Raw genomic sequence first — 41,922 nt, 5'->3', positions numbered from 1 at the left:
TGCGAGCCGCCGCCGAGACCACAATGACGGGCCTCTGGGACCGCATCGGCGATATCCTCAAGGCCTTCACACCCCAGGAATGCGCCAACTACTTCCGGCATGATGGCTATACGTCAACTTGAGCGGCGAACGCTCTAGCGCTGCTTCAACCGAACAGGGATAGTCGTGCAGGAGACGGGGTTCATGCGGATTCGGAAAACGGACCGCGTCACGATGCGCCGAGATCCAAACCCTTCCGGCCAGCCGGAAATACCCTCGAAGGAGACCTGAGATGGCGCCTGAAAAATCCGACGAGGCAGAAAAGTCGGGGCGAGCATCATGAATCCGAACAGGGCGCTGTGGGAGAAAGGCGACTTCACCCGGATTGCCGCCGCTATGCGGGAGAGTGGTGAGGCTCTGATCGAGAGCTTTGGCGTAAAGGTCGGCATGGACGTTCTCGATCTGGGCTGCGGCGATGGCACGACCGCCGTTCCGGCGGCGCAGCGCGGGGCCAATGTCCTCGGCGTCGATATCGCCCAAAACCTCGTCTCTGCCGGCAACGCCCGTGCGGCTGCGGCGGGACTCGATAACCTCCGGTTCCAGGAGGGCGACGCATCGGATCTCCGCGATCTTGCCGACGAGAGCTTCGACCTCGTGGTAAGTATGTTCGGCGCGATGTTCGCGCCACGTCCGTTCGATGTGGCGAAGGAAATGGTGCGAGTCACACGCAGTGGGGGCCGCATAGTCATGGGAAACTGGATTCCCGGAGATCCGACGCTGATTGCTCAGGTTCTAAAAACCAGCGCTGCCTACACGCCGCCGCCGCCTGAGGGATTCATCAGCCCGGTGACGTGGGGGGGTTGAAGACAACGTTCGTGAGCGCTTCGCAGCAGCGGGCGTTCCAGCGGACAATATTGTTTGTGAGCGCGCGACCTACGTCTTCAGCTGCGCCGGTCCGCCGCGCGAGCTGCTTCAGACCTTCAAACACTATTACGGCCCGACGATGAACGCGTTCGACGCGGCCTCCAAGGATGGCAGGGCCGACTCGCTCGAGACCGACTTGACGCAGTTATTTGAGGCTCATAACCGCCCTGGCGCAAACGCCACGGACATACCCGCAACCTTCCTCAAGGTCGTCGCCACAAAGCCGTAGATCAGTTCCCTACCGTCCGGCCCAGCCGGAATCACATCGAAGGAGATATGAGATGACGCCTGCAAGAGTCCTGTTCCTCGCCGCCGCCACACTGGCGACGACCGCCTCGGCGCAGACGCCCGGGCGTCCGCTGCACATCGCCCATGACGACCCAGCTGTGGCGTGGTCGGGCTGTCCGGCCGTCTTCCCGCAGGGGTGCGAGCTCACGATCCTGCACGGCGACCCGGGTCAGCCCGGCGCCGACGTGATGCTGCGCATAGCACCGGGCCAGACGCTGCCCGACCATCGCCACTCCAGCGCCGAACGGATGATGCTCGCCGCCGGCCTTCTGGCGGTTAAATATCGCGGCGTCCCCGAAACGACCCTACGGCCCGGCGACTATGCCTATGGTCCAGCAAACCTCCCGCATCGGGCCACCTGCGTCAGCGACGAGCCCTGCGTTCTGTTTATCGCCTTCAACGGGCCGGTCGATGCAGTGCCGGTGGAGGGAGGTGTCGATTAGGGTCGCCGACCCGGCCACCGCGCACGAGCCGCAGATCTGCCGGGCAGATGGGCTTGTAGATCTCTGAACCTTGGGCTGCCCTTCCGAAAGGCGGCCCAAGGTCAAATGCAGACGCTCCGCCCTGCCCTCTGCGACTAAGCGCTACTCTTGGAAGTGGACCGGCTGAAATTGCGTACCGAGTCAGCGGCCGTCGTTGGATTCGCGCGAGGCGAACGTCTGCAACCCACCTGAAGCGATCGCTCTTTGCATCTCTTGCTCATGGCCAAATTAGCTATAACTTTTTCTGCTCCTGACGACAAAGTTTATCGATTATCTTTGTCAGAACGGCAGGCATAGCCTCTCCCCAAACAAGAACCCCCGGGAGGACACCATGGACGGAAACGCAGGCGGGCCATCGCCCCTGAACGATCCGAAGAAGGAGCCGGCGGCGCTGCGCAGCCTGCTGGGGCGGACCAACCGCGACTGGTGGCCGAACCAGCTGGCGATGGACATCCTGCACCAGCAGGGCCGGTCGGGCGATCCGATGGGCGACGGCTTCAACTATGCCGAGGCCTTCAAAACGCTGGACTATGCGGCGGTCAAGCGCGACCTGACCGCCCTGATGACCGACAGCCAGCCGTGGTGGCCGGCGGACTATGGCCATTACGGCCCCTTCTTCATCCGCATGGCCTGGCACTCGGCGGGCACCTATCGCACCGGTGACGGGCGCGGCGGAGCGGGCGCGGGGCAGCAGCGTTTCGCACCGTTGAACAGCTGGCCGGACAACGGCAACCTGGACAAGGCGCGGCGGCTGTTGTGGCCGATCAAGCAGAAATACGGGGCCAGCCTGTCGTGGGCGGATCTGATGATCCTGGCCAGCAATGTCGCCATCGGGTCGATGGGCGGGCCGGTGTTCGGCTTCGGCGGCGGCCGGGCCGACGTGTGGGAGCCCGAGAAGGACGTCTACTGGGGCACCGAGGAGCGCTGGGTCGGTTCAGAGGGCAATGAGACCCGCATCCAGCCAGACAAGCAGATGCTGTTGGAAAGCCCCCTGGCGGCGATCCAGATGGGGTTGATCTACGTCAATCCGGAAGGTCCGGGCGGCGTGCCCGAGGCGCTGCAGTCGGCGCGCGACATCCGCGAGACCTTCGCCCGCATGGGCATGAACGACGAGGAGACGGCCGCCCTGACGGCGGGCGGCCACACATTCGGCAAGGCGCACGGGGCCGGCGACGCCTCAAAGGTCGGGATCAGTCCCGAGGGCGCGGACATCGCCCAGCAGGGCATGGGCTGGATCTCGGGTCACGAGAGCGGCATCGGCGACCACACCATCACCTCGGGCATCGAAGGCTCGTGGACTCCGACCCCGATCCGATGGGACATGAGCTATTTCGACATGCTTCTGGACCACGACTATGAGCTGGTCCGCAGCCCTGCCGGGGCCAAACAGTGGCAGCCGGTCGGCAATCCGCCGGAGACCCTGGCCCCCGCCGCACACACGTCGGGCAAGCGCGTGCCGACGATGATGACCACCGCCGACATGGCGTTCAAGGTCGACCCGGACTACCGCAAGATCATGGAGCGGTTCCGGGCCGATCCGGCCCATTTCGCCGACGCCTTCGCCCGCGCCTGGTTCAAGCTGTGTCACCGCGACATGGGGCCCAAGGTCCGCTACCTCGGGCCGGAAGTCCCGGCCGAGGACCTGATCTGGCAGGATCCGATCCCCGCGCCGTCGGGACCGGTGATCGACTCCGGCGACATCACTGCGCTGAAGGCGACGATCGCGGCCTCGGGCCTGTCGGTGGCGGAACTGGTCACGACGGCTTGGGCGGCGGCGGCGACCTACCGCGGTTCGGACAATCGCGGCGGGGCCAACGGCGGGCGTCTGCGTTTGAGCCCGCAGAAGGACTGGGAGGTCAATGAGCCGGCGAAGCTGGCCAGGGTGCTCAACGTCTACGAAGGCATCAAGGCCGCGTCCGGCACTTCCGTCTCAATCGCCGACCTGATCGTGCTGGGCGGCTCCGTCGGGATCGAGCAGGCGGCCAGGGCGGCGGGTCATGCCGTCGAGGTCCCGTTCACGCCGGGCCGGACCGACGCCTCGCAGGACCAGACCGACGTCGAGGGCTTTGCGGTGCTGGAGCCCAAGGCCGATGGGTTCCGCAACTATCTGCAGGTCCGGTTCAACGTGCCGACGGAAGAACTGCTGGTCGACCGGGCGCAACTGCTGGGCCTGACGGCTCCGGAGATGACGGTGCTGCTGGGCGGCCTGCGGGTGTTGGGCGCAAACTATCAGGACTCGAAACAGGGTGTGCTGACCGATCGTCCGGGGCAGCTGACCAAAGACTTCTTCGTCAATCTGCTGGACATGAAAACGGGCTGGAAGAAGGTTGACGGCGAGGGCGACGAGACCTTTGTCGGCACCGACCGGATCACGGGTGAGAGCCTGTGGACCGCGACGCGCACCGATCTGGTGTTCGGCTCCAATTCGCAGCTGCGGGCGTTGTCGGAAGTCTATGCCTCGGCCGATGCGGGGGCGAAATTCGTGCGTGATTTCGTGGCCGCCTGGACCAAGGTGATGAACCTGGACCGGTTCGACGTCGCATAGGGTCCGATACGGGCGCGAAGATCCTTCTCCCCTCTGCGGGAGAAGGATTGATCAAGGCAGCCGATTGTCTTTGATTTTGGGATAGCGAAACCCTATCTGGCCCGCATGCTCCCCACCCTCCGACAGCTCCAGTATCTCAAGCTCCTCGCAGAACACGCCTCGTTCAGCCGCGCGGCCGAGGCGGCGCATGTCAGCCAGCCCGCCTTGTCGGCCGGGGTGCAGGAACTGGAGCGCATTCTTGGCGCGACGGTGGTCGAGCGGACGCGTGGCAATGTCCAGCTGACCGCCGTCGGCCGCGAGGCGGTCAAGCGGGCCGAGGATGTGCTGGCCCGCGCCGAGGATCTGGTCGAGGCGGCCAGGAACGCCGGCAAGCCGCTGTCCGGCCGCTTCCGCCTCGGCGTCATCCCGACGGTCGCCCCCTTCCTCCTGCCCGCCAAACTGCCCGGGCTGGCCGCGGCCTATCCGGGCCTGCGCCTGTTCATCCGCGAGGATCTGACGCCGCGTCTGGTCGCGGGACTGAAGGCCGGTCATCTTGACGCCGCGGTGATCGCACTGCCCTATTCCGCGCCGGGCATCGACCACGCCCGCATCGGCGACGACGAGATCATGGCCGTGGCCCCCGTCGGCCATGCCCTGGCCGGGGCCGGCCCCATCCCGCCCGGTTCGCTGCGCGCGCAGGACCTGATTCTGCTGGAGGACGGCCACTGCCTGCGCGACCAGGCCTTGGCCGCCTTCGACATCGACCCGCCCAAGGGCGACGACGTCTTCGCCGCCACCTCGCTGCACACGCTCGTCCAGATGGTCTCGTCCGGACTGGGCGTCAGCTTCCTGCCCGAGATGGCGGTGCGCGCCGGCCTGGCCGACATGCCCGGCGTCGTGGTCCGGCCCATCGCGGCCGTCGCCCCAAGCCGCGAAATCGTGGTCGCCTGGCGCACCGGCTCCAGTCGCGCCGGTGAGGCCGCACTGCTGGCCGAGGCGCTCACGCTGGACTGATGATCCTCGCCGGTCCGCCGGTGGTTCCCCCTCCGGGGAGAGGCGATCGCATCCTACGCTGACAGACACACCACCTGCGCCACCCGCAGATCGCGGCGCATCTCGTCGGCGACAAGACCATAGTTGTCGACGGTGATGGCCCGCCCCGTCAGCGGCTCGTCCGCCGTCTGCACGCCGCGAATGGCTGGGCCATAGGTGTCGGGCGCCGTCGTGTAGATTCGTCCCCGGCGCGGGCTTTCGGCGATGGTCACGCCCACGGCCCGGCCTTGCCGGTCCAGCACCGGCGCGCCTGACAGGCCCGACAGGGTGCCGCCCAGACCGTCCGTCCGCCCGACCTCGGCCCAGGCCAGCACGGGCTCGTCGCGTTGACCGCTCCCACGCACCCTCAGCGTCTCGCGTCCCAGCAAACGCGAGGTGACCTCGCCCGCGCGAGCCTGCGGGAAACCGGGATGGAAGGCGCGCTGGCCCGCGCGCAGGCCCTCCATGGTCATCACCGGCACGGCGGGAGACCCGCCCTGGGTCAACAGCACGGCGATGTCCGCGCCCGGGGCCAGCCGGACGTCGGCGGCCACCGCGCGGCCGCCACCGATCATTATGGCGGGCCGTCGACAGCCCTCGACCACATGGCGCGCCGTGACCCACTGGCCATTGCGTGAGATCGAGAAGGCCGTGCCCGACGAAGGCTGGAAGGGAATGTCCGGCGCATTGACCGTCACCGCCGGATCGAACGGCGTGACCGGCCCCAGCAGGGCGCCCTCGGCCTCGTCGGGCAAAGGCGGCGCGGGCGGTGCGTCGGCGTTCTCGCGACGGTTCAGCGAGACGAGGATCAGGGCTCCCAGCACCGCGCCGTAGATCAACCAGTCGGGCGGGCGGGCCATGGCCTCACCCCGTCAGGGCGGCGGCGAGGATCAGGGCGGTGGACAGCTTGGCCCCGACCAGCAGGACGGCGGCGGCCACCTCGCCGTCGCGGATGCGCTGGGGCAGGCCGGTCAGCAGCAGATCGACGACGCGGAAGGCCAGCAGTTGCAGCACCACCGTCGCCACCCCCCAGATGGCGATGTCCCGGACCGAGGTCGAGACGCTGAGGCTGACCGCCAGCGGAATGGCCAGCCCCAGCAGGATCCCGGCGAAGGCCACGGCGGCGGCGGAGTTGCCCTCGCGGATCAAGGTGATTTCCTTCCACGGCGTCAGCAGGGCGTAGATCAGCGCGCCGCCCAGCATCAGGCTCAAGGTGACGCCCAGATGGGCCACGGTCGTGGGAAAGCCGGAGGCGAAGGCCTGAACCTCGGCGCTTTCTAGAACGGTGGAGAGGGACGAGGAGTCCATGGCGATCCAGACGACGGAGACGCCCAAACGCTTGCCCCATTGCCGCCCCAGCCCGCAAGCGCGCCGGCGCCACACCCGGTCAAGAACTGTGACGAGGTGTGTCGGGGGGGTGTGATTAGTGGTTAGTGGTCGTCGGGGCGTCCGTCCCGGCTTGGCGGGAGAGCGCTGCGCTCGCAGCGTTCCAAACACTAATCACTAACCACTAATCACTCCGCTCACGCCGCTTCAACCGCAGCCTGTTCCGCCTTTCGCAGCGTCGAGGCCCGGACCTTCTCGCTCTCGGACTTCAACTGGCCACAGGCGGCGAGGATGTCACGGCCGCGCGGGGTGCGGATCGGTGAGGCGTAGCCTGCCTTGTTGAGGATGGCGGCGAACCGTTCGATGGTCTTCCAGTCCGAGCATTCGTAATCCGTCCCGGGCCACGGATTGAACGGGATCAGGTTCACTTTGGCGGGGATGCCCTCGATCAGCTTCAGCAGGGCGCGGGCCTCGTCCGGGCTGTCGTTGACGCCCTTCAGCATCACATATTCGAACGTCACCCGACGGGCGTTGGACAGGCCCGGATAGGCGCGGATGCCGGCCATCAGCTGGTCCAGCGGATATTTCTTGTTCAGCGGCACCAGCACATCGCGCAGGGCGTCGTTGGTGGCGTGCAGGCTGATCGCCAGCATGGCCTGTGTGCGGGTCCCGAGCGGCTCCAGCTGCGGCACCACGCCCGAGGTCGAGACCGTGATCCGGCGCCGCGACAGGGCGATGCCCTCATTGTCCGAGATGATGTCGATCGCGTCGGCGACGTGGTCGAGATTATACAGCGGCTCGCCCATGCCCATGAAGACGATGTTGGACAGGCGGCGGTCTTGCTTGGGCGACGGCCATTCGTCCAGGTCGTCGCGGGCGACCTGGACCTGGGCCACGATCTCGGCGGCGGTCAGATTGCGGACCAACGCCTGGGTGCCGGTGTGACAGAAGGTGCAGTTCAGGGTGCAGCCGACCTGGGACGACACGCAAAGGGCGCCGGCGCGGCCAACATCGGGGATGTAGACGGTCTCGATCTCGATGCCCGGGGCGGTGCGGATCAGCCATTTTCGGGTGCCGTCCTGCGACACCTGACGCTCGACGATCTCGGGTCGGGCGAGGGTGAAGGCGGCGGCCAGTTTTCCTTGAGTGTGCTTGGCCACATTGCTCATGGCGGCGAAGTCGGTGACGCCGAAATGGTGGATCCAGCTCCAGACCTGCGAGGCCCGCATCTTGGCCTTTTCCGGCGGGCAGACGTCGGCGTCGATCAGCGCCTGGCGCAGACCCGCGCGCGTCAGACCGGAGAGGTTGACGGGGGCCGGCGGCTTGGCGGTCGTGCGCGAAAGGTCGAGCGTGAGGCTCAAGGGTCGGTCCTGCGGGAGAGGGAGACGGGGCTTATACCACAGATCGTGCGGTTTTTTAGGCGGGGTGCCCACCGGACCTTTCTCCCGTTGGGAGAAGGTGGCGCGGAGCGCCGGATGAGGGTCGGATGGGTGAAGCGGCGAAGCCGCCCCCGACAGCCGCCCCTCTCCCTTTCGCGCAAGCACGACGGCTTCGCCCCCGTGCGCTTAAGCCCTCTCCCAACGGGAGAGGGTCAATCGTCGGCGCCTTCGATCTCATCAATCCGGTCGTCGTCGATGCCGAAATGGTGGCCGATTTCGTGGATCAGGACGTGGGCGATGATCTCGGCCAGGCCGACGTCGCCGCGCTCGCACCATTCGTCGAGGATCGGGCGGCGGTAGAGGAAGATGCGCGAGGGTTCGGCCGCGGGGCCCATCTGGTCGCGCAGGCCGATGTCGACACCGTGATACAGACCGGTCAGCTCGAACGGGTCCTCCATCTCCATCAGCGCCAGAGTCTCGTCGTCGGCGAAGTCGTCGACTCGGATCACCACCTCGCCGGCCAGCGAGCGGAACGGATCGGGCAGGGCGTCGAAGGCCTCGCGCGCCAGTCGGGCGAAGTCGTCGAGCGAGGGGGCGGGTTGGTCGGTCCAGGTCATAACGATGCGGCTTGGTGGTTGGTGAATAGTGGCGAGTGGCGGGTGGCGGGTGGGGGGTGATTAGTGGTTAGTGGCGAGTGCGCGGCCGTTCCAGGGCGAGCCCGCAGAGCCAACCTCAATCACTAACCACTAACCACTAATCACCCCCCACCCGCCACTCGTCACTCGTCACTCGCCACTACCCGCCGGCCCGCCATGCGTTATGGTTACCGAATCAGGCGCGGGAGCTGAACGACACGATGGCCGAGGCCGACATCGCCTATGTCGCGACGGCGGGCGCAGCCGGACTGGCGCTGGCGCTCAGCGCCTGGGCCGCGCGGCTGCGTGGACGGCTGGCCCGGCGCAATCGCCAGGTCGAGGCCGAACTGTCGATCGCGCGCGTCGCCATGGCCGATCGCGACGGGGCCCTGGCCGCCTTCGAGGACGTCCGGTTGTCGCTGTCGGCCGATAACCAGACCCGACGTCTGGGCGCGCCGGAGACCTGGATCGCCCTGATCGGCGATCTGACCGACAAGGACTGGGCCGAGGTCGAGCCGTCTCTGGTGGTGCTGGACGCCGTCCGCGCCGTCGCCGGACCTCGCCTCGACGCCCTGATCGACAAGGGCGAGGCGTTCGACGTCGTCATCGACGGACTGGGCGGGGCCTGGGCGGTCGAGGGGCGCTCCGGTGCCGGCTCGGCCTGGCTGCGGCTGTCGCGTCTGGGCCTCGTCGGCGCGGCGACCGAGAGCGGCCTGGGCCTGCTGGCCGACTCCTATCCGACTCCGACCTGGATCGCCGACGCGGCCGGGCGGCTGGCCTGGGTCAACAAGGCGTGGCTGGCCGAGATGAAGGCCGACAGCGTCGAAGTCGCCCGCGAGCGCGGCCTCAGCTTCGACCGTGGCGCTGACGCGATCGTCGCCGAGGCGGGCCGACTGAACCAGCGTCAGGAAGGTTTCCGCTGGACCACCGGCGGCGGTCGTCGCCGCGCCTGGCGCATCGTCGCCGAGCCGATCCAGGGCGGCGCCGTCCTGGCCTTCGCCCTCGACATGACCGAGGCCGAAGAGACGCGCGACACCCTGCGCCGCCACGTCGAGGCCCATGACGAGACGCTGAACCACTTGGCCGACGCGGTCGCCATCTTCGGCCCGTCCAGGCGGCTGGCCTTCCACAACACCGCCTTCCAGACCCTGTTCAACATCGACCCGGCGTGGCTGGACGAACGTCCCACCCATGCCGAACTGCTGGATCGCCTGCGCCAGCGCCGGATGCTGCCCGAAGTCATCGACTATGCCGGCTGGAAGGCGCGCGAACTGGACTTCTATGGCGCTACGGAAGCCGCGCCCGACGACAGCTGGTCACTGCCCGATGGGCGCACCCTGCGCGTGGTGCGCCAGCCGCACCCGCTGGGCGGAGTGCTGCTGCTGTTCTCGGACATCACCGACGAGCTGAAGCTGCGCAGTCGGTACAACGCCCAGATCCAGGTCCAGACCGCGACGCTCGACAAGTTGAACGACGCCGTCGCCGTGTTCGGTTCGGACGGCCGCATCCGCCTGCACAATGAGGCCTTCGACGGCTTCTGGGGCGTCACCGGCGAAGCGCTGGACGCCGCCGGCGATTTCGACGCCGTCGCCGCCCTGTGCCAGACCACCATGCCCGACCCCGCCCTGTGGCTGGGCCTCAAGGCGCGGGTCGCCGACCCCGATCCAGAAAGTCGCGTGCCGATCGCGGGCGAGGGTCGCACCGTCGACGGCCGCATCGCGTCGTGGCAGACCCGGCCGCTCCCCGACGGTGCCACTCTGGTCGCCTTTTCCGACGTCACCGCCCGACGAGGCCTGGAACAGGCGCTCGCCGCCAAGGCCGCCGCGCTGGACGAAAGCACCGCCCTGAAGCGCGAGTTCGTCGGCAGCGTCAGCTATGAGCTGCGCACCCCGCTGACGACCATCGTCGGCTATTCCGAACTGCTGGAAACCCTCGGCGACCTGCCCGAACGCAGCCGCCAGCACGCCGGGGCCATCCGCGTCGCGGCCAGCCAGCTGGCCCGCTCGATCGACGACGTTCTCGATATGGCCCAGATCGACGCCGGCGAGATGGAGCTTCAGCTCGGCGACGTCCGCGTCAGCGACCTGCTGGGCGACGCCGCCGATAAAGTCCGGAGCCGCGTTGAGGCGCGCGGCGCGACCCTGACCGTCGATTGCCCGACCAGCCTGAAGCCGATCCGCGCCGACGCCCAGCGCGTCGGGCAGGCTTTGGACCATCTGCTGGACAATGCGTCCCGGGCCATTTCCGAAGGCGGCGCGGTGACCCTCAGCGCCCAGGCGACGGCGAGCGAGGTCCGCATCCGCGTCGAGGACACCGGACGCGGCATTCCCTACCATCTGCAGGCCCATGTCTTCGACCGCTTCGTGCGGCGCGAGCGCGGCGGGCCGGGCGTCGGACTGGCGCTGGTCAAGGCGCTGGTCGAACTGCACGGCGGCTGGGCCGAGGTCGAAAGCGAACCCGGCAAGGGCGCGGCCTTCATCCTGCACCTGCCGCTGGAAGCCGCGGGGGTAGCGGCGGCGCCGGAACTTCGGTTGGGCGTGGCGAGTGGCGAATGACGAGTGGCGAGGAAGGCTCACCCGCTTTGACTCGAACCGATCCGCTCACTAACCACTCGCCACTCGCCACCTGGACGCCCCGATGGCCACCTCACCCGCCCCACTCAAGACCGCCCTCATCTACGACTTCGACGGCACGTTGGCGCGCGGCAACATGCAGGAGGTCAGCTTCATTCCGTCGATCGGCATGAAGCCGCAGGAATTCTGGGACAGTGTCTATCCTGAAACCCGGAAAGCCGACGGCGACGGCATCCTGATGTACATGCAGATGATGCTTCAGGCCGCCCGCAACCTCGGCCAGCCGGTGACCAGACAGGCCCTGCGCGACCACGGCCGCGACGTCGCCCTGTTCGAAGGCCTGCGCGACCTGTCGTGGTTCGATCGCATGAACGCCTACGGTGCCGAGGTCGGGCTGGAGATCGAGCACTACATCATCTCGGCCGGGCTGACCGAGATGATCGAGGGCTGCCCGATCGCCAGGGCCTTCCGCCACGTCTATGCGTCCAAATATGTCTATGACGCCGAGGACACGGCGATCTGGCCGGCGGTCGGCGTCAATTACACGACCAAGACCCAGTATCTGTTCCGCATCAACAAGGGCGTCTTCAACCACTGGGACGACGAGCGCATCAACCGCTTCATCCCGGACGATGAACGCCCCATCCCGTTCGAGCGGATGATCTTCCTCGGCGACGGCGACACCGACGTGCCGACCATGAAGATGATGCACACCAAGGGCGGCTTCTCCATCGCCGTCTACGACCCAGACAATACCCCGCGCGACACGCGCAAGATTCATCGTCTGATCTCGGAAGACCGGGTCAATTTCGTCGCCGCCGCCGACTATCGCGAGGGCACCGCCGTGGACCTGATCGTAAAGGGCCTGATCGGCCGCATCGCCGTCAACGCCGGGACGATGCTGGCCGATCTTTAAAGCGAAATCCGGGATCATCCTGGAGCCTGATTCACGGCATCACCGGAATCGCGAAGCGATCACTCCTCAACCGATCAGGTTCTAGCGGCCGCCTGCGCGTCTCCACGCTTCACGCGCGCCGGTCAGGCGGGAGGGTACGAGGCCGCGCAAGGACAGGCCTTGTCCGCCGCGCTTGAGGCCGATGTCCTGCCCCTTCTGCCAGGCCACCTGCACCTCGGTGGCGACGCCCAGCGCGACGTCGATGATCATGACGTCACGCGGCAGGGCGAGGCCCCGGTCGAGGCGCAGCGTCAGGCCCGCCGAGGACTGGTCGACGATCTGACAGGCGATCTCCAGGCCGGGCGCGATCACCACGCCCCGCAGGTTGCTGGGCTGGCGCGGCTCGAAGCGAAGATCCGACGGCTTAGTCATGCCTCGATAGACCCCGGACGGCGGCCCGGGTCCAGCGGAACCGTAACTTCGGCGCGGACCCCGCCCGACAGCATATGGCGGGTGACGCGTTCGAAATGCCGTATGAAGCCGCCGAGACGCTCGCGTTCCCCGTCCGGCAGGCGCGACGGGTGCACGCCCAGAAGGGCGGCTTCCTGCTCGCAGCGCCAGTCGATGACCACGTCGAAGCTCGGCGCCTTCAGGAACAGGACCGCATCGAAGCCGTCGACGAAGTCGCGGTAGGGACCGCCGACGAAGCCGTTCACGGCCGCGCGCCAAAGCCCGTCCGGATCGCCGTCCCGTTCCAGGGTATTGACCGGTTCGACCAGCGCCGCCGCGTCCTCCGCCGTCGCGCCGAGGCACCAGGCGTCGATCAGGATGGCGGCGGGACGCCCCGTGACGCGCCGCCACCGCTCGGCCGGCCGCCGGTCATCGCCGCGCTTGTCGAAATCTGGAATCAACGTCTCGTCATCCGACTCGGCGGAAGACAGGGCGTCGATCAACTGTTGCAGCAGGATCAGATCATGGGTCCCCGGCGGCCCGCGCGTCACGAACAGCGGATGGACCTCCTTGGCCATGGCCTCGCGTTCGGCCCGGGTCCGATAGACGTCGTCGATGGAGATCTGCGCGGCGCCGAACGCGTCCGCAGCCGCGCGCGCCAGCGTCGTCTTGCCCGACCCCTGCGCCCCGACCACGGCGATCAGCGGTGGTCGATCCGTCGGCCCTCGCGCGATGAGACGCCCCACCAGAGCGATGAGTTGGGGGTTCGCCCGACCCATGGCCGCGCTCAGTGCTGGCTCTCGGGCAGCCGCACGATCAGGCCGTCCAGGTCGTCGCTGACCCTGATCTGGCAGGACAGCCGGCTGTTGGGCTGCACATTGTCGGCGAAGTCCAGCATCGACTCCTCCATGGCCGAGGCGCGGCCCGTCTCCGACTGGAAGGCCTCGTCGACATAGACGTGGCAGGTGGCGCAGGCGCAGGCCCCGCCGCAGTCGGCGTCGATGCCGGGGACGTTGTTGCGGATCGCCCCCTCCATGACGGAGAGGCCGTTCTTGACCTCGACGACATGCTCGCGGCCGTCGTGTTCGATATAGGTAACTTTAGCCATTTCGGGTTCTTAGCGAGTAGCACGGCATTGGCAACATCGAGACTTCCAAACAAGCAGTAAGTGTGGTGATCTCTTTCTTATGCAACCGACACGCAGGGTGACTGTCTGGGTATCTCGTCGTGATCTCAAGATTGCTCAGCATCATACCGGCAAGGGAATCTCGGAAACCTGCCGGATAGCGCTACAGACGCTCGTGGATAGTCAGAGGAAGGCGAACCTCACTCCTACGCCTCTTGACCCCGCTTGAGAGCCTTTAAGTACGGCCGAAGCGCCGATCACTCCAACTTCCCGATAACGAGCAATGAAACCGGGTCGTTCACGCTTTCCGCCTCGCTCGGCCAGCCTAGGCCCGTGATCTGATCACGCCGCCACTTGCGTCTTCTTGCGCCCCGGGGCCACCATCAACTTCTTGGTCTCGGCGATGGCCTTGGCCGGGTTCAGGCCCTTGGGGCAGACCTGGGCGCAGTTCATGATGGTGTGACAGCGGTAGAGTTTGAACGGGTCCTCGAGGTCATCCAGGCGTTTGTCGGTGGCGTCGTCGCGGCTATCGGCGATCCAGCGGTAGGACTGAAGCAGGGCCGCCGGGCCCAGGAACTCGGTCTGGTTCCACCAGTAGCTCGGACAGGCGGTCGAGCAGCAGGCGCACAGGATGCATTCGTACAGGCCGTCCAGCTTGGCCCGGTCCTCGGGCAGCTGGATGCGCTCCTTCTCCGGGTCCGGCTCATCGGACTGGAGATACGGCTGGATAGAGTCGTACTGGGCGTAGAACAGGGTCATGTCCGTCACCAGATCCTTGACCACCGACTGGTGCGGCAAGGGCGCGATCGAGATGGTCGAGGACGAGCATTCGTCCCAGCCCTTGATGCAGGCCAGGGTGTTGCGCCCGTCGATGTTCATCGAGCACGAACCGCAGATGCCCTCGCGGCACGAGCGGCGGAAGGTCAGGGTCGGGTCGATCTCGTTCTTGATGTGGACCAGGGCGTCCAGCAGCATAGGCCCGTGGTCGTCGGACGAGACCTCGAAGCTGTCCCAGCGTGGGTCGGCATCGACCTCGGGGTCGTAGCGATAGACCTTGTAGGTCTTGACGTTCTTGCTGCCGGCCGTGGCCTTGTAGACCTTGCCGCGCGTGGGCTTGGAGCCCTTGGGGAGAGTCAGTTGGACCATCAGTACACCCGCGCCTTGGGCTCAATGTAATCGATGTCCCGGGACATCGTGTAGTTGTGGACCGGGCGGTAATCGATCGTCACCGCGTCGCCCGGGACCTTCCATGCGAGGGTGTGTTTCATCCATTCGACGTCGTCCCGGTCCGGATAGTCCTCGCGGGCGTGGGCCCCGCGGCTCTCGGTACGGTTCAGGGCGCTCTCGATGGTGACCACGGCCTGATCGATGAGGTTGTCGTATTCCATCGTCTCGACCAGATCGGTGTTCCAGATCAAGCCGCGGTCGGTTGTCTTGATGTCGTCGCCGGCAGAGTGAATGGCGCGCAGTTTTGCGGTTCCCTCCTCCAGCGTCGTGCCGGTGCGGAACACCGCCGCGTCCGACTGCATGGCGCGCTGCATGTCGATGCGCAGCTTCGCCGTCGGGGTGGAGCCATTGGCGTGACGGAAGCGGTCGAGCCGGGCCAGATGGCCGTCGGTGAGCGCGGCCGGGGCGTCCGGCACCCTCGACGCCTTGTCCACCACCTCGCCGGAGCGCAGGCCGGCGGCGCGGCCGAATACGACCAGGTCGGTCAGGGAGTTGGAGCCCAGACGGTTGGCGCCGTGCACCGAGACGCAGGCTGCCTCGCCCACGGCCATCAGGCCGGGCACCACGCTGTCGGCGTTGTCGCCGACCTTGGTCAGGACCTCGCCATGATAGTTGGTGGGGATGCCGCCCATATTGTAGTGAACGGTCGGGATGACCGGGATCGGCTGTTTTGTCACGTCGACGCCGGCGAAGATCCTGGCCGATTCCGAAATGCCCGGCAGCCTTTCGTGCAGCACGGCCGGATCGAGATGATCCAGGTGCAGGTTGATGTGGTCCCTGTTGGGTCCCACCCCGCGCCCCTCGCGGATCTCCATGGTCATGGAGCGGGAGACGACGTCGCGGCTGGCCAGATCCTTGGCCGAGGGGGCGTAGCGTTCCATGAACCGCTCCCCTTCCGAGTTGGTCAGGTAGCCGCCCTCGCCGCGCGCGCCCTCGGTGATCAGGCAGCCGGCGCCATAGATGCCGGTCGGGTGGAACTGAACGAACTCCATGTCCTGCAGCGGCAGGCCGGCGCGCAGCACCATGGCGTTGCCGTCGCCGGTGCAGGTGTGGGCCGAGGTGGCGCTGAAATAGGCCCGGCCATAGCCGCCGGTCGCCAGGATGACGAGCTTGGCGCGGAACCGGTGCATCGTGCCGTCGTCGAGCTTCCAGGCCGTCACGCCGGTACAGGCCTGGGTCCCGTCGGATTGGGGCTGCATGATCAGGTCGAGGCCGAAATACTCGATGAAGAACTCGACCTCGCGGCGGACCGACTGGCCGTACAGGGTGTGCAGGATGGCGTGGCCGGTTCGGTCGGCGGCGGCACAGGTGCGCTGCACCGGGCCCTCGCCGAAATTGCGGGTCATGCCGCCGAAGGCGCGCTGGTAGATCTTGCCCTCGTCGGTGCGGCTGAAGGGGACGCCCCAGTGCTCCAGCTCATAGACGGCCTTGGGCGCGTTGCGGACCAGGTATTCGATGGCGTCCTGGTCGCCCAGCCAGTCCGACCCCTTGACGGTGTCGTACATGTGCCACTGCCAGCTGTCCTCGCCCATGTTGCCGAGCGCGGCGGAGATGCCCCCCTGCGCCGCCACCGTGTGCGAACGGGTCGGGAAGACCTTGGTGACGCAGGCGACCTTCAGCCCCTGCTGGGCTGCGCCCAGGGCGGCGCGAAGACCCGAACCGCCCGCGCCGACGACGACGACGTCATAGGCGTGATCGACGAACTCGTAGCTAGCCATGCGCGGTCAAATCCCGAAACCGGCGGGCAGCGGCGCCGAACCCAGCGCCAGCCGCACGATGAAGAAGACTCCCGCCGCCGCGATCACGAGGCAGAGCAGGCCGATCAGGCCCAGGATCGCGCTGCGCGAGCCGGGCCTGTGGATATAATCGTCGACGATGACCTTGATGCCCATATTCATGTGCCAGAGGCTGACCAGCAGGGTCACGGCAAGCAGCACCGCATTGACCGGCGAGGCGAACCAGTCGCGCGCGCCCTCATAGCCGCCGCCCGACAGCGTGAAACCGGCCCACAAACCCCAAAGGGTCAGGGGCACCAGGATCAACGACGACAGCCGTTCGGCGGTCCATTCCCCGGCGCCGTGGCGCTCGGAGACCTTGACGCCCTTGATGTAGGCCTTGGCTTCGCGGCTCACAGCAAGACCCTCCCCGAGGCGAACAACAGCACCCAGAACGCCACCGCGCCCACGACGCCGAGGATCATCGAGGCCCACGACAGGGCGTCGGCGGTCTTCAATGACAGGCCGGCGCCGGCGTCCCAGATCAGGTGGCGGATGCCGCCGGCCAGGTGCAGGAACAGGGCGAGCGTCAGGCCGAACCAGACCAGCAGGCCCAGCGGAGACCCCATCCAGCCGGTGAAGGTCGCATAGGAATCGGGTCCGAAGGCCAGGGCCAGCAGCCACAAGGCGATCAGCACCGCCCCGACGGACAGGGCACTGCCGGTCATCCGGTTGAGGATCGAGGCGGCCATGGTCACGTGCCAGCGCCAGATTTGCAGATGGGGAGACAGGGGGCGGGGCCGGCCGTTGGGCTGGCGCACGAACCGCCCGGTCTGATCGTCGGCTGGATCGTTGGACGTGTCGCCCGACAAGGGAGAACTCGACATCTGCGAATGATTCTCAATGGGTTAGGCGGATTGAGCCGCCCGAAATCAGTGGTCTGGCTTTAGTCAGCGCGGACGTAAGGGTCAACGAACCGAACGCGGGTGCGGCGATGATGATCACAATTTCGCGCGAAGGACGCCCTCGCTTTGCATTCCGGCCAGATCGCGGCAGTCTGGGGTCATGTCGGGGATGTTGCTTGTCGCCTTCGCCGCCCTGCTGGTCCAGCAGGCGGCGCCGCACCCATCGACGCTGGAGCCCTACCGGGCGCCGGCGATACGTCCGTTCGAGCCGACATCCGACTTCGGCCGCGAGACCGCCCAAGGCGACGAGGCCGAAGCTTTGCATCGCGGGGCGCTGGAGGCGCCCGTGGCCGTGGACGACTATAAAGGCTCGTACGAATTCACCCCGACCGACGTGGAGATCGCTTATGAGCAGGGCGTCGCTGCGGCGGAAATCCGCACCGACCAGACAGCGGGGCCTCTGGACGGACGCTGGCTGGTCCGCGATGCGGAGGGCGGGACCCTGTTCGTCCTGGCGCTTACCGATGCGGACGGCGCGGCCGTGGAGGGGGGTTGGCGCCATGCCGGCCGGTCCGGAGCGGCCACCGCCGACGCGGGAACGCTGACTCTGGAAGGCGCGGGTTCTATCCGGCTGGAGCGGACCCCGCAGGGCTGGCGCGGGTCGATGTCCGGCCGCCCGGTGACGCTCAGCCGCCTGGACTGAGTCTGATCCGCGACGCCGCCGATTGCAGGGCCTCAGCGCCGTACGGAAGAGCCGCGCCCTTGCCCCATATCGGGTCCGGCCAATGACTGTCGTCGTGGCGGCGTCCGACCACATGCACATGCAACTGGGTCGTGACGTTGCCGAGCGCCGCGACGTTCAGCTTCTGCACGGGCCGCCCCGCCGCCTCGCCGAGCCTGCGGACGACCGCGCCCGCCCGGACGATCTCGTCCATCAGTCGCGCGCGTTGCGCCGGCTCGAGATCCTCCAGTTCCACCAGGCCCGGGTGGCGCGGGATCAGGATCAGCCACGGTAAGCGGGCGTCATCCTGAAGGCGGACCTGACAAAGCGGCCAGTCCATGACGACGACGGAACCGGCCTCAAAGGCGGGGTGAGGCGTGAAGGGGGCGCTCATCTTCATGGCGTCGCCCGGCGCGACCTGCGGGTCAAGCCACCGTGGCCGAGCCTATGACCCTTATAGATATTATCTATGGACAATTACGTTTCGCATCGTTGACTTTGTGCAGTGCACGCGCCATCTCGCAGTTGCGGTGCCACTCCCCATGGCGTCCCGGATTTTCCCCTATTCAGCACCATCAGGAGACAGCCATGCTGGGCGTCGGACAAAAACTGCCGGACTTCAAACTGGTCGGCGTCAAGCCGGGATTCAACAGCCACGAAGAGAACGGCGTCTCGGCCTTCGAGGCCTTGGATCAGGACAGTTTCGAAGGCAAATGGAAGGTCATTTTCTTCTACCCCAAGGATTTCACCTTCGTCTGCCCGACCGAGATCGCCGAGTTCGCCTCGCTGGCCCGTGATTTCGATGACCGCGACACCGTGGTTCTGGGCGGTTCGACCGACAACGAGTTCGTCAAACTGGCCTGGCGCCGCGACCACGCCGATCTGTCAAAGCTGCCGATCTGGCAGTTCGCCGACAACGGCGGCAAATTCGCCCGCGCTCTGGGCGTCCTCGACGAGGCCGAGGGCGTCGCCCTGCGCGCGACCTTCGTCGTCGATCCACACAACGTCGTGCAGCACGTCTATGTCACCAACCTGAATGTGGGCCGCGCCCCCGCCGACACCCTGCGTGTCGTCGACGCCCTGCAGACCGACGAGCTGTGCGCCTGCAACCGCCCGGTGGGCGGCGAGACGCTCGCTGCTTAAAGGCGGTTGATCGAGCGGTGGAAGGCGGCGATATTCGCGTCGCCGCCTTTACGCTGCTCGCTTTTTTTGGGCGCTATGCTCGGCTCGGGCAGCCTCGCGGCTTGAGCGCGGTCGTGCCCGGCAACCACGTGAGCTCCATAAGCGGCTCAAGTAGCGAGCGACCGCGTCGCGAGCGGTAGCCGCTTCCCGAAGGGAACCTGACAAAATGTCCATCGACGCCCTGCGCGACCTGATCCCGGCCTATGCCAGGGACATCTCGCTGAACCTGTCCTCGCTGGCCTCCGAAACGGTGCTGAACGACCAGCAGAAATGGGGCTGTTTCGTCGCCTCGGCCCATGCGATCGGCGTGGCCCCGGTGGTGAAGGCGGTCGAGGCCCAGGCGGCCACCGTTCTGTCGCCCGAGGCGATGAACGCGGCCAAATCAGCCGCCGCCATCATGGGCATGAACAACATCTACTACCGGTCGCTTCACCTGATGAAGAACCACGAATACACGACCATCCCCGCCCGTCTGCGGATGAACGTCCTGGCTAATCCGGGCGTAGACAAGATGGATTTTGAGCTGTGGTCCACGGCGGTGTCGGCGATCAACGGTTGCGGCGCCTGTCTCGACGCCCACGAGAGCGAGCTGCGCAAACACGGTGTTTCGGCAACCCAGGTCCAGGCGGCGCTGCGTATCGGCGCCGTGGTCCACGCCGCCAGCCGGATCGTCGCCTCGGAAGCGGCATTGGCGGACTAGGCAACCGGAGCGGCCCAGTCCGTGCCCTTGAGGACGGCGGCGTAAGTCCGGCTGACCGGCGCGGTCGATCCATCGGACAGGGTCAGGGCGCCCCGGCCGCCCTTCCAGCGCACGGCCTCGACCGCCGTGCGAGCGACCCACCAGGACCGATGGGTGCGAAAGCCGTCGGCGGCCGCGAGAGCAGAGAGCGCATCGGCGAACCGCATCAGGATCAGGTCAGAGCCCGCCACGGTTCGGATGCGCAGATAGTGGTCCTCCGCCTCGACGGCGACCAGAAGCGCCCGCGCCAGTCGGGGTGGTAGCCGGGTTCGGATGGCGGCCGGTGCCAGACCCTCAGGAACCGGCGGCGCATCGCGGCGGCGCAAGGCCTTGCGCGTCAACCAGGCCAGAACCACCACCGCGATATTGATTGTCAGGACGTCCGGCAGGACCTGCAGAATTCGCTCCGCCGAAAAACGCGCTCCGAAGAGTATCACGGGCAACAGCGAGATCCAGACGGCGATGGCCGGAGTCATGGCTGCCAGCTGGGCGAGCAGGAACAGTCGGGGACGCCCCGTCAGGCGGCGGGCGAGCGGCTGCTCGATTAGGGCTGCGATCACGCCACCACCGACCATGGCCAGTTGCCAGTATAGATACCGGAAGGGCGTCGGCGCACCCGCCGTGCCGAAGGGTGCCACCGCAGCCAGAAACAGGCCGAACAACACAAGGGCGACCAGTTCGGCCGCCCCTGACCGGCCGGCCTTGAGGTGCGCCAACCGTCTAATCGCCCCACCTGCCGTCACGTCCTGCTCCGTTCGCGACGGGAGCCGACCCGTTCGCGAAGACGAGGCTGACACGCTCCCCCGGCCCGGTTCAACCCATGCCGTCCACAACGGAGGCGGCGGCGTGACGAAAGTGATTGCGACAACATTGTTCGGGCTGATGGTCTTTCTGGCGCTAGGCGTGGCGCTCGTCAGTGCGCGCTATCTGCTGCCGGAGGTCCCGTTCCCGGCACCGCCGATGCTGGGCCAGATCGCCGATTGGCCCATGGCGGTGCTGGCCCATGTCGGCGGCGGTGTCACCGCCCTGGCGCTGGGGTCGTTCCAGCTGGTCACGCGGCGGGGACCCCGGCGAATCTGGCACCGCTGGGCCGGACGGACTTATGTTCTGGCCTGCCTGGTCGGTGCCGTCTCGGGCTTCTGGCTGGCACTGCACGTTTCGGCGGGGCCAGTGGCGACTGCGGGATTCGGCGGGTTGGCGATTGCATGGTTCGGGACCACTCTCATGGGCTGGCGAAAGGCCGTCGCAGGTGAGTTCACGCAGCATCGCCGCTGGATGATCCGTAGCCTCTCGCTCAGTTTTTCGGCGGTGATGCTGAGGATCATGCTGCCGCTGATCCCGCTGACTGGACTGGAGTTCGTCGAGGGCTATCGCGCGATATCCTTCCTTTGCTGGGTTCCCAATCTGCTGCTGGCGGAGGCGTGGCTGAGGACGCTCGGGCACCCCCCAATCAGGCTGACGTGAAGGTCAGCGGCGCGCCCCAGAACTGGCTGACCAGATCGGACTGAGGTCCCGCCTTGCCAGACGTCAGGAAGTCCCGGCGTCCGGTGGTGCCCAGCACATATTCGGGATGACGCCGGAAATAGCGCTCCAGCGAATCCGCGACGGCGGTCGGCTGGTGGATCACCGGCGTGCCGGGCGGCAGCGCGGCGGCGAACAGGTCGGCGACCATCTCATAATGGGTGCAGCCCAGGATGGCCTGGTCGGGATGGCGGCCGATGCGACGGCGCAGGGCGTCGACGTGGTCCTCGACCACGACCTTCAACTCCTCGGCCGGGGCGCCCAGCTCGATCAGCCCGGCCAGACCGGGGCAGGGTTCGGAAAAGACCGCCAGGTCCTCGCGCCGCTTGTCGATCTCGATCTCATAGACCCGGCTGTGGGCCGTAGCCGCCGTACAGAATACGCCGGTGATGTCGATGGCCTCGATCTTGTCGCCCAACGGCGCCCGCTCGGCCGCATGGGTCCAGGGCAGGCCGGTCGCCGCCTCGATGGTGGGAACGATGATGCCCAGCACATTGATCGCTCGCCCGTGCCGCGCCCGCGCCTCCGGCACCCAGGTCTGTTGCAGGCGGCGCAAGGCGATTGCCGAGGCCGTGTTGCAGGCCAGGACGATGACGCTGGCCCCGGCCTCGAACAGCCGCTCGCAGCCCGCCCGCGTCAGATCGACGATCTCCTCGCCGCCACGGCCGCCATACGGAGCGTTGGCCTGATCGGCCAGATAGACGAAGTTCCGCTTGGGAAACCGCCGTGTCAGTTCGCGGTGGACCGTCAGGCCCCCCACGCCGGAGTCGAATACGCCAATGGCCATGGCGCGCCTGTAGCCGGGCCGTCGACCGCCGTCCACCGACGAAGATTACGACCCGTTCATGTGACAGTCAGGGGCAGAGAGGCCTAGGTTGTCTGGAACGAATGCCAATGACGGAGTTTATCCCATGCACAGACGTCACCTTCTCGTCGCCGGGGGCAGTTTGCTCGCCCTGTCGGCCTGCGCCTCGAACGGAATGCCCGCAGGCGGAGGAACCCCGCCCGCGACCCTGATCGCCGACGCCGCCGCCGCGCGCGCAGTCCTGCCCGTCCAGACGCCCCAGGCCGAGTTGCTGCGGGTCTGGACCGGCCCCTTTGAGGGCGTGCCCCCATGGGGTCAGGTCACCGCGCCCAAGCTGAAGGCCGCCCTGATCGAGGGGATCGCGCTGCGCAAGGCCGAGGTCGAGGCCATCGCCAACAACCCCGAACCGGCGACTTTCGCCAACACCCTTGTGGCCCAGCAGCTGGCGGGCCAGCCGCTGCAACGCGCCAGCGCCCTTTACGGCGTGATGACCTCAAACATCGGCTCGGCTGACTATCAGGCCATGGACCGCGAAGTTTCACCGCTGTTGTCGGCTGCCGGCGACGAGATCACCTTCAATGAAAAGCTGTTCCTGCGCATCAAGACCATTGCCGACGGTGCCGCAGCCGCAGGGCTGAGCGCCGAACAGGCCCGGTTGGCGGCGCGCAGCCGCGACAACTTCATCCGTAACGGCGCGGCCCTGAACGCTGTCCAGAAGGCCGAGCTGGGCCGCATCAACACCGCCCTGTCCAACGCCTTCACCAGTTTCGGCCAGAAGGTCGTGGCCGACGAGAACGCCTGGACGCTGATCCCCGCCGAAGCCGGCGTCGCCGGCCTGCCGGCGTCGAACAAGGCCGCCGCCGCCGGCGCCGCGCGGTCGCGCAATCTTCAGGGCTGGGCCATCGTCAATACCCGTTCCAGCGTCGATCCCTTCCTGAGCTTCGGCGACGACCGGGCCCTGCGCGAGCAGGTCTGGCGCAAATTCGTCAATCGCGGCGACAACGGCGACGCCAACGACACCAACGCCCTCATCGCCGAGATCGTCGGCCTGAGAGACCAGCGCGCCAGGCTGCTGGGCTTCGGCAACCACGCCGAATGGCGAATGCAGGACACCATGGCCAGGACCCCGGCCGCAGCCATGGGACTGATGATGCGCGTCTGGCCGGCCGCCGTCGCGCGGGTCAGCGAGGAAGTCGCCGACATGCAAGCCGTCGCCGGTCACGACATCGAGCCGTGGGACTACCTCTACTATGCGGAGAAGGTCCGGAAGCAGAAATACGACCTCGATCAGAACGAGCTGAAGCCGTATTTCGAACTGGGCAACGTCAAGCGGGGTGCCTTCTATATGGCCGAACGCCTGTACGGCTTCGGCTTCGCCCCGCTGGCCAAGGGCACGGTTCCGGGCTTCCACCCCGACGTCGAGGTGTTCGAGGTCACGGACAAGGCGACGGGTCGCCACATCGGCCTGTTCTATTCCGACGACTTCTCGCGCGCCGGCAAGCGCTCGGGTGCCTGGGCCACGACCTACCGCAGCTATTCGACCTTCGACGGACCGAAGAACGTCCTGTCGTCCAACAACAACAACTTCACCAAGGCCGAGGGCGGTGAACCGATCCTGATCTCGCTGGACGACGCCCGGACCCTGTTCCACGAATTCGGCCACGCCCTGCACTCGCTGTCGGCCAGCTACACCTATCCGGCGCTGGGCGGCACGCCGCGCGACTATGTCGAGTATCCGTCGCAGGTGCACGAGCACTGGGTGCTGAGCCGGCCCATCCTCGATGGCTTCATGAAGCATGTGGAAACAGGCCAGACCATGCCGCAGTCTCTGGTCGACAAGATCGAGGCGTCGGGCACCTTCAACCAGGGCTATGACACGGTCAGCTATCTGTCCTCGGCCCTGGTCGACATGGACCTGCACACCCAGGCCACGCCGCCCACCGACATCGACGCCTTCGAACGCGCGAGCCTGGCGCGTTACGGCATGCCGAAGGAGATCGTGATGCGGCACCGCCTGCCGCAGTTCAATCACCTGTTCACCTCGGACGCCTATTCGGCCGGGTATTATTCCTACCTCTGGTCAGAGGTCATGGACGCCGACACCTGGGCCTATTTCGAGGAGTCGGGCGACGTCTTCAATCCGGACATCGCGGCCCGCTTCAAAGCCGTCATCCTGGCCGAGGGCAACACCACCGACCGCGCCGAGGCCTATCGCCGCTTCCGCGGCCGGGACCCGGATGTGACGGCCCTGCTGAAGGTGCGGGGCTTCCCGACATCTTAAGGTCCCTGACGCCCTCCGGGCTGCTTGTGGGCGACTTCGTAGGGGCCCTGCCGCGCTGGCGCGCTGCTTGAGGGCGACGCGCAAGTCGCGGGTTTAGAATCGGAAAGGGGCCGGCGGATGGATCCGCCGGCCCCTTTGCCTGGATGGCTGAACCCGTCAGGCGACGATGGGCAGGCGGCTGAGGGCGTAGTCCACCCGGACCGCGCCGGGCAGTTGCCGCACGGCTTCGGCACGAACCGCGGCCTGGCAGAAGGCACGATCGCTGATGAGGCTGCCCGGAGTGCGGGCGTCGCGGCACAGCTTGCGCGCGGCGGCGTCGATCCGCGCGTCGAAGGCGTCGGCCCCGGAGGCGCTGGCCATGTTCAGATCACCCCATTTGATGCGGGCATCCTGGGCCGAAGCGGCTCCTGCGGCGGTGGTCAACATCAGGGCGGCGGCGAGAGGAACGAGGATCTTCATGACGATCTCCTGGGAGAGCAACGTCGCTCTTGGCGGCGACGGGGCGGGAGATACGGTGATGCTGTTGCAGCCCCGTGAGCGTTTCGCGGCGGAATAGCGACGCTGCATGAATTCGCCGAAAGGTGACCGCCGTTCACGGGTCATGAGCCCCCCGCCTTGTCTTTGCCCCGCTTTTCGCTCATAAGCCGCCGCTTCCGACGCAAGTGAACCTCGCGTCTCCACCGGGACGACCCTCATTTCGATGAGACGAGCCCGGCGAGAAACCTCTGCCGACGTGATCGTCGCCAGAGGCTATTTCTCTATGGGGACCGGGCCGCCCATCGGAACTGAGTGGCCCATTTTCTGGATTCAGGTCGTCGTGACCTAGAAGCGGAAATGGGCATGAGGTTGTGAATGTTCGAGGCTCTGAACGAGCGGCTGACAGGCGTCTTCGACCGGATCACCGGGCGCGGTGCCCTGTCCGAGAAGGACGTGGCCGAGGCGATGCGCGAGGTGCGCGTGGCACTGCTCGAGGCCGACGTCGCCCTGCCCGTCGTCAAGGACTTCATCGCCTTCGCCACCGAACGCGCCACCGGCGAGGACGTGATCCGTTCGGTCAAGCCGGCCGATCAGGTGGTCAAGATCGTCTATGACGGCCTGGTCGAGATGCTGGGCGGGGATGAGCCAACCCCGATCAATCTGAACGCCACGCCGCCCGCCGTCATCCTGATGGCCGGCCTGCAGGGTTCGGGCAAGACGACGACCTCGGCCAAGCTGGCGCTGCGGCTGACCAAGTTCGACCGCAAGAAGGTCATGATGGCCTCGCTGGACACGCGTCGTCCGGCGGCCATGGAGCAGCTGCAGACCCTCGGCAAACAGATCGAGGTCGCCACCCTGCCGATCGTGGCGGGCGAGTCGCCGATCCAGATCACAAGGCGCGCGCTGCAGTCCGCGAAACTCCAGGGCTTCGACGTCCTGATCCTCGACACCGCCGGCCGGATCACGCTGGACGAGGCCCTGATGGCCGAGGTGGCCGAGGTCGCAGCCGTCTCCCGGCCCGTCGAGACCCTGCTGGTCGCCGACAGCCTGACCGGCCAGGACGCGGTGCGCACTGCCAAGGCCTTCCACGACCGCCTGCCGCTGACCGGCCTGGTTCTGACCCGCGCCGACGGCGACGGGCGCGGCGGGGCCATGCTGTCTATGCGCGCCGTCACCGGCCTGCCGATCAAATACATCGGCGCGGGCGAGAAGGTCGACGCGCTCGAGGTGTTCGACGCCCGCCGCGTCGCCGGCCGCATCCTGGGTCAGGGGGACATCGTCGCCCTGGTCGAGAAGGCCAGCCAGGACCTCGACCACTCCAAGGCCGAGGCCATGGCCAGGAAGCTGGCCAAGGGCCAGTTCGACCTGAACGACCTGGCCGCCCAACTGCAACAGATGAAGAAGATGGGGGGGCTTCAGGGCATCATGGGCATGCTTCCGGGCGTGGCCAAGATGAAGGCCCAGATGGCCGGCGCCAACATCGACGACCGCATGATCCTGCGCCAGGAAGCCATCATCTCTTCGATGACCAGGCTGGAGCGAAAGAAGCCCGACCTGCTCAACGCCAGCCGCAAGAAGCGCGTCGCCGCCGGCGCCGGCGTCGAGGTCCAGGACATCAACCGCCTGCTCAAACAGCACCGCCAGATGGCCGACATGGTCAAGTCGATGTCGCGCGGTGGCGGCAAGGGCATGAAGCAGATGGCCGCCATGATGGGCGGTCTCGGCGGAGGCATGCCCGGCCAGATCCCTGGAATGGGGGGCGGTGGCCCCGACATGGCCCGACTCAAGGCTATGGGCGGCGGCAAGATGCCCGAGCCCAGCGCCGACGAAATGAAAGCCCTCCAGGACCGCATCGCGGGTCTGGGCGGCGGACAACTTCCGGGTCTTCCGGGTCTGCCCGGCCTGCCCAAGAAATAGCCTTCCCTCTCAAGACATAATCCGACTTAACGAAAGAGACTGAAAATGCTGAAGATTCGTCTGGCCCGCGGCGGCGCCAAGAAGCGCCCCTACTATTACATCGTCGTCGCCGACAGCCACTCGCCGCGCGACGGCAAATTCATCGAGCGCGTCGGCACCTACAACCCGATGCTGCCCCGCGACGGCGAAAAGCCCCGCGTGACGCTGAAGGCCGACCGGATCGCCGAATGGCTCGGCAAGGGTGCCCAGCCCACCGACCGCGTCGCCCGTTTCCTGAGCCAGGACGAAGCCTTGAAGGACACGGTCAAGTGGACCCAGTCCAACAATCCCAAGAAGGCCGAACCGGGCAAAAAGGCCCAGGAACGCTCGGCCGAGCGCGCCCAGCGTGAAGCCGACCGCGCCGAAGCCGAAGCCGCTGCCAAGGTGGAAGCCGCCGAAGCCGCCGTCCGCGCCAAGGAAGACGCCGCCGCCGCCGCTGAAGCCGCCAAGAACGCGCCGGCTCCCGAGCCCGAAGTCGTTGCTGAAGAGGCCCCGGCCGAAGCCGTTGCTGAAGATGCTCCGGCTGCCGCCGAGGCTACTGCCGAAGAGGCTCCGGCCGCTGAAGCCGTGACGGAAGACGCCCCGGCTGCCGAAGCTGTTGCCGAAGCCATTACGGAAGAAGCCCCGGCTGAAGCCACTGCTGAAGACGCTCCCGCTGCTGAAGCCGCCGTCGAGGAAGCCCCGGCCGCCGAAGCCACTGACGAAGAGAAAACCGAGGCCTGATTGGCCTCCCTCTCCCGGCGGGAGAGGGCTTGAGCGCACGACGGCCGCAAGGGCGTCGCCTTGGCGCGAAAGGGTGAGGGACGGTCGGCTGGCCTTCGGGACCCAGCCGACCCTCATCCGGCCCTTCGGGCCACCTTCTCCCAGCGGGAGAAGGCACACGGAGGTGTGATATGACCGAAAACAGCAAACTCATCCTCGTCGGCCAGGTCGCCGGCGGGTTCGGGGTCAAGGGCGAGGTGCGGGTCACCGCCTGGACCGCCGATCCCATGACCCTGCTGTCCTACGGCGTGCTGCTGCGCGCCGACGGCACGCCGGGCCTGACCCTGACCTCGGCCCGGCCCGAGAAGACCGCCGTGGTCGGCCGCGCCAGGGAAATCGCCACCAGGGAACAGGCCGACGCCCTGCGTGGGCTGAAGCTGTTCATTCCCCGCGACCGCCTGCCCGAGCCGGACGCGGATGAATTCTACCTGACCGATCTGGTCGGGCTGGAAGCCCGCGATCCCGACGGCGTCGTGCTGGGCACCATCCGCGCGGTGCAGAATTTCGGCGCCGACGACATGCTGGAGATCGCCCCGGTGCTGGGCGGCCCGACCTGGTACCTGCCGTTCACGAAAGAGGCGGTCCCCGACCTGCACATCGCCGACGGCTGGCTTCTGGCCGTCAAGCCGACAGAGATCGGCGAGCGCGAGCCGGACTAGCTTTCCTCGTCCGCCGCCATGCCCATCATGTGGAAGCCGGCGTCGACGTGGATGACCTCGCCGGTGGTCGAGAAGCCGAGGTCAGAGCACAGCCACAGAGCGGCGCCGGCGACGCCTTCCATCGAGGTGTCCTGCTTCATCGCCGACATGGCCCGGCCCTGACTGATCATGCCGCGGCCGCCCGAGATACCGGCCAGCGACAGGGTGCGCATGGCCCCGGCGGAGATGGCGTTGCAGCGGATGCCGCGCGGACCAAGGTCGCGGGCGATGTAGCGGGTCGCCGCCTCCAGCGCCGCCTTGGCCACGCCCATGGTGTTGTAGTTGGGGATCGCCCGCTCGGAGCCGAGATAGGTCATGGTCACCAGCGAGCCGCCATTGGGCATCAGCCTGGAAGCGCGCTTGGCCACGTCGACAAAGCTGAAGGCCGAGATGTTCATGGCCAGCAGGAAGCTGTCGCGGCTGGTGTTGTCGACGAAACTGCCCTTCAGCTCGTCCTTGTTGGCGAAGGCCACCGAATGGACCACGAAGTCGATGGTGCCGAAGGCCTTTTCCAGCTCGGCGAAAGCCTGATCCATCGAGGCGTCGTCGGTGACGTCGGCCTGGATCAGCAGTTTGGCGCCCACGCTTTCGGCCAGCGGCCGCACCCGGCGCTCCAGCCCCTCGCCCAGATAGGTAAAGGCCAGTTCGGCCCCCTGGGCCGCCAACTGCGAGGCGATGCCCCAGGCGATGGAGTTCGAATTCGCAACCCCCATGATCAGGCCCTTCTTGCCCTTCATGAGTTCGCCGGTCGGCATGTTCCAGCCGCTCTCGCTCGCCATGGGTCGTCTCCGTGTTCTGGTTGGCCTGGCGCTCGCGACGCGGTCGCTCACGGCTTGAGGCCGTGGGCGGAGGGTTAGCAGCGACCGCGTTTGGGGGGAAGCGTCAGCCCGTCTCCGCCTCGCGCCGGCGGGCCAGTCGGCTCAGCAGGGGCGTGGCCGTCACCCCATGGATCAGGATCGACAAGAGGATGATGCAGCCGACGACGGACCACAGCCGTTCGCTGTCGCCGAAATCGCCGTGATTCAGTCCGTAAGCGACATAGTAGACCGAACCGACGCCCCGGATGCCCAGGAAGGCCAGAAGCAACTGTTCGCGCATCGGCTGGCGTGAGCCGGCCATGGCGATCAGACCGGCCACCGGCCGGACCACCAGCACCACGATCAGAGCGACCGCGAAATCGGTCCAGGTCAGCGAGACCAGCAGGCCGTTGGCCAGAGCCCCGCCGAACAGGACCAGCAGAAGCATGATCAGCAGGCGCTCGATCTGGTCCGAGAAGTCGTGCATCTCCTGGTGAAAGTCGTGATCGCGTTCGCGCGACCGGATCGTCAGGGCACAGACGAAGACAGCCAGAAAGCCGTAGCCGTTCACCAGTTCCGTCGCCGCATAGGTGATCAGCGTCGCCGCCAGGGCCACCAGACCGTCGCCCATGCGCGACAGCCCACCCCGCGCGCCGTGGAAAAGAACAAAGCCGATGGCGCGGCCGCACAGCAGGCCCATCCCGGCCCCCGCCAACAGCTTCCAGCCGACCTTGATCGTGAACCAGTCCGCCAGCCCGGCCCCGGAAGCCAGCCCGCCCGCCGCCGCCAGTATGGCCAGATGCACGAAGGGAAAGGCCAGGGCGTCGTTCAGACCGGCCTCGGACGTCAGGCCGAAGCGCACCTCGTCCTCGCCACCGGGGCCAGGGCGGCCCGACCTGCACGTCGGCGGCCAGGACCGGGTCTGTCGGCGCCATCGCGGCACCCAGCAACAGCGCCATGGCCAGGCTGAAGCCGAGGCCGGCCACCCCCAGCCAGGTCACGGCGACGATGGTCACGGGCATGGCGATGGCCAGAAGCCGCCACGTCGAGGACCACCGCCGCCAGCCCAGCGGCCGATCCAGCTTCAACCCCGCTCCCATCAGGCTGATGATGACCGCCAGCTCCGTCAGCCGTTCCGTCAACGTGTCCCAGGTGCGCGGGTCTGGATTGAAGGCCAGGGTCTTGGTCGAGAACACCACGACGCCCAGCGCCACGCAGATGATCGGCAGGGTCAGCGGCAACCGCCTGAGGCCCAACGGCGCCCAGGACGTCAGCAGCACCACGGCCCCGAAGCCGAGCAGGAAAAGGATATGGGGATCTGGGGTCAGGGTCTCGGTCCAACTCGGCTGGCGAGCCTGTTCTAGAGCGAAATCGGTTTGGACGCGACCGCTGCCAAGCTCGGATTTCGCTCCAGAATCATGCTGGAGCCTGATTCACGGCATCCGAGGAATCGCTTCTCGATTCCTCCGCATCCGATCAGGCTCTAGCGCGCCGGGAGCCAGAACGCTCCCCGGTTCAGACCTTCGACAGGATCAGGGTGCCGTTGGTGCCGCCAAAACCAAACGAGTTGGACATGACATGCTTCAGCTCGCCGTCGTGGCGCTTGCGCAGGATCGGCATGCCGGCGAACTCGGGGTCCAGATTTTCGATGTGGGCGCTCTCGACGGCGAAACCGTGCTTCATCATCAGCAGGCAGTAAATGGCTTCCTGCGCGCCTGCCGCGCCGAGCGAATGGCCCGTCAGCGACTTGGTCGAGGAAATCATTGGCATGGCGTCGCCGAAGACGTTGCGGACCGCGCCCATCTCCTTGGAGTCGCCCACCGGCGTCGAGGTTCCGTGCGGGTTCAGATAGTCGATCTTCGGATCGCCGGCCATTTTGAGCGCGATCTTCATGCAGCGCTCGGCGCCCTCGCCGGAGGGGGCGACCATGTCATAGCCGTCGGAATTGGCGCCGTAGCCGGTGACCTCGGCATAGAGGGTCGCGCCGCGCGCCACGGCCCGCTCATACTCTTCCAGCACCACGATGCCCGCCCCGCCGGAGATGACGAAACCGTCGCGATCCTTGTCATAGGCGCGGCTGGCGACCGACGGCGTGTCGTTGAAGTTGGACGACATGGCGCCCATCGCGTCGAACATATTGGACATCGACCAGTCGATATCCTCGACCCCGCCGGCGAAGACCACGTCCTGCTTGCCCCATGCGATCTGTTCGGCGGCCGCGCCGATACAGTGGGCGCTGGTCGCGCAAGCCGAGCTGATCGAATAGTTGATGCCCTTGAGCTGAAACCAGGTAGCCAGCACGGCCGAGGGGCCGGACGCCATGGCCTTGGGCACGGCGAACGGGCCGACGCGCTTGGGCGAACCCTTTTCAACCGTCGTGGCTGCGGCCTGCAGGATGACCTGGGTCGACGGCCCGCCCTCGCCGACGATCAGGCCGATGCGCTCGTCCTGGATCTCTTCGGCGGTCAGACCGGAATCCTTCAGCGCCTCCTCGAAGGCGATGTGGCCCCAGGCGGTCCCGTTGGCCAGAAAGCGGGCGGCCCGGCGGTCGACCAGCGGGGCCCAGTCCTCGGCCGTCACGCCCAGCGACGGCGGTGCCCAGACCTGGGAACGGAAGCCGTACTGGACATGATCCGGCGCGGCCTTCACGCCCGATCTGGCCTCGCGCAGGGAGGCCGTGACCTCATCCTGACCGGTGCCGATGGAGGACACGATGCCCAGTCCGGTGACGACGACACGCCGCATGATGTTTCCTCGTCCGTCTTTCGGTCGCCGCCTTGGCCGCGGTCTGTCCTAAATGGGGTTAGCCGCCGACCGTTTCGACCTGTCCGCCGAACAGGCCGACGCGCATGTCGTTACAGGTGTAGATGACCTCGCCGTCGGCTTCGAGCACCCCGTCGGCGATGCCCATGACCAGCCGGCGATTAATCACGCGTTTTAGGTCGATCCTGTAGACGACCTTCTTGACGTCCGGCGTGACCTGGCCGGTGAATTTGACCTCGCCGACGCCCAGAGCCCGGCCCCTTCCGCCGCCGCCGATCCAGGCGAGGTAGAAGCCGACCAGCTGCCACATTGCGTCCAGGCCCAGGCAGCCCGGCATGACCGGGTCGCCGATGAAGTGGCACTGGAAGAACCAGAGGTCTGGATGAATATCCAGCTCGGCCTCGATGTGGCCCTTGCCGTGCGCGCCGCCGTCCGCGTTGATCTGCGTGATCCTGTCGAACATTAGCATCGGCGGGGCTGGCAACTGGGCGTTGCCGGCCCCGAACAGCTCGCCTCGGCCCGAGGCCAGCAGGGCCTGATAATCGAACGACGAGGGCTGTTTCGGCTGGGTCAAGGACGGCGAACTCCGGCGGGTGTCGCGGTCGGGTTACACGACCAAACCCGGCGGCTCAATGCTTGTCCAGCGGCGGCGTCAGAGGAGCTCGCGCGTCAACGGTCGCGGCCGGCCGGTCGGGCGGCGTTGCACATGGCGCGTTGCTGGGCACCGAAGACGGCCCGTTCGCGGACCCAGCCCCGCATCCGGCGCACGCGCACCTGACACCATCCATCCTCGCATTCGTCCACCGACACCAGCGAGCGTGGCGCCAGCCGCGCGCGAACGGGCGACGCCTCCGACCGTGACGCATGGATCGCGACTTCCCGCGGCGAGGCGTTGAAGACGCTGCGACGGCTGGAGACGACGCTGCGGTGCACCCAGGCGACGGCACCATCGGGATCGCAGATCTTGCGCCATTCCGTGGTCTCGGCGATCACCTGAACGGGCAGGCCCGAGGCGCGGTATTCCCACAGGATGCGGTAATCCAGGCCGGGGCCATGGCGGGCGTGGACTTCGGACGACTTCAGCGACAGCCAGCGCGGCACCGGCTGACCGCTGGGAGTCGGGCGTCCGTCGGGCATGGCCTGTCCCGCGCCGGCCCCCGCCCCCGCCCCCGCCCCCACCAAGACGGCGGCGCCGAGCGCGGCGGCCAGAACAGCCAGCCTTTGGAAGCGGGAGCGCGCTTTGCTAGACAAGGGGTGCGCCAACGAACTTGCAACGTGAAAACCGAAGGCTCCAAATGTCCGCGTCCAAGCTTAAGGTCGTGTTAACCAGACGCCTGCCCGACGCGGTCGAGACGCGCATGCGCGAATTGTTCGACGCCGAGCTGAACCTGACCGACCGGCCCATGGACCGCGCCGCCCTCGAGGCCGCCGTCCGGCGCTCGGACATCCTGGTGCCCACCATCACCGACGCCATCGACGCGGCCCTGATCGCGGCCGCGGGCGACCAGCTGAAGATGATCGCCAATTTCGGCGCGGGCGTGGACCACATCGACGTCGACGCCGCCGTCGAACGTGGCCTGATCGTCACCAACACCCCCGGCGTCCTGACCGAGGACACGGCCGATCTGGGCATGGCGTTGATCCTCGCGGTCAGCCGCCGCATCGTCGAAGGCGCGCAGATCGTCGCCGACGGCAAATTCGAGGGCTGGACCCCGACCTGGATGTGCGGCAGCAAGCTGTGGGGCAAGCGGCTGGGCATCGTCGGCATGGGCCGTATCGGTCAGGCCCTGGCCCGTCGCGCCAAGGCCTTCGGCATCCAGGTCCACTATCACAATCGCAAACCCGTCCCCGCCATGATCGCCGAAGAGCTGGGGGCAACGTACTGGGACGACCTGGACCAGATGCTGGCGCGGATGGACCTGATCTCGCTGAACTGCCCGGCGACGAAGGAGACGCATCATCTTTTGTCCGCCCAGCGGCTGGCGCGGCTCCAGCCGCACGCCATACTGATCAACACCGCGCGCGGCGAGCTGATCGACGAGGCCGCCTTGGCCGACGCCGTCGCGGGACGGCGCATCGCGGGGGTTGGGCTGGACGTCTATGAGAACGAGCCCGCCATCCACCCCGGCCTTCTGGGTCAGGCCAACGTCGTCCTGCTGCCGCATCTGGGCTCCGCCACCTTGGAAGCGCGTCGGGACATGGGCGACCGCGTCATCGCCAACATCCTGACCTTCCAGAACGGCCACCGCCCCCCGGACCGGGTCATCCCGGCCATGTTCTAGCCGCAGACCGGGCACTCCGGGTCCGCGGCGACGCCCACCGTACGAGCCGTGGCCGCCAAAGCGTCATACAGCAGCAGCCGTCCCGTCAGGGGCTCGCCCGCCCCGGTGATGATCTTGACGGCTTCCAGCGCCGCCATGGCGCCCACCACGCCCGCCAGGGCGCCGACGACGCCGACCCGCGCGCAGGTCTCGGCGTCCGGCGGCGCGTCGGGCACCAGACAGCGATAGCAGGGTCGCCCGGCGAACACCCCGACCTGACCGCTCCAGCGGCCGAGCGCGCCGGAGACCAGCGGGATGCCCGCCGCTACGCAGGCCGCGTTCGTCGCGAAGCGCGTGGCGAAGTCGTCGGTGCCGTCGATCACCACGTCGCAACCGGCGAAGAGCTTGCGGGCGGTCATCGATGAGAGGCGTTCGGCCATCGGCTCGACGGCGATGTGAGGATTGAGCGCCGTCAGACGTTCGGCTCCGGCCGCGACCTTGGCTCGACCGACATCGGCGACGTCGAAGGCGATCTGGCGCTGAAGGTTGGACAGGGCGACGCCGTCGTCATCGATCAACCGCAGGGTCCCGACGCCCGCCGCCGCCAGGTACAGGGCGGCGGGACCGCCTACGCCGCCCAGGCCGACGACGGCCACGCGCGCGGCCTTGAGCCGCTGCTGGCCCGGGCCGCCGATCTCGGCCAGCACCAGATGCCGGGCGTAGCGTTCGATCTCGTCGTCGGAAAAGCTCACCCGTTCCCGTTAGGGCACCGGAAGCGACAGGTCACGCGGCCTTGCGGAATTCCAGCAGGACCTCGGCCTCGCGGGCCGTGACGCTCGACAGGCAGTGCAAGCCCAGTTTGGCCAGCAATGCCGCCGGATCGTCGCACAGGACCATGGGTTCGACCAGTCTGCGTTCCGGAATGAGAGAATCCACCAGGATTCTCACCCCCGTATGGCGATGGTCGGTCAGCAGGGCGCGCAGGAGGCGATCGACGTCGGATCTCTTGCCCTCGATAGCCTGCAGGATATGGCCATCGTGGAACATGACGCAGCTGGTCAGGTCGGAGCGCAGATTGTTGCGCAACGACACGCCCAGAATCTGGGCGATCGACAAGGTCGACGCGCCCGTCGCCCCGACGGCTTCGCTGGCATAGATCACGCGATGAAGCACGACGCTCTCTCAATCCAAACATTATTGCGGTATTTAATTGCAAATGTAACGGGTTACAGTGGTGGAAGTGTGACTTTTGCGGCGCCTGTATTTCCATCGGATTCCGCTTGCCGCGCCGCATTTCGGTCTCCATCTGCAAGAGATGATGAACCTCTCTGCAAGCGATGCCCCGGGTCCGGGATGGCACGGAACGACTATTCTGGCGGTGCGCAAGAACGGCCGCACCGTCATCGCCGGCGATGGCCAGGTCTCCATGGGACCCACCATCGTCAAGGGCGCGGCGCGCAAAGTGCGGACGCTGGCGGGCGGCAAGGTGCTTGCAGGCTTCGCGGGTGCCACGGCCGATGCCTTCACCCTGATCGAACGGCTGGAAACCAAGCTGGAACAGTATCCGGACCAGCTGGCCCGGGCCTGCGTGGATCTGGCCAAGGACTGGCGCACCGACCGCTACCTGCGAAGGCTCGAGGCCATGCTGCTGGTCGCGGACAAGAGCGCGATCTTCACCGTGACCGGCGTCGGCGATGTGCTGGAGCCGGAGCATGGGGTGGCGGCGGTCGGCTCGGGCGGGAATTTCGCCCTGTCTGCGGCCCGCGCCCTGATCGACCACACCGACATGGACGCGGAACAGATCGCGCGCGAGGCCATGAAGATCGCCGCCGAAATCTGCGTCTACACCAACGGCAATCTGACGGTTGAGACACTCGGGGACGACGTCCGATGACCGATCTCTCCCCCCGCGAAATCGTTTCCGAGCTGGACCGCTTCATCGTCGGCCAGGACGCCGCCAAGCGCGCCGTGGCCGTGGCGCTCAGGAACCGCTGGCGGCGCAAGCGCGTGCCGGAGGACCTGCGCGACGAGGTGACGCCCAAGAACATCCTGATGATCGGCCCCACCGGCGTCGGCAAGACCGAGATCGCCCGGCGACTGGCCCGGCTGGCGGGCTCGCCCTTCCTCAAGATCGAAGCGACCAAATTCACCGAGGTCGGTTACGTCGGCCGCGACGTGGATTCGATCATGCGCGACCTCGTCGAGGCGGCGCTGGTCATGGTGCGTGACAAGCGGCGCGCGGGCGTCAAGGCCAGGGCCGAGGGCGCGGCCGAGGACCGCATCCTCGACGCCCTGGTCGGCTCGGGGTCGCAACCGGCGACGCGCGACAGCTTCCGCAAGAAGCTGAGGGCCGGCGAACTGGACGACAAGGAGATCGAGGTTCAGCTCGCCGACACGGCGTCGCCGATGCAGGGGCTGGACATGCCCGGCGGCGGCAACGTCGGGATGATCAATCTGTCGGAAATGCTGGGCAAGCTGGGCGGCACGCGGACCAAGATGGCAAAGTTGACGGTGCGCGACGCCGTCGCGCCTCTGGTCAACGAAGAAAGCGACAAACTGCTGGATCAGGAGAGCCTGACCACCGAGGCGCTTTTGTTGGCCGAGAACGAAGGCATCGTCTTCATCGACGAGATCGACAAGGTGGCGGGCCGATCCGACCGTTCGGGCGGCGACGTCAGCCGCGAAGGTGTCCAGCGCGACCTGCTTCCACTGATCGAGGGCACCACCGTCTCGACCAGATACGGGCCGGTCAAGTCCGACCATGTGCTGTTCATCGCCTCGGGGGCCTTCCACGTCGCCAAGCCGTCGGACCTTTTGCCGGAGTTGCAGGGGCGTCTGCCGATCCGGGTCGAGCTGAAGGCCCTGACGCGCGATGACTTCGTGCGCATCCTGACCGAGCCCGAGGCCAATCTGATCCGCCAGAACCAGGCTCTGCTGGCCACCGAGGACGTGACCCTGACCTTCACGTCCGACGCGGTCGAGGCCATGGCGGACGCCGCCGTCGCCGCCAACGGCGCGGTCGAGAACATTGGGGCGCGCCGGCTGGTGACGGTGATCGAGCGGGTGCTGGAGGAGACCTCGTTCAAGGCCTCCGACCTGTCGGGCCAGACCGTCGCCTTCGATGGTCCCCGGGTGCGCGAGCTGGTCGGCGATCTGGCCCGCGACGCAGACCTGAGCCGCTTCATCCTGTAGCGTAGGCAGCCCAAGGGCCCTTTCGACCGTATCTTTGGGCGACGATCACGCGAAGGATGCTCATGAACCCGATCCGCCCGGCACTCGTCGCCGCCGCTTTGTCCGCCTGCGCGAGCCTGACCGCCTTCGCCGCGCCCGCCGCCGCCCAGTCGCGCGACGTGAATCTGGACCAGTTCGACGGCCGCTGGTTCGAGATCGCGCGCAGCCCCAACAACGCCCAAAAGGATTGCCGCCAAGCCCAGATCGATTTCAATCCCGAGAGGCGGCCCAACCGTTACGACGTCGTGGTCACCTGCACGCGCCGCGCCGACGGCGGGGTCGAGAGCCTGCGCGCCATCGGCCGCGTCACAGATCCGGGGAACAATGCCCGCTTCCGCTTCACCCTGACCGGCCTGCTCGGCGCGGGGGGTCTGGTGGGACAGAACTACTGGGTTTGGGACCACGCGCCCGACTACAGCTGGGCCATCATGGCCTTGCCGAACAAGTCCGACTGGTGGGTCTGGCACCGCAGCCAGTCGCCGTCGGAGGCGACACGCGCTCAGCTGGTGGCGCAGGCGCGGGCGCTGGGTCTCGACACCGCTCGCGTGGTTCACACCGGCCGCTGACCCCGGCTTGAAATCGGAACACAAGCGGAACATAAGGCGGGGATGCCCGTCGCCGCCCTGTCCATCGATCTCGTCTTCAGCCGGCCGGAAACGACGCTGTCGGTCACGCGCGGCGCGGCGCGGCTGCTGTTCGACATGGGTTACGCGCCGCTGCTGGAGGTCTGCCTGCCCAACGGACGCCGCGCTGACGTCATGGCCCTGGGGCCGCGCGGCGACATCGTCATCTGCGAGGTCAAGTCGGGTGTCGAAGACTACCGGGTCGATCGCAAATGGGGAGAGTATGCGCCGTTCTGCGACACCTTCTACTTCGCCGTGGCGCCCGAGTTTCCGGGTAGCGCCTTGCCTGACGAGCCGGGCCTGATCGTCGCCGACGGCTTCGGCGGTGCCGTGGTCCGCGTCGCGCCGGCGTCCCCGCTGGCTCCAGCGCGGCGCAAGGCCCTGACCCTGGCTTTCGCCCGCCTCGGCGCGATGCGGACCCTGCGGGATCAGGCTGCGGGCTGAACCGTATCGACCACCCGCCCGCTCTCGCTCGCCGCCGCGAAGGCCGAGGCCGAGGCCGCGCAGCCTGTCAGCGTCTCCTCGCCGATCTCGACCAGGGCGGACAGGGGATATTCGCGGTCGCTCATGCCGTCGCTGCATTCCGTCGCGGTCAAGGTAACCTTCAGGGGATTGCCGGCCGTCGTGGTCCCCGCGAACGCGGCGACAGTGCCCTGAACGTTGGCGGCGGGCTGCGGCGCGCGTTGCTCGGGCCGGTCGACGCCGGAATAGACCATCTCCATTCCCGTCAGCTCGATCGACCAGAAGGGTTCGTTGCCGCCCACACGGACCGGCTTGGTCAGATCGACTCCGGCCAGCACGGCGGACGCCATGGGCGCGATCGGAGCCTCGACGGGGCTGTCGGCGGGCTGGGAGCAGGCGGCGAGGACGGGCAGACGCATGGGATTTCTCCTGATCTCCAGGGCCAAGGAACGCGACGGCGGCCCCGGGTCAAGTCTGGCCTGCGACTACAGCCAGCCCTTCTTCTTGAACCATGCCAGCGGCAGCATGACGGACACCACCATGGCGACCAAGGCGGCCGGATAGCCCCATGGCCGCGACAGCTCCGGCATGACGTCGAAATTCATGCCGTATATCGAGGCGATCAGGGTCGGGGGCAGCAGGGCGACGGCCGCCACCGAGAAGATCTTGATGATCGACGACTGTTCGATGCTGATCAGGCCCAGGGCGGCGGACAGCTGGAAATTGATCGACGACGCCACCGCCTGATTGTGACTGATCAGGCTCTGGGCGTCGCGCGCGAGGGACTTCAGATGCTCCCGGGGTTCGGCGGACTGCTCGATCCGGTCGTCCAGGGCGCTGAAGGCGAAGATGCGCGCCAGCCCGGACAGGCTCTGCTCGATTCTGGCATTGGCGATGTGGGCGCGCCCCAGCCTTGTGATCAGATGGTCGAAGCCAACCGTCTTCCTGCCGCTGAACACCACGCTCGAGACCGCCTCGACCTTGGCCGCGTTCCTGGACAGCACGTCGGAGACCCGATCGACGGTGGCTTCCATCAGGTTCAGGAACAGGTCTGCCCCATCGCGGCACAGGCCCGGGTCGCGATCCAGCTTGTCCAGCAACATGGTGAAAGGCCTGGGGTCGGAATAGCGCACAGTGACCAGCGGACCGGTGGTCAGAATGAAGGTCACCGGGTCGATGGACGGCAAATCTTCGTCGCCGTGGTGGATCATGTCGGCAGTGACGTAGGTGGCGCCGTTCTCCCGATACAGGCGGCTGGACGCCTCCAGCTCGGCCATTTCCGCACGGGTCGGAATGGACAGGCCCAGCGCGACCTCCACGGCCTTGTCTTCCTCGACGGTGGGCTGGACCAGATCGACCCACAGGGCGTCGCCGGGCAGGACCCAGTCTCCGACCTCGCCCACATAGGGTTCGCAGGCGCGACAGCCGGCGCGATAGACGCGGATCACCGGCGGCCTCCCGTATGGGTCAGGGGATCAGGGTTGGCCCGCGTCGGACCCGGCCGAGGCCATGAGGATGCCGTCCGACGGCTGGGTCGGGGCTTTGTAGATGAAGCCGTTGGTCGGATAGACGGACGTGCCCAGATCATGAATCGGCTTGTACCAGACCTTGACCGCGCTCCAGTCCCCCTCGTTCGAGACATCCACTACGGTGACGTCTTCCTCGACCTTGCCGCGGCTGCCGCCCCAGTTGGCGTGGGTGATGCGGATAACCCGGTCGGTCAGAATGTCGGAAACGACGGCCACATGGCCCCTGCTCATGCGTCCGCTCGACGGGAAGGAAAGCACGGCTCCAACCTGGGGCCGGTCGCCGGTGTTGAACTTGCCCTGGGCCTGGGTCCACCAAGTGTGGGCGTCGCCGTAGATGTTTATGCCCGAAAACATGCGGGCGAAGGTCACGCATTGCCAATACGGCTCGTCGGCCTTGGCGGTCGGCGGGGCGACCAGCACAAAAAATCCGAGCGTCGCCGCAACCGCGGCGGCCGTGAGCCGTTTAATCATGCCTTCAATGCGTCCCGACTTAAGATGGCCCATGCCTAAACGATAGCTTCAGAGTGTTGCAATCTCCTTTCAGGGGAAAAGCAGTTCCGAGACTCGTCGCTTTCGCGTATTTTCCGGCGCGCCGCCATGGCCCTCAACGCCTTGCGGGCCGGGCGTTCGATGAGGTGGTAGGTCAGCATCGCCGCCACCGAAATCGCCGCCACCAAGGCCAACCACACAATGACGTGAACGGGACGGTGACCGGGCCCCACCACTGCAAGGATGCGCTGAGCAGTAGCCCGGCCATGCCGAAAAGTGTGACCAGATGCAGCGGATAGACCCGCGCGACCCGCGCCTTACGGCGATTTCACGACCGGGATGGTCGGCGGGATCAGGCGCTGCATTCCGCCGGCTTCGCCTCGCCCGGCGCATACATCTCGCACGAGCGATCGATCTCGCCCTGGATCACGGCGCAGGGATTGGCGGCGTTGCAGGGTGGCCGGGTCGCCGGGCTGACGGCGATGCAGCGCTGGACCAGACGGGCGGAAACCACCTCGCCGATGGCGTCGCGACAGGCACCCGCCTCTGCGACCGCGGGAGACGCGGCGAGGGCGGCGGGATCAACCTCTTCCTGGGGCGGGGCATCGGCGGGCATCACCGGCGGCGGCGCATCGGCCGTCGCCGGCTCGACCACGGGGGATTCGACGGGCTGCCCGCATCCGGCGACCAGGGCGGTCGCGGCCAGCAGGGCGATGACGGTCCGGCGCATGGGCACTCCGTTCTTTCGCGGAAAGCCTTACCTAGACACGGTTCGACGGGCGGCGAAAGCGGCGATCAGCGCCCCAACGCAGCCCGCTGCATGGCGAACAGCTCGACGCAGCCGCCTTCGGCCAGTTGGAACAGCCGGTCGAACTCGCTGCGGGTGAAGCCGCGTTTCTCACCCGTGGCCTGGATTTCCACGATGGTCCCCGACCCCGTCAGGACGAAGTTGGAATCGGCCTCGGCGGTGGAATCCTCTTCATAGTCGAGGTCCAGCACCGGCAGGTCGTTGCAGACCCCGCATGAGATGGCCGCCACCTGATCAAGGATCGGATCAGTCTTCAGCACGCCCTCGGCGCGCAGATAGTCAAAAGCCGAGGCCATGGCGACCCAGGCTCCGGTGATGGCCGCGGTCCGCGTGCCGCCGTCGGCCTGAATGACGTCA

The 41,922-nt window shown here is 67.1% G+C and carries 45 protein-coding genes and 2 pseudogenes (1 of these 47 cut by a window edge); 19 read left to right on the top strand and 28 right to left on the bottom strand.

The features are described from left to right. Positions 1-318 precede the first annotated feature (318 nt). The 4 genes from ACESMO_RS12415 to ACESMO_RS12400 all read left to right on the top strand — a co-directional run bounded on the left by ACESMO_RS12415 (position 319) and on the right by ACESMO_RS12400 (position 5,211). Entirely contained in the window at positions 319-843 is a 525-nt protein-coding gene (locus ACESMO_RS12415; RefSeq protein ID WP_372708458.1) for a class I SAM-dependent methyltransferase, read from the top strand. Between the two features lie 341 nt (positions 844-1,184). After that, a complete protein-coding gene (locus ACESMO_RS12410) occupies positions 1,185-1,634 on the top strand; it encodes a cupin domain-containing protein (RefSeq protein WP_372708457.1) in 450 nt (149 codons plus the stop codon). A 370-nt stretch (positions 1,635-2,004) separates the two neighbouring features. After that, the gene (katG, locus tag ACESMO_RS12405) at positions 2,005-4,218 is read left to right on the top strand and encodes a catalase/peroxidase HPI (protein WP_372708456.1); all 2,214 of its coding nucleotides are present in this window, start codon (positions 2,005-2,007) and stop codon (positions 4,216-4,218) included. 105 nt (positions 4,219-4,323) lie between these two features. After that, positions 4,324-5,211, top strand: a complete 888-nt coding sequence (locus tag ACESMO_RS12400; RefSeq protein ID WP_372708455.1) for a hydrogen peroxide-inducible genes activator — start codon at positions 4,324-4,326, stop codon at positions 5,209-5,211. A 53-nt stretch (positions 5,212-5,264) separates the two neighbouring features. On the opposite strand, the gene ACESMO_RS12395 is transcribed toward ACESMO_RS12400, so the two are convergent. The 4 genes from ACESMO_RS12395 to ACESMO_RS12380 all read right to left on the bottom strand — a co-directional run bounded on the left by ACESMO_RS12395 (position 5,265) and on the right by ACESMO_RS12380 (position 8,551). Next, positions 5,265-6,089 carry a serine protease gene (locus ACESMO_RS12395; RefSeq protein ID WP_372708454.1) on the bottom strand — a complete coding sequence of 275 codons (825 nt, stop codon included), beginning with the start codon at positions 6,087-6,089 and terminating at the stop codon, positions 5,265-5,267. A 4-nt stretch (positions 6,090-6,093) separates the two neighbouring features. Next, a complete protein-coding gene (locus ACESMO_RS12390) occupies positions 6,094-6,537 on the bottom strand; it encodes a DUF350 domain-containing protein (RefSeq protein WP_372708462.1) in 444 nt (147 codons plus the stop codon). Between the two features lie 215 nt (positions 6,538-6,752). Next, positions 6,753-7,916, bottom strand: coding sequence for a 23S rRNA (adenine(2503)-C(2))-methyltransferase RlmN (gene rlmN, locus ACESMO_RS12385; protein WP_372708453.1), 1,164 nt, complete (start codon positions 7,914-7,916; stop codon positions 6,753-6,755). Between the two features lie 230 nt (positions 7,917-8,146). Then, entirely contained in the window at positions 8,147-8,551 is a 405-nt protein-coding gene (locus tag ACESMO_RS12380) for a metallopeptidase family protein (RefSeq protein WP_372708452.1), read from the bottom strand. Between the two features lie 239 nt (positions 8,552-8,790). Here ACESMO_RS12380 and ACESMO_RS12375 point away from each other — a divergent pair, with 239 nt between their 5' ends. Together ACESMO_RS12375 and ACESMO_RS12370 are read left to right on the top strand one after the other, a co-directional pair. Next, entirely contained in the window at positions 8,791-11,124 is a 2,334-nt protein-coding gene (locus ACESMO_RS12375; protein WP_372708451.1) for an ATP-binding protein, read from the top strand. 82 nt (positions 11,125-11,206) lie between these two features. Then, positions 11,207-12,058 (top strand): haloacid dehalogenase-like hydrolase, encoded by an 852-nt coding sequence (locus ACESMO_RS12370; RefSeq protein WP_372708450.1) that lies wholly within the window; start codon positions 11,207-11,209, stop codon positions 12,056-12,058. A gap of 81 nt (positions 12,059-12,139) precedes the next feature. Here the strand turns inward: ACESMO_RS12370 and ACESMO_RS12365 are convergent, their stop codons facing one another. The 7 genes from ACESMO_RS12365 to sdhC form a co-directional block, all read right to left on the bottom strand. Further along, complete coding sequence (locus ACESMO_RS12365; protein ID WP_372708449.1) at positions 12,140-12,469, bottom strand: PilZ domain-containing protein; 330 nt, start codon at positions 12,467-12,469, stop codon at positions 12,140-12,142. Continuing rightward, the gene (locus tag ACESMO_RS12360) at positions 12,466-13,266 is read right to left on the bottom strand and encodes a kinase (RefSeq protein WP_372708448.1); all 801 of its coding nucleotides are present in this window, start codon (positions 13,264-13,266) and stop codon (positions 12,466-12,468) included. The genes ACESMO_RS12365 and ACESMO_RS12360 overlap by 4 nt, the downstream gene beginning before the upstream one ends. An 8-nt stretch (positions 13,267-13,274) precedes the next feature. Beyond that, the gene (locus ACESMO_RS12355; protein WP_372708447.1) at positions 13,275-13,595 is read right to left on the bottom strand and encodes a 2Fe-2S iron-sulfur cluster-binding protein; all 321 of its coding nucleotides are present in this window, start codon (positions 13,593-13,595) and stop codon (positions 13,275-13,277) included. Between the two features lie 360 nt (positions 13,596-13,955). Further along, positions 13,956-14,759 carry a succinate dehydrogenase iron-sulfur subunit gene (locus ACESMO_RS12350; RefSeq protein WP_372708446.1) on the bottom strand — a complete coding sequence of 268 codons (804 nt, stop codon included), beginning with the start codon at positions 14,757-14,759 and terminating at the stop codon, positions 13,956-13,958. Continuing rightward, positions 14,759-16,558, bottom strand: coding sequence for a succinate dehydrogenase flavoprotein subunit (gene sdhA, locus ACESMO_RS12345; protein WP_372708445.1), 1,800 nt, complete (start codon positions 16,556-16,558; stop codon positions 14,759-14,761). Before sdhA ends, ACESMO_RS12350 begins: the two co-directional genes overlap by 1 nt. A 6-nt stretch (positions 16,559-16,564) precedes the next feature. Next, positions 16,565-16,972 carry a succinate dehydrogenase, hydrophobic membrane anchor protein gene (gene sdhD / locus ACESMO_RS12340; RefSeq protein ID WP_372708444.1) on the bottom strand — a complete coding sequence of 136 codons (408 nt, stop codon included), beginning with the start codon at positions 16,970-16,972 and terminating at the stop codon, positions 16,565-16,567. After that, positions 16,969-17,442, bottom strand: a complete 474-nt coding sequence (gene sdhC / locus ACESMO_RS12335; protein WP_372708442.1) for a succinate dehydrogenase, cytochrome b556 subunit — start codon at positions 17,440-17,442, stop codon at positions 16,969-16,971. Before sdhC ends, sdhD begins: the two co-directional genes overlap by 4 nt. A 178-nt stretch (positions 17,443-17,620) precedes the next feature. Here sdhC and ACESMO_RS12330 point away from each other — a divergent pair, with 178 nt between their 5' ends. Beyond that, a complete protein-coding gene (locus tag ACESMO_RS12330; protein ID WP_372708441.1) occupies positions 17,621-18,163 on the top strand; it encodes a hypothetical protein in 543 nt (180 codons plus the stop codon). On the opposite strand, the gene ACESMO_RS12325 is transcribed toward ACESMO_RS12330, so the two are convergent. Further along, entirely contained in the window at positions 18,147-18,581 is a 435-nt protein-coding gene (locus tag ACESMO_RS12325; RefSeq protein ID WP_372708440.1) for an HIT domain-containing protein, read from the bottom strand. The two genes, ACESMO_RS12330 and ACESMO_RS12325, sit on opposite strands and share 17 nt — an antisense overlap. Before the next feature lie 188 nt (positions 18,582-18,769). On the opposite strand from ACESMO_RS12325, the gene ACESMO_RS12320 reads away from it, so the two are divergent. Together ACESMO_RS12320 and ACESMO_RS12315 are read left to right on the top strand one after the other, a co-directional pair. Then, positions 18,770-19,324, top strand: coding sequence for a peroxiredoxin (locus tag ACESMO_RS12320; protein WP_372708439.1), 555 nt, complete (start codon positions 18,770-18,772; stop codon positions 19,322-19,324). Between the two features lie 205 nt (positions 19,325-19,529). Further along, positions 19,530-20,063 carry a carboxymuconolactone decarboxylase family protein gene (locus tag ACESMO_RS12315; RefSeq protein ID WP_372708438.1) on the top strand — a complete coding sequence of 178 codons (534 nt, stop codon included), beginning with the start codon at positions 19,530-19,532 and terminating at the stop codon, positions 20,061-20,063. Here ACESMO_RS12315 and ACESMO_RS12310 read toward each other — a convergent pair. Continuing rightward, the gene (locus ACESMO_RS12310) at positions 20,060-20,818 is read right to left on the bottom strand and encodes a LytTR family DNA-binding domain-containing protein (protein WP_372708437.1); all 759 of its coding nucleotides are present in this window, start codon (positions 20,816-20,818) and stop codon (positions 20,060-20,062) included. The genes ACESMO_RS12315 and ACESMO_RS12310 overlap by 4 nt on opposite strands. Positions 20,819-20,948: 130 nt before the next feature. On the opposite strand from ACESMO_RS12310, the gene ACESMO_RS12305 reads away from it, so the two are divergent. Continuing rightward, positions 20,949-21,566 (top strand): DUF2306 domain-containing protein, encoded by a 618-nt coding sequence (locus tag ACESMO_RS12305; RefSeq protein WP_372708436.1) that lies wholly within the window; start codon positions 20,949-20,951, stop codon positions 21,564-21,566. Here ACESMO_RS12305 and ACESMO_RS12300 read toward each other — a convergent pair. After that, entirely contained in the window at positions 21,553-22,410 is an 858-nt protein-coding gene (locus ACESMO_RS12300; protein ID WP_372708435.1) for a glutamate racemase, read from the bottom strand. The two genes, ACESMO_RS12305 and ACESMO_RS12300, sit on opposite strands and share 14 nt — an antisense overlap. A gap of 124 nt (positions 22,411-22,534) precedes the next feature. Here ACESMO_RS12300 and ACESMO_RS12295 point away from each other — a divergent pair, with 124 nt between their 5' ends. After that, entirely contained in the window at positions 22,535-24,709 is a 2,175-nt protein-coding gene (locus tag ACESMO_RS12295) for a M3 family metallopeptidase (protein WP_372708434.1), read from the top strand. A 156-nt stretch (positions 24,710-24,865) separates the two neighbouring features. Here ACESMO_RS12295 and ACESMO_RS12290 read toward each other — a convergent pair whose 3' ends face one another. Then, positions 24,866-25,168, bottom strand: a complete 303-nt coding sequence (locus tag ACESMO_RS12290; protein WP_372708433.1) for a UrcA family protein — start codon at positions 25,166-25,168, stop codon at positions 24,866-24,868. A 393-nt stretch (positions 25,169-25,561) separates the two neighbouring features. Here ACESMO_RS12290 and ffh point away from each other — a divergent pair, with 393 nt between their 5' ends. The 3 genes and pseudogenes from ffh to rimM all read left to right on the top strand — a co-directional run bounded on the left by ffh (position 25,562) and on the right by rimM (position 28,563). Next, positions 25,562-27,103, top strand: a complete 1,542-nt coding sequence (ffh, locus tag ACESMO_RS12285) for a signal recognition particle protein (protein WP_372708432.1) — start codon at positions 25,562-25,564, stop codon at positions 27,101-27,103. 45 nt (positions 27,104-27,148) lie between these two features. Next, positions 27,149-27,706, top strand: a pseudogene (rpsP, locus tag ACESMO_RS12280) (30S ribosomal protein S16); the annotation flags it as partial. Between the two features lie 329 nt (positions 27,707-28,035). Further along, on the top strand, positions 28,036-28,563 hold the full coding sequence (gene rimM / locus ACESMO_RS12275; RefSeq protein WP_372708430.1) for a ribosome maturation factor RimM: 528 nt from the start codon (positions 28,036-28,038) through the stop codon (positions 28,561-28,563). On the opposite strand, the gene ACESMO_RS12270 is transcribed toward rimM, so the two are convergent. The 6 genes and pseudogenes from ACESMO_RS12270 to ACESMO_RS12245 form a co-directional block, all read right to left on the bottom strand. After that, positions 28,560-29,357 carry an enoyl-ACP reductase gene (locus tag ACESMO_RS12270; RefSeq protein WP_372708461.1) on the bottom strand — a complete coding sequence of 266 codons (798 nt, stop codon included), beginning with the start codon at positions 29,355-29,357 and terminating at the stop codon, positions 28,560-28,562. The two genes, rimM and ACESMO_RS12270, sit on opposite strands and share 4 nt — an antisense overlap. A gap of 127 nt (positions 29,358-29,484) precedes the next feature. Continuing rightward, positions 29,485-30,261, bottom strand: a complete 777-nt coding sequence (locus tag ACESMO_RS12265) for a cation:proton antiporter (RefSeq protein WP_372708429.1) — start codon at positions 30,259-30,261, stop codon at positions 29,485-29,487. A 103-nt stretch (positions 30,262-30,364) separates the two neighbouring features. Next, a pseudogene (locus ACESMO_RS12260) lies at positions 30,365-30,679 on the bottom strand (sodium:proton antiporter); the annotation flags it as partial. Positions 30,680-30,914: 235 nt separating this feature from the next. Further along, positions 30,915-32,144 (bottom strand): beta-ketoacyl-ACP synthase I, encoded by a 1,230-nt coding sequence (gene fabB, locus ACESMO_RS12255; RefSeq protein ID WP_372708428.1) that lies wholly within the window; start codon positions 32,142-32,144, stop codon positions 30,915-30,917. Between the two features lie 58 nt (positions 32,145-32,202). Continuing rightward, positions 32,203-32,736: a 3-hydroxyacyl-[acyl-carrier-protein] dehydratase FabA gene (fabA, locus tag ACESMO_RS12250; RefSeq protein ID WP_372708427.1), complete on the bottom strand. Its 534-nt coding sequence runs from the start codon at positions 32,734-32,736 to the stop codon at positions 32,203-32,205. Positions 32,737-32,831: 95 nt separating this feature from the next. Then, positions 32,832-33,413, bottom strand: a complete 582-nt coding sequence (locus ACESMO_RS12245; protein WP_372708426.1) for an SH3 domain-containing protein — start codon at positions 33,411-33,413, stop codon at positions 32,832-32,834. Between the two features lie 44 nt (positions 33,414-33,457). Here ACESMO_RS12245 and ACESMO_RS12240 point away from each other — a divergent pair, with 44 nt between their 5' ends. Continuing rightward, the gene (locus ACESMO_RS12240) at positions 33,458-34,444 is read left to right on the top strand and encodes a 2-hydroxyacid dehydrogenase (protein WP_372708425.1); all 987 of its coding nucleotides are present in this window, start codon (positions 33,458-33,460) and stop codon (positions 34,442-34,444) included. On the opposite strand, the gene ACESMO_RS12235 is transcribed toward ACESMO_RS12240, so the two are convergent. Both ACESMO_RS12235 and ACESMO_RS12230 read right to left on the bottom strand, forming a co-directional pair. Continuing rightward, the gene (locus tag ACESMO_RS12235; RefSeq protein ID WP_372708424.1) at positions 34,441-35,175 is read right to left on the bottom strand and encodes a ThiF family adenylyltransferase; all 735 of its coding nucleotides are present in this window, start codon (positions 35,173-35,175) and stop codon (positions 34,441-34,443) included. The two genes, ACESMO_RS12240 and ACESMO_RS12235, sit on opposite strands and share 4 nt — an antisense overlap. Positions 35,176-35,206: 31 nt before the next feature. Continuing rightward, positions 35,207-35,596: a BLUF domain-containing protein gene (locus ACESMO_RS12230; RefSeq protein WP_372708423.1), complete on the bottom strand. Its 390-nt coding sequence runs from the start codon at positions 35,594-35,596 to the stop codon at positions 35,207-35,209. Between the two features lie 145 nt (positions 35,597-35,741). Between ACESMO_RS12230 and hslV the strand changes: the two genes are divergently transcribed. The 4 genes from hslV (at position 35,742) to mmcB (ending at position 38,721) form a co-directional block, all read left to right on the top strand. After that, complete coding sequence (gene hslV / locus ACESMO_RS12225; protein ID WP_372708422.1) at positions 35,742-36,317, top strand: ATP-dependent protease subunit HslV; 576 nt, start codon at positions 35,742-35,744, stop codon at positions 36,315-36,317. Further along, on the top strand, positions 36,314-37,615 hold the full coding sequence (gene hslU / locus ACESMO_RS12220) for an ATP-dependent protease ATPase subunit HslU (protein WP_372708421.1): 1,302 nt from the start codon (positions 36,314-36,316) through the stop codon (positions 37,613-37,615). The genes hslV and hslU overlap by 4 nt, the downstream gene beginning before the upstream one ends. 62 nt (positions 37,616-37,677) lie before the next feature. Beyond that, positions 37,678-38,220: a lipocalin family protein gene (locus ACESMO_RS12215; protein ID WP_372708420.1), complete on the top strand. Its 543-nt coding sequence runs from the start codon at positions 37,678-37,680 to the stop codon at positions 38,218-38,220. A gap of 42 nt (positions 38,221-38,262) precedes the next feature. Beyond that, complete coding sequence (gene mmcB / locus ACESMO_RS12210) at positions 38,263-38,721, top strand: DNA repair putative endonuclease MmcB (RefSeq protein ID WP_372708419.1); 459 nt, start codon at positions 38,263-38,265, stop codon at positions 38,719-38,721. Here the strand turns inward: mmcB and ACESMO_RS12205 are convergent. The 5 genes from ACESMO_RS12205 to rph all read right to left on the bottom strand — a co-directional run. Beyond that, complete coding sequence (locus ACESMO_RS12205) at positions 38,706-39,158, bottom strand: COG3650 family protein (protein WP_372708418.1); 453 nt, start codon at positions 39,156-39,158, stop codon at positions 38,706-38,708. The two genes, mmcB and ACESMO_RS12205, sit on opposite strands and share 16 nt — an antisense overlap. Positions 39,159-39,224: 66 nt before the next feature. After that, positions 39,225-40,187, bottom strand: coding sequence for a magnesium transporter CorA family protein (locus ACESMO_RS12200; RefSeq protein ID WP_372708417.1), 963 nt, complete (start codon positions 40,185-40,187; stop codon positions 39,225-39,227). A 27-nt stretch (positions 40,188-40,214) separates the two neighbouring features. Beyond that, positions 40,215-40,739 (bottom strand): CHAP domain-containing protein, encoded by a 525-nt coding sequence (locus tag ACESMO_RS12195; RefSeq protein WP_372708416.1) that lies wholly within the window; start codon positions 40,737-40,739, stop codon positions 40,215-40,217. 370 nt (positions 40,740-41,109) lie between these two features. Beyond that, positions 41,110-41,487: a hypothetical protein gene (locus ACESMO_RS12190; protein WP_372708415.1), complete on the bottom strand. Its 378-nt coding sequence runs from the start codon at positions 41,485-41,487 to the stop codon at positions 41,110-41,112. A gap of 65 nt (positions 41,488-41,552) precedes the next feature. Beyond that, on the bottom strand, positions 41,553-41,922 hold the 3' portion of the coding sequence (rph, locus tag ACESMO_RS12185) for a ribonuclease PH (RefSeq protein ID WP_372708414.1). The gene runs 347 nt beyond the window's last position; 370 of the gene's 717 nt are visible here — the last part of the coding sequence; its start codon lies beyond the right edge, outside the window; its stop codon occupies positions 41,553-41,555.

Origin of the sequence: Brevundimonas sp. (assembly GCF_041688735.1) — a bacterium.
Lineage (GTDB): Bacteria > Pseudomonadota > Alphaproteobacteria > Caulobacterales > Caulobacteraceae > Brevundimonas.
Note: the sequence above shows the minus strand (reverse complement) of the source record. Positions and strands in the feature narration are given on the sequence as shown.

What these genes read in the sequence shown, in the direction of transcription:
- ACESMO_RS12410 (WP_372708457.1), top strand. Translation starts at nt 1,185, where the DNA reads ATGACGCCTGCAAGAGTCCTGTTCCTCGCCGCCGCCACACTGGCGACG.
- ACESMO_RS12400 (WP_372708455.1), top strand. Translation starts at nt 4,324, where the DNA reads ATGCTCCCCACCCTCCGACAGCTCCAGTATCTCAAGCTCCTCGCAGAA.
- hslU (WP_372708421.1), top strand. Translation starts at nt 36,314, where the DNA reads ATGACCGATCTCTCCCCCCGCGAAATCGTTTCCGAGCTGGACCGCTTC.
- ACESMO_RS12205 (WP_372708418.1), bottom strand. Translation starts at nt 39,158, where the DNA reads ATGCGTCTGCCCGTCCTCGCCGCCTGCTCCCAGCCCGCCGACAGCCCC.
- ACESMO_RS12395 (WP_372708454.1), bottom strand. Translation starts at nt 6,089, where the DNA reads ATGGCCCGCCCGCCCGACTGGTTGATCTACGGCGCGGTGCTGGGAGCC.
- ACESMO_RS12415 (WP_372708458.1), top strand. Translation starts at nt 319, where the DNA reads ATGAATCCGAACAGGGCGCTGTGGGAGAAAGGCGACTTCACCCGGATT.
- ffh (WP_372708432.1), top strand. Translation starts at nt 25,562, where the DNA reads ATGTTCGAGGCTCTGAACGAGCGGCTGACAGGCGTCTTCGACCGGATC.
- ACESMO_RS12380 (WP_372708452.1), bottom strand. Translation starts at nt 8,551, where the DNA reads ATGACCTGGACCGACCAACCCGCCCCCTCGCTCGACGACTTCGCCCGA.
- sdhA (WP_372708445.1), bottom strand. Translation starts at nt 16,558, where the DNA reads ATGGCTAGCTACGAGTTCGTCGATCACGCCTATGACGTCGTCGTCGTC.
- rimM (WP_372708430.1), top strand. Translation starts at nt 28,036, where the DNA reads ATGACCGAAAACAGCAAACTCATCCTCGTCGGCCAGGTCGCCGGCGGG.
- ACESMO_RS12330 (WP_372708441.1), top strand. Translation starts at nt 17,621, where the DNA reads ATGTCGGGGATGTTGCTTGTCGCCTTCGCCGCCCTGCTGGTCCAGCAG.
- ACESMO_RS12270 (WP_372708461.1), bottom strand. Translation starts at nt 29,357, where the DNA reads ATGCCGACCGGCGAACTCATGAAGGGCAAGAAGGGCCTGATCATGGGG.
- ACESMO_RS12355 (WP_372708447.1), bottom strand. Translation starts at nt 13,595, where the DNA reads ATGGCTAAAGTTACCTATATCGAACACGACGGCCGCGAGCATGTCGTC.
- ACESMO_RS12360 (WP_372708448.1), bottom strand. Translation starts at nt 13,266, where the DNA reads ATGGGTCGGGCGAACCCCCAACTCATCGCTCTGGTGGGGCGTCTCATC.
- fabB (WP_372708428.1), bottom strand. Translation starts at nt 32,144, where the DNA reads ATGCGGCGTGTCGTCGTCACCGGACTGGGCATCGTGTCCTCCATCGGC.
- hslV (WP_372708422.1), top strand. Translation starts at nt 35,742, where the DNA reads ATGAACCTCTCTGCAAGCGATGCCCCGGGTCCGGGATGGCACGGAACG.
- ACESMO_RS12290 (WP_372708433.1), bottom strand. Translation starts at nt 25,168, where the DNA reads ATGAAGATCCTCGTTCCTCTCGCCGCCGCCCTGATGTTGACCACCGCC.
- ACESMO_RS12320 (WP_372708439.1), top strand. Translation starts at nt 18,770, where the DNA reads ATGCTGGGCGTCGGACAAAAACTGCCGGACTTCAAACTGGTCGGCGTC.
- ACESMO_RS12215 (WP_372708420.1), top strand. Translation starts at nt 37,678, where the DNA reads ATGAACCCGATCCGCCCGGCACTCGTCGCCGCCGCTTTGTCCGCCTGC.
- ACESMO_RS12325 (WP_372708440.1), bottom strand. Translation starts at nt 18,581, where the DNA reads ATGAAGATGAGCGCCCCCTTCACGCCTCACCCCGCCTTTGAGGCCGGT.
- ACESMO_RS12195 (WP_372708416.1), bottom strand. Translation starts at nt 40,739, where the DNA reads ATGATTAAACGGCTCACGGCCGCCGCGGTTGCGGCGACGCTCGGATTT.
- ACESMO_RS12375 (WP_372708451.1), top strand. Translation starts at nt 8,791, where the DNA reads ATGGCCGAGGCCGACATCGCCTATGTCGCGACGGCGGGCGCAGCCGGA.
- mmcB (WP_372708419.1), top strand. Translation starts at nt 38,263, where the DNA reads ATGCCCGTCGCCGCCCTGTCCATCGATCTCGTCTTCAGCCGGCCGGAA.
- katG (WP_372708456.1), top strand. Translation starts at nt 2,005, where the DNA reads ATGGACGGAAACGCAGGCGGGCCATCGCCCCTGAACGATCCGAAGAAG.
- ACESMO_RS12295 (WP_372708434.1), top strand. Translation starts at nt 22,535, where the DNA reads ATGCACAGACGTCACCTTCTCGTCGCCGGGGGCAGTTTGCTCGCCCTG.
- ACESMO_RS12315 (WP_372708438.1), top strand. Translation starts at nt 19,530, where the DNA reads ATGTCCATCGACGCCCTGCGCGACCTGATCCCGGCCTATGCCAGGGAC.
- sdhC (WP_372708442.1), bottom strand. Translation starts at nt 17,442, where the DNA reads ATGTCGAGTTCTCCCTTGTCGGGCGACACGTCCAACGATCCAGCCGAC.
- ACESMO_RS12350 (WP_372708446.1), bottom strand. Translation starts at nt 14,759, where the DNA reads ATGGTCCAACTGACTCTCCCCAAGGGCTCCAAGCCCACGCGCGGCAAG.
- ACESMO_RS12390 (WP_372708462.1), bottom strand. Translation starts at nt 6,537, where the DNA reads ATGGACTCCTCGTCCCTCTCCACCGTTCTAGAAAGCGCCGAGGTTCAG.
- ACESMO_RS12240 (WP_372708425.1), top strand. Translation starts at nt 33,458, where the DNA reads ATGTCCGCGTCCAAGCTTAAGGTCGTGTTAACCAGACGCCTGCCCGAC.
- ACESMO_RS12365 (WP_372708449.1), bottom strand. Translation starts at nt 12,469, where the DNA reads ATGACTAAGCCGTCGGATCTTCGCTTCGAGCCGCGCCAGCCCAGCAAC.
- ACESMO_RS12370 (WP_372708450.1), top strand. Translation starts at nt 11,207, where the DNA reads ATGGCCACCTCACCCGCCCCACTCAAGACCGCCCTCATCTACGACTTC.
- ACESMO_RS12190 (WP_372708415.1), bottom strand. Translation starts at nt 41,487, where the DNA reads ATGCGCCGGACCGTCATCGCCCTGCTGGCCGCGACCGCCCTGGTCGCC.
- ACESMO_RS12300 (WP_372708435.1), bottom strand. Translation starts at nt 22,410, where the DNA reads ATGGCCATTGGCGTATTCGACTCCGGCGTGGGGGGCCTGACGGTCCAC.